Origin of the sequence: Acinetobacter cumulans (assembly GCF_003024525.3) — a bacterium.
GTDB classification, from domain to species: Bacteria; Pseudomonadota; Gammaproteobacteria; order Pseudomonadales; family Moraxellaceae; genus Acinetobacter; species Acinetobacter cumulans.
Genome location: NZ_CP035934.2, coordinates 1,785,817 through 1,843,487, shown reverse-complemented (window position 1 = coordinate 1,843,487; position 57,671 = coordinate 1,785,817). Strand labels below are relative to the sequence as shown.

The window sequence follows — 57,671 nt, the reverse complement described above, 5'->3', positions numbered from 1 at the left end:
ATGATGAAATGGGGGGAGTGAGAACATCAGTCCAATAGTAGTTTAAAAGCAGTATGTAAATTGTCAGTATTAAAACAAAAGTACATTTTGTCGTGAGTGTTACTGTTTACTTTCAGCCTATACAGAATCTTAAATGGCTCAAATGATTGCATATAATCATTTCAGATCATATTGTTGTGCTGTGTTTAAAATATGAACAGAATGGTATGTAATACTTTATGGAAATAAATACATAAATATTGTCTATTTAAATGTTATGAGGGTGAGCTTGTGAAAAAATACATTTTAAAAAGCCTTGGACTGACCATGGTACTTAGTGCTCTTGTTGCATGTCAGACTACGCCTATGCCTCAAAAGAATGCTGCCTTGGGTTTGTTGATCTGTGAGCCAAATGAACTTTGCCCAATTGTGCAAGTGAGTTGGAATGAGCAAGCTTTAGATCATGTTGGTATTAAAGTATCATTAGATAGCGTACAACAAAATTACGATATCCAAAAAATTACCTTTAGTAATGGTACAGAAGAGTTAAGTTACGGTCCTACTGCGAAGACGACAAATCGTATGTACTTTGGTATGCACCGTTCTCAAAATAATTTTAGTATTCCTACATCGCTTGTTCATACATTGAAAGGAGATAATATTTCAATGTCAGTTCATACAAATCAAGGGACTTTAGAGCGTTATATTTATAAATCAGGCCAAGAGTCTTTAATTTTTCAGCAACTCAAATCTATACGCGTCCAAAAATAAGTATAATCATTGGCTTACATATATGAATAGACTCCAAGTGAGTAAGCTTACTTGGGGTTTTATATTGAGATCTCGAATAGTTACAAACTGTACTTGATGTATAGTCTACACGCTTGAAATCATCCGTCAGCTATCATTTGTAGAAAAAACTCACCGCGATTCAGTAAAGCACTTTATTTTACATTGATAAGAAGCTCAGTCTGAATGAAGCTAAATCTGACTTCACTTGATTGTATAAGGTTAATGAAAGCCTTAAACTGCGTGCATGATTAAACACAGAAAAGAGCTTTAAAGATGGATGCTGATTTAATTGAAGAACAGCAGTTGGTCTGTGAAGAGTATGGTTCGGCATATCGCGCCGTAAAAGAAACAGATACAGTAGCAATTGCCTTGCAAACCTTAAATAAAGAACCTGTAGTTGGTCTGCGTAAACTACCAGATGATAATAATGTATCGTGGTTTATTTATGGTGGTGAGTTAGATGCTTCAGAAGATTTTTTTGAGCTCATTAGTGTAAAAGAATTGATGAAAGAGTTCCCTGAAGCACTTCCATATTTAGCGCTGGACACTGGTTATAGGTTTATGATCGATTCAGATGATTATGAAGATGTGTGGAAAGAAGGCGATGAAGCATAAAAGTCTTTATGCATTTCTGCTGACTTGTACTGTGCTGTCATTAAGTCAGATGGCACAGTCTGAGGTGCTAACACAGCAAAATTATGATGCACAGATACAACATTATCTTGATGTAATTAAAGCAACTAAGCCTATTTTGGATGATCCAAAATCAACAGCAGATGCATCGGCGAAAAGTGAGGCTTTTTGCCAACGTATAGATGCCTATCAACGTATAGTGAAGTTGTCTGAAGACAATAGCCAACTCGATATGGCTTCTATCATGCACATGGCAGCTAAAAACTTTTTGGATCGACAGCAACAGAGTTTAACTAAATCTGGTATGACGACTGGCGCAATGTGTAAAACTACACCAGCAAAACCAGAGAAATGATTCAAAAATTGTAAAGAGAAGGCTTAAGTTGAAGCCAACTTGATAAAATGGCATATAACGACACAAAAATAGACAAAAGTGATAACTAGTTTGTATTAATATATAGGCTTAAGCTTAGACATAAATAATACTTCCCTGGTTATTTATGCTCTGGCTGAATAACTTCATCGTCATGCTTGATGTTATTCAATTAGCCACTGAAGAGTGGCTTTTTTTTGCCTTATTTTTTTCCTAAGCTTCTTGCCTCAAGTATTCACTTCATACACGGCGCTTAGTAGCCAGCTTTGGATGATTTCTAACTAAGCTTTTGAGTTGTTTTTAATAGAATAAGCCTAAGCATCCTTCTTATATCTTATACAGCTTTATTGTTTTATATCGCTTCCAAAGAGAAAGAGTATTGATACGCTTTTAAGTATCTATGTATGGGAGGACGTGTTCTACTATCGCTAATCTGGTATTGATGTACGTGTGCTGTTTTATGGATGCACAATACAAATGACGTTGTACCCGTTCAGAGAGCTGTCGTATTTCATTATTTAGGTGACTTAAGCATTGTATATATCTAATAAAAATAAGATTGAGCGAGTATTTCAGCTCAATTTTGAATTTTATGTCAAAAAATAGACAATAGTGAAGTTAATATGAATAAAAATATATGTTTGTTCGAAATTTCTCGGGGATATATCTCGTGAATTTTAAATATTATTAAGGTTTTTTAATAAAAATATATGGTGAAATTCTATGACAATCGCCGTATTGGCGTGATTAGGATGCCTTAATGGATTTGAATACTTAACAAATAGAAGAAATTATCGAAACAATGGAGTAGAGGTGATGTTCGGTTCATTCTGGAGTGAAATTTTAGCTCAGTTTTCTCATAATTCTGCGTTGTATCGTTATTTAAAACAGAAAAGGACTACTAAGTTAGATTTAACGCAGCACAACTCAATTTATTTATATGATGTCTTTGCATTGCACAATTTAAAAATTAAAGCACTTAAGGATTATCATTTTTATAATAATGAACTTTATACGCATTTCATTTCTCATTTTAAGACCAGTGCCGAGGAGTTAGAACAGTTACGTGCTGTATTAATCCTATATTTGAAACGCAAATATATACTCAATATCAGGTTGATCTTTCAATGTTAAGTGGCTTCTCAAATTCTAAGTCGCCATTACAAGAGTTTCAAACAATTGAGGCATTTGTTGAAAAGCAGTGTCCATCTTATATCAGTGAAATCTCTGCACAGCGACTTGAAGCGATGTTGGCACATCGGGAAATTAGGATCATTCATTCGCCAAATACAAGCACTGATGAGTTTGTAGTTTTTGCTTGGTTAGAAAAACTATTTATTGCCAATACGGGAGGCTCTCACCATTTGGCGGCTGCGTACTATATTGCCAAGCGATTGAATTATCCAGTGTCCTTAATTGCAAATTTAAGGTGCTATGTATTGAATGAACATTACTTCAAAATATTCGATCAACATTATGTCGCCTTTGTATTGCCAAGGGCCGAATTGGATGATGCCTTTCAATATTTTGAGCAGAGTAATATACGCTTTATAAAATTAGTCGAAAGGCATAAAGAATTAGAAATCTTCTTTTTTGCTAGATCTACAGACAATCATAAAATTATTTCTATATTCGAAGAAAAGTATCGTTCACTCAATGAGATGATTTCTTGGTGTGTCGCTAAGCAAGCTCACAACGTCGTATTACAACAAATTCTATCTAAAAATAGTTGTTTATAATGAATTGTTTAAAGAATAGATGAAATAAGACTTGCATAAACAAAAAATATACATATTATAAAAACATATAATGTTTATTGGATCATCACTCCCATGCATGACTTTCTTTGGGCTTTTTTAGGTGGCGCCCTATTAGGCATTTCTGTCGTTGGTTATTTGTATATCAATGGCAAGATTGCAGGTATTAGTGGCATGATTGGTCAGATAATACATCCAGAAGGGCTTTTGCAGAAACCCGCATTTTGGTTTTTACTAGGGATTGTCGTGATCCCATTTATTTACGGTCTATTTATACAACCAGAAATTGTACTTAATGCGAGTATATGGCAATTGATTGTTGCTGGCTTGTTAGTCGGCTTTGGTACACGCCTTGGTTCAGGTTGTACTAGTGGGCATGGTATTTGTGGAATCAGTCGGCTCTCAAAGCGTTCATTAATTGCAACAGGCATATTTATGTTAACCGGTGCTATTACAGTATTTGTGGTACGTCATGTTGTAGGAGCAGGCGCATGAAAAATATTTTTGCTTTTCTGTTTGGTGGATTATTTTCAATTGGGTTAATGCTGTCAGGTATGTCTAATCCTGAGAAAGTATTAGGCTTTTTAGATGTTGCAGGCCAGTGGGACCCGAGTCTGGCATTTGTAATGATGGGTGCAATTTTAATTGCATTTATACCATTCCAATTGGCTGTGCGCCGTAATCGACCCAAAACAGTTTTTGGTGATGCAATTGATTTACCACAAGCAACACAAATTGATTCTAAATTAATTTTAGGCGCTGCAATCTTTGGAATTGGTTGGGGGTTAACTGGTGTTTGTCCAGCACCAGCATTTACTTTAATTGGCTTAGGTTATACACAGATTTTATATTTCATTGTTGCGATGTTTATAGGCGTATTTGCCCATAAAAAAATCACAGGACATTAATTACATGGCGATAACACCTTGGATTCAAAATTTTTTTGATGAGCGGACCAATACGTTTAGTTATGTTGTTACTGATCCTGAGACAAAAAAATGCGCCGTAATTGATAGTGTATTAGATTATGATGCGGCTTCTGCGACAACGTATACCCAAAGTGCTGATCAAATTTTAGCTTTTATTCGGCAAAATAGCCTAAGCGTTGAATGGATTCTTGAAACTCATGTCCATGCAGATCATTTGACTGCGTCCCAATACCTAAAAGAAAAGGTGGGGGGTAAAGTTGCTATGAGCCACAATATTAAAATTGTGCAAGATACGTTTTCACAGATATATCATTTAGATATGAAAAGTATTAATGCTCAGCAAGTATTTGATTATCTATTTCAAGATCATGAAGTATTTAAGATTGGCAACTTATCAGCATATAACATACCAACACCTGGACATACCCCAGCATGTTTAAGCTATGTGATCGGTGACGCCGTATTTGTGGGTGATACGCTCTTTATGCCAGATTATGGAACAGCACGTTGTGACTTTCCAAAGGGCAGTGCATCGACCTTATTTGACTCGGTGCAAAACTTGTATCAATTGCCTGAGCAGACACGGGTATTTTTGTGCCATGACTATTTACCAGAAAATCGTTCCGAATATCATTGCGAAAGTAGTATTCAACTACAGAAACAGAGCAATATTCATATCAATGAAAATACTCAAAAACAAATGTTTGTTGATATGCGTCAGCGCCGTGATGCGTCATTGAGTATGCCAAAACTGATTTTACCGGCCATACAAGTGAATATGTGTGCAGGCCATTTCCCTGAGCCTGAGCAAAATGGCATTCGCTATTTAAAGCTCCCTTTGAATTATTTTAAGTAACCCATTCAATTTTATAACAAGGCTGATTATTTCAGCCTTTTTTCATTCACTAAAGCTAGTTAAAATAGCCTAAGCAAAAAAAATTAAAATAATTTCACAATTGATTAAATTCTTAATAGACCACATCATAAAGTGTATTCAAAAGTTAGCCCAAAGATAGCGTTATGATTTTAAATTTCGAACATCATGAAAATCCCAAAAGTAATTCAACCCCTATTATTTTTATTCACGGATTATTTGGTAGCTTAAGTAATTTGGGAATGCTGGCTCGAAGCTATTTTGAAACACATGATGTCATTCAAGTCGATGTTCGCAATCATGGTAAATCAGGGCATGCGACTGATATGAACTATGCAGTAATGGCTCAGGATCTTGTAGAAACCTTAGATTCTTTGAAAATTGAAAAATTCAGTTTGGTCGGGCATTCTATGGGCGGAAAAATTGCTATGTATTTAGCCCAACAACATCCGAATCGAATTGAAAAATTAGCAATACTTGATATTGTACCATTTGCATATACGCAAAATCATCATGATCAAATTTTCAAAGCATTAATAGCTGTTGAACAGGTAACTTTATCTACGCGTAGTGAAGTCATTGCATTGATGAAACAATACATTCAAGAAGAAATGGTTATTCAATTCTTATTAAAATCATGGCATAAAGGACAGTGGCTATTTAATGTAAATGCTTTATATACACATTATGCAGATATTATCTCTTGGCCAACTTCTACAGTATTTACTGGACCTACATTATTTTTAAAAGGTGAAAAATCACCGTATATTGAAAAAGATGAACATTTTGAAGCGATTCGTACCCAATTTCCAAATGCAGACATTCAAAATATTGCAGAAGCAGGACATTGGTTGCATGCAGAGCAAACCACGGCCGTACTTAATACATTAAATAGTTTTTTAAAATAATAAAATGAGTTAAGTTGAAACCATAAAGGGTTTCAATATATATGATTAAAAAAAGGGCATCTGAGCTGAATAAAGCGGAATATCAATGTGAATCCATTTATGGATTCACATTGATATTTGAAGCTTGCAACTGACCTTCTGACGTGAGTTTTTCCGCCATTTCACGCGTTTTTACTAGACCAGGCATGCGGTACTCAGTATGTCCATAATCTTGTATCGATTTCCAACGGCCACCCCAAGTTAAACCGACAGATTCTGCTACTTGGCCGTAGAGTTGATATCCGCGCATGGCCCAAGGGTCACGTTCAGAAATAACCACTTTACCATCACGTTTAAATGCAATATCGGCAGCTAAGCCAAACTGATGATAGCTTTGAAATCCTTTGGCACGAGTTGTATTAATATTCGTCGCTAAGTTATTTTGCCGTTCAGGGCTACGATATCCCTCAAGTAAAACCATCTCGTAGCCATGCTGTTCACGCATCGTTTTCATGACCATCAATAAACGCTGCTTAAAACGCGGATTCATCTTATGCCATTTACGATCAGCTCCAGCTAAATCATTATGGCTATGTGCTTCAAATACGGCGTCATCAGGCATCGTTAAATTTGTTGGGACGGTATTGGTTGCAGAGATTACTGAGTTATTCATGCTTTCTAAGGCCAATGCTTCTGCAATGGCATCTTGTACTAGGTTTTCTTCTACTTCGGCGGGTGCATCTAACATTTCACCATTTAGCATTGCAAAAATCTGTGGATCAACTTTTTTTAGATAGTCAGCTTCCATTTTTGACGCAGTCACGGGTTGAGTAAATGCAAATAATAAAATACTGGAAAACAGTACAGCTCCAGCGATTAATATCCACCATTGTTGTAAATGCCAATGCGATTGAATTTGCTCAGGTGAGGCTGCCGAATTCAGCTCATGTGCAAATTGTTTGGCATTTGTCCAACGATCTTTGCTTTTTGGAATTAAAGATGCAAAAAAACTGTGAAGTATTTGTCTAAGCTCATACGACAGCAATAATGCCGAGACAAAGCTTAAAATTACAAAACATGTAAAAAGCAGAATAATCATGATTCAGCTTTGGGTTCTTTTGGTGTTTCCTTAACTGGCGTAACTGTTTTAGTTACAGTCACCTGTAATGAGCCACGTGGAGACTCTGGTTCAGGTTCTTCAATGACGGTTGGTTTAGTCGGTTTTACGGCTGCTTTAACAACGGGCGTCGGGATAGGTGTAGGCTTAACTTGAGTTTGTAAAGGTCGAGTTTGTGCGGGATTAGGTTTTGTTGTTTTAATGGTATTAACAACAATATTTTTAGGTTCTGTTTGGGTCAAGGCAAATGGATCTTGAGTATGACCAGTAGTAGGTTGTGTCCTTGTCAGCTGTTGCGGTTTTGCTGTTGGATGTTTAAATACATTTACAGGATCAACAGCCTGAACATTAGGGTCATCATTTGAAGTATGAACTGTTTGCTCATGTTGTGTTTGCGTATGATCAGCAATATTTTCATCCGCTGTCATGACACGTGCTGGTGCTACATTCGACTCACTGAGTACATGCTCTTGTAACTCTGTAGGCTGACTTGTAAGAAGATCTGTATTTTTACTGTCACTCGCTTGCATATTCATAAAAATGAAACCTGCAATTGAAATCACAGAAACACCTGCTAAAAAACCAATCACAGCGGTTATTAGGGGTGATATTGTTGTCTTTTTAGTCGATTGTAATATTCGAACATTATTTGATTTTTCGTTTGCCATTTTATTCTAGTCTTATGGTAAATGAATGGTGATATAAGCTTGTTCTGCTGGTGCGCTAATTACGTTTTGATATTTAGATAAAGCAGCATCATTTTGTTTACCCAACATATAGTGTAAGCCCACAAAAGAAATTACAGAAAACAAAAGTAAAAAAATCAAAATCCAAAAGAATGGAAGCTCACGATGAATAATATGTTTGATTTGATCAGGTAAAGCAGCAAAAGGAGAAAATGCGACTTTTTTTCCTTTTAAATAATCAATTTCATCACCAATACGTGAGACCAATAGATTTAGATGCTCTATAGATTCAATACGATATTTACCATGAAATCCTAACAACATGCAGTAGTGATAAACCTCCAGTGCAGCCAGTCGTTCTTTACCTTTACTTCTGATCTCTTCTAATTTCTCAAAAAAACGATAGCCTGCAAGTTGTGAGCCAAACAAAGTCAGCTGTAGTGGGTTTAACATCCAATTATTTTGTAAATCAAAAAAACGTGCATCCTGTTGTGTCACAATCGTTTCATCAATTAATGCGCAAAATGCGTATTTAGCATCCTGTATATCATCGGCATTAAATTGTAATTTACGTGCTTGATGATCAAATCGATTTAATAAATCTATAATTTTTTGTTTAAAGCCTTCCGGATCTGATGGTACATATTGATTTTTTAATAAAAAAACAATGTAAAAACCATCATGTAATAAATCAACCATATTTGCAGATGCAGTTTGTGCTTTGACTTCCGTTTGTGTCGGTACATATCCAGTGCCAATCGTGCCATCATCAAACAGAGAGGGTACATTATTCTTCATATTCATTTTTATATTGCCTTATCCATTCATTACTGCAATCAATTCAATTGAAATATCTTGGAAGCCTGTCGGGATATATACACAAATCGCTTCAGAATCCAGCATGCGTTGATACAATTCATTATTTGGTTCAACTTCAAAATAGCTGACACCAGAACGAACTGGAATTGCCGTTGGGACTTGCATTAAATGTTGCAGTGTCACAGCAGGTAATGCCGCCATGACACGTTGTTCTACATCTACTGTACTACCAACTTTAAAGCGTAGAGGGACATAAGAAATTAAATCATGTGTAGGCATAACACCACTTGAAACAGCCAAATACAGGCGAGTATCACGGGTAATTTTGTCAGACTCTAAACTACCAATCCAATAAGAAGGTCGAGTTTCTTTTAAGCTAATACTGATATAGCGATTTGAAATAATCGTATCTAATAAATCACGTAATATTAGATCAAGCTGACCAAAGCTTTCTTCAAGATGGGTGTGCTTATATTCTGGCAAATGTTCGACATCGTAAGCAGTTGAAAAGGTCAACATAGAACCCGTTAAGCGCAACAACTCAAAATATAAGCGCTCTGGATGAATCAATGGATAACGCAGTAAATGATTCAGCGTTGCATGAGCTGTATTTAATGCATTCACCAACCAAAAAGACACAATATCGCCAGAACGGAATTCAATGAGTTTTTGCTCATTTTCACGGTTATTGGCCTGAATTGTCTTAATTTTCGCTTTAATAATATTTAAAGTTCTTTTTAATCCAGCCAATAAAGAATCACAGGCTGAGATATGTAAAATTGGCGGAATAAATTTAGAATCTAAGATAAAACTGCCAGAACTTTGACGCTTTAAACGACCAATTTGGATATATAAATAGCCATCTAAACTTTGAGCTGGTTCATGTGCATGTTCAAACAATTTTAACTCTGCTCGACGCTTTAATAAGGTAATGTCCGCCAAAGATGCATCTGTAAATAAATCATAGGCTTCAGTCAAGTGAGAATGATATCGACTAGACTGCGTATGTTGTTCAAAACTTAAGTTTTTCTTATTGGCTTGCATAATTGGGAGTGCCAAATATACATGCATTTCATTTTTAAGATTTAACTCATCAAGAAGTACTGGCTCTGGCAGTAAATCTTGTGCCGGCGCTTGATAAATTTCACCATCTTGCCAAATCATCTCAACTTTATTTAGAGCCAAAACTTGTGTCGAAAGTTGTACTTCATCAAAATCTAATTGTTGAATGCCATAAGCAAATGGAACAGTAGATCGTACAGTATGATTTAGTCTTTGCTCGTGATAAGCATCTTGCATTTGGAAGTGTTGGGGTCTAAGGAATAGGCCTTCTCCCCATAATATTTTTTCAGCTTTTAACATTTAAGTTACCAATCATTATTTGCATCATTATTTTGTACGCCCAACATTTCTTGGACATTTTCTAACGGATTTTCATTTTTAATGACTTGGGTTAGCCATTCATGTAATGGCATTTGGCCCCATTTAATAGTTTTTTGTAGCATATAGCTAACAGGACTATGAGGCTCATTGACTTGGAAATAATCCGAAATTTCTTGTAATAAACGCATCGCTTGATCACGATTTGCCAAATGACTTTTTTGTTGTGGTTGAAAAGAGGTTGTACTATGTTCAACATGTATATTGGCAGCCTGTTCTACATGGGGTGTTGTAACATTCATCGGTGTATCAATAGGGGTTGATGGACTGCTTTTATTTTGTTCGGTAGATTGTAAAAAAGCCTCGGCTTTATAAATTTTCTTTAAGTTCAAATGAATACTTTCAATTTGGGAGTCAATTCCAGCAAAACTTGGAGCATCTAATCCCATTAGTTGATCCATCGTATCTTTTAACAATTGCCACTGCGTTAGTGTTTCTAAAAAAGCCTGATAGTTTTGATATTGAATGCTTTTGGATGTATTGAAAAGCGCGTGATCAAATTGCTCCATTAAATTAACGGGATTTTCTTGGTCTTCATCTTCTGTATTTAATTTACGTTTTTGATTTTGTTGATGCAAAAAAGATTCGTAGTCAGAAAGGGTGTAGTACGGCGAAACATTTACCACTGGAATACTTTTGCATAATGTCGGTAAAAGATTAATAAATCCTTGCAATAAACCTAAGCGTTGATCTAAATCTTCATCTTCAATTTCGGGAAATAGCTGAAACCAATAGCTATTTAAACTCTGTTGCATTAGAGCGAGGCTTTTATGTAGGCCATCAAAACCATATAAATGTGCCCATGCTTCCATTAACCACGTATAAAGGCGAATATCCTTGCTTTTTTCAGTAAGCAACTCAATGGTTTGTGATTGAACAAAGGACCAATCTGCTTGTTTTGGTTCAGCTACCCAATCACCTTGATCCAATAAAGGGTCATCTTGTGTTTTTGCCTTTTTTATTGCATGAAATTCATTAGAAAATGAATAATCCGTACCACAAGGCTGTTGCTCGCTAATGGGCTGTAATAGGGTTTCGAGTTCTACACTCATAATTTGCCTTTATTTTTTCTGATTCTATTTAAACTATCTATTTGGCAAGAAGTAATTATAAATATCACTCCTAGCCACATTGGGGTCAAAAGTGTTTATTTAATACTTTCAACTTCTGATTTTTTGCTTTTTTTAGGTTTTACTTTCTTTGTTGTCTTCACATCTGCTACGGGATCAAGTAAATAGATAATCTCATCATCTTTCACATGAATTTCGATATGCTTAGGAATATTATTTTCACTCATAGCAACCAAAATTTTCGTTGCTAATGCAGGTAAAATAGTTGCATTCAAAATGTTATCTACATTACGTGCACCACTATCTACTTCAGTACAGCGACTTAAAAGTAATTCAATTAACTCATCGGTATAAGTTACTTGTGTTGCATATTGTTTTTCTAAGCGTGCCGTAATTTTGCCTAATTTATGATGAATAATACGAACCAGTAAATCATCAGACAATGGATAATAAGGCACAATTCGCATACGACCTAAAAATGCAGGTTTAAATTGTTTGTATAAACTTGGCTTAAGTTGCTCAAGTAATGCTTCTGCTGTAGGCCATTCTTCTATAGGTGCATTTAAGCAAGCTTGCATGATGGCACTTGAGCCTGTATTTGATGTAAGCAATATCGTTGTGTTTTTAAAATCAATCACACGACCTTCACCATCTTCGAGTGTCCCTTTATCAAAGACTTGATAAAATAATTCTTGAACATCGTTGTGTGCTTTTTCAATTTCATCGAGTAATACAACTGCATAAGGATTACGGCGCACGGCTTCGGTTAATACACCGCCTTGTCCATAACCCACATAACCAGGAGGTGCACCTTTTAATGAAGATACCGTATGTGCTTCTTGGTATTCGGACATGTTAATGGTGATTAGGTGTGATTCTCCACCATAAAGTTCATTAGCTAAAGCCAATGCAGTTTCTGTTTTACCAACACCACTTGGACCCACGAGCATAAACACACCTTGTGGTTTATTTGGATCTTCAAGCTTAGCTTTCGATGTCTTAATGCCTTGAACGAGTTGATGAAGGGCATAGTCTTGACCCATGACACGTTGTTCAAGTTTTTCTTCTAAAGTTAATATTTGTTTAATTTCATCATTGACCATTTTGCCAACAGGAATGCCAGTCCAATCGGAAATAATTTCATTAATGATTTGAGCATTTACACGTTCAAAGACCAATGGTGTTTGGCCTTGGCTTGCTTTAAGTTGTTCACGTAAGCTTGCAAGTTTTTGAATTTCTGTTTCGTCAGTTAAATCATTTATTTCAAGTTGCTGAATTTCTCGAACCCATTGTAGTTCTTGCATCCATTGAGTTTTAACCTGCTCAATTTCAGATGCTAAGAGCGACAATTGAGCTTTTAAAGCATCTAAGCGTTCATGATGAATTGGGATGTTTTTATGTTCATTTTCTAAAATGCTTAATTCAAGATTTAAATTGTGCTGTTTCGCTAGTAACTGATCCAATTTAACAGGTTGAGCATTTTGTGTTAGGGCAACCCGTGCTGCTGCGGTATCTAAAACGCTAATGGCTTTATCTGGGAGTTGACGCCCAGTAATATAACGGTGTGAAGCATGAACAGCAGTGACAATGGCTTCATCATCAATTTGCAAATTAAAATGTTGTGCCATGACTGGAATCATAGCCCGCAACATATCAATCGCAACTTCTTCGGTAGGTTCTTCAACTTTTACTACTTGGAAACGACGACTCAAAGCCGCGTCTTTTTCGAAATATTGTTTGTATTCAGCCCAAGTTGTTGCAGCGATAGTTCGTAATTCACCACGTGCTAATGCAGGTTTAAGTAAATTGGCTGCATCATTTTGTCCAGCTTGGCCACCAGCGCCAATTAATGTATGAGCTTCATCAATAAACAGAATAATAGGGTGTACTGAAGCCTGAACTTCTTGAATCACAAGTTTTAAACGATTTTCAAATTCACCTTTGACACTTGCACCAGCTTGTAACAAGCCCATATCTAATACATGCAATTGCACATTTTTTAGAGCATCTGGAACTTGGTTGTTTGCAATTTTTAAAGCCAAACCTTCAACTACAGCAGTTTTACCAACACCAGGTTCCCCAGTTAAAATGGGGTTGTTTTGACGACGGCGCATTAAAATATCGAGCATTAAGCGAATTTCAAATTCACGGCCTATGACTGGATCGATACCACCGCTTTTAGCCTTTTCAGTGAGGTTAATGGTAAATTGGTCTAAAGCAGGTGTTTTTGCAACTGGTGTGCTCATGACAGTTGAGTCTTCGTGTTCAGTATTTAAATTTTGAACTTGAAATTCATTTTCAACACTTTCATGGCATACATCTAAAAATTTATGCTTCATGGTGTCGATAGGGAAGCGTTCAAATAAGTATGAAGCACGCGCTGCAATTTGATACAAATCAGGTGCAGTCAATAAGGCTACCAATAAGTGACCACTACGAATAATAGGATTTTGTTCTGCTGATGCTAATAACCAAGCTTGTTCTAATAACCGTACAATGGATTGTGCGAAAATTGGTGTACGGGCATTGCCCTTAGGGAGTTGTGTAATACTTTCTTTTAAATCTTGACTTAGGCCATCACGCTCAATTTTGTACTTTTCAGTTAAATAATAAAGATCATTTTTTATATTTGATTGTAGTAATTCTAGAAAAAAATGTTCAATTTCGATCTCATAATTTTGTTGCGATATGCAAGTATTTGCCGATTTCTCGAGACAAATACGCGCATGAGGTGACAATTTTGTGATTAAAATTTTTAAATTATTCATAATTTTCTCAATTTTTAGACACACTTCAGCATATTAAAATTGGGTTTTGCTGAGGTACCTGATTCTAGCTGTTTTTAGTATTTTGTTTTAAATCAATTGTTTATATTAAACAAATCAAAACTATGTTGGATATTTTACATAATTTTTTAAAAAAACAAAGATAATTCCATTGCATGTTAAGACTTAAATACAAAATTATTCAAGAGAAACTGACAAAAATTGTTAATTATTTTCTATTTTTGTATTGACTTCATAGCTAGTTCTTTTGTTAGAATTGTTGGCATATTTTTTAATCAAGAATAATTGAGAGTATGATTGCAAGAAATTTGTGATCAATCTCACATGAATAATATTATATAAATTAAAATTAATACCAAGATAGAGGCTATTTTGAATAAGTATAATCTCATTTTAACGTTTGTCCTTACGGCAAGCTTAATGCAATTCAGCTTTGCAAAAGATCAGACGCAAGAAATCAGTAAATCTTGTTTAAAAGATTATCCGGTTGCTGCGGGTGATACAGATGCTGAACTCATTAATTTTTACAACCAACTTTGTGATAAAGGCAATCGAAAAAATGATGTTTTAAAACAAGAACTATCATTAAAAATTGCACAGCGCTATCAAGGTCTAGGTTATAACTTAAAAGCATTAGAAGTGATCAATCAATTGCGTAGCCAAAATGTGAGCTCACGTGAATTAACCGATGTAACATTTTTGGCTGGTGTAAGTATTGCTCAAAATGCGCTAAATCAAATGCGTTCAACAGAATTACGCTCTTTAACTGAAACGAGTTATGCACCTGCAAAACAACTCGCGGAAACCATTCGCTTTGCTCAGCCGACAGTTGAAAAGCCATTAGAATCTGAAGATGAAAGTTTTAAGAGCAAATCAAATAAGTCATCGAAGTCTTCCTTAAAATCAACGACACAATCGAAAAGAAATAAAAGCACTGTATCCGCAGATAAACCTTCAAAACCTAAAACCGTTGCAAAAACTACTGCAACTGTAAAAAAAGAACAACCCGCTGTTAAATCAGCACCTGCTCATTCTGGCTCATCTCCATTTGCGTCATTAAATAAATAAAAAAATAGGAAATTAAATTATGTCAAAGCGTGAAAGCGTTCAAAAAAAATTACAACGTATACGTCCGCCGCGTGTACAGCTCACTTACGATGTTGAAGTAGGTGATGGTAAAGAAGTAAAAGAATTACCTTTTGTTGTTGGTGTATTAGGTGACTTTTCTGCAGCTTCAGAAGTGGAAAAGACCAAGCTGAAAGATAAAAAGTTTATTAATGTTGATTTAGACAATATTGATGAAGTAATGGAATCTTTAGCACCACGTGCAAGCTTTCAAGTCGAAAATACATTGACTGAAGAAGGTGGCAAAATTGGTGTAGATTTGACCTTTACCAGCATGGCAGATTTTACTCCTGAGCATATTGTACAAAATGTAGACCCGCTTCGTAAGCTTGTGGAAGCGCGTGAGCGTTTAACTGATTTGCGTAATAAAATTTCAAATAATGAACGACTTGAAGATCTATTAGATGATGTTTTAAAAAATACAGATCAAGTACGTAAATTAAGTGCGGAGGTTGAAAGTGAATAATTTTAATACCGCTACAGCATCTGTTGCAGAAGTTGAAAACTATTCTTTACTTGATTCAATTGTTGAGCAAAGTCGTATTGCACGTAATGATCAAGAACATGACCGTGCAAAAAGCCTGATTGGCGAATTAGCCAAAGAAGTGATGGCTGGTACAATTACTGTGTCTGAAAATATGTCACTTTCAATTGATAAGCGTATTGCAGAGATTGATGCATTAATTTCACAACAATTAAGCAAAATTATGCACCATGCAGAGTTTCAAAAAATTGAATCAACTTGGCGTGGTTTATACTATTTTTGTCAAGAAACACCTTCAAACTCTTTAATTAAAATTCGTATGTTGAATACAACAAAAAAAGAATTGGTTAAAGATTTCCAAGGTGCTACAGATTTCGATCAAAGTACTTTATTCAAAAAAATCTACGAAGAAGAGTATGGTTCATTTGGTGGTGCACCTTATGCAACTTTAATTGGTGACTTCGAATTTGATCGTACACCTTCTGATATGTATTTATTAGAACAAATCTCACATGTGGCAGCAGCAGCACACGCACCATTTATTTCAGCAACGTCTTCAGACATGTTTGGTCTAGAGTCATTTACAGATATAGATCGTCCTCGTGATGTGAGTAAAATTTTTGAAACTGCTGAATATGTTCAATGGCGTTCCTTCCGTGAAAGTGATGATGCGCGGTATGTTGCGTTAACCATGCCACGTGTATTAGGTCGTTTGCCTTATCATCCTAAAGAAGGCACCGCAACGGAAGGCTTTAATTACGTTGAAGAAGTGTCTGGTGAAAACCACAATGAATATTTATGGATGAATGCCGCGTATGCCTTTGGTACACGTTTAACCAATGCCTTTGATCAGCATGGTTGGTGTGCAGCAATTCGTGGTGTTGAAGGTGGCGGTTTGGTTGAAGGTTTACCTGTTCATACCTTTAAAACCAATGATGGTGAAGTTGTATTTAAATGCCCAACTGAAATTGCAATTACAGATCGTCGTGAAAAAGAGTTAAGCGACCTCGGTTTTATTCCATTGGTACACTGTAAAAATACGGACTATGCGGCATTTTTTGGCGCACAATCAACGCAAAAACCAAAAAAATATGACAGCGATACGGCGAATGCCAATTCAGCATTATCAAGTCAAATTCAGTACATTATGGCTGTATCACGCATTGCACATTATTTAAAAGCAATGATGCGTGACAAAGTCGGTAGTTTTGCATCTGCAGGTAATGTAGAAGCCTTTTTAAACAGTTGGCTCTCACAATATGTGTTATTAGATGATGGCGCTTCTCAAGAAGCCAAAGCACAATATCCATTGCGTGAAGCTTCTGTAAAAGTTGTAGAAAACCCAGCTGAACCGGGTCACTACAAATCTGTGGTCTTTTTAAGACCGCATTTCCAGTTGGATGAGTTGTCAGTTTCATTGCGACTTGTTACTGAACTTCCTCAGTCTTCAAATTAATTTTTGATGCAACACTATAATAACTTTAAATAAATAGGAAAATTAAAAATGAAAGATATATACGTACAGTTTCGTGGCAAATACAAAATTGATGGTGAGTCGCGTGATACTGAACATAAAAACTGGCTCGAAGTTAATTCATGGTCACACAATATCCGTCAACCTAAATCAGCAACATCTTCAAGTGTTGGTGGCCATACAGCTGAACGTGTAGAACATTCAGACATGATTTTCGTAAAAGACTTAGATGCAACGAGTCCAAAATTATGGGAAGCATGTTCTGCTGGTTATACTTTTGATGAAGTTCAAATCGATTTCTATCGTGCGAATGGAGACAAACGTATTAAATATCTTCAAATTAAATTGAAACATGTTTTAGTTTCAAGTGTTACACCAAGCGTAAATGATGAAGGTGTTCCGCACGAAGCATTTGGTTTGAAATATGCTGCTGTTGAATGGACATACAACCAACAAGATATTAACGGTACGCAAAAAGGTGCTGTTACTAAGAAGTGGTCATTGTCTAATAACACTGCATCATACGCTGCATAATATTTTTAAAAGTAGGGGTTGGCGTCAGCCAGCCTCTATCATTTTGTTATTTAATATATTTGTAAATACATAAGAATGAAATGAATCTAGATCAACTTTATCCTTTTGGATTTCGAACAACTTTGTTCGATCGCATGCTACCTAACGACCAACAAGCGCAAAGTGGCTTGTCATTAAGTGAACTACGTGAATCCGTTGCATCTGATTTAGAAGATTTACTGAATAGTCGAATGGCGAATTTTGGTGAGTTAATTGAGGATTTTCCTTTGGCTAAAAAGTCAATTTTGCAATTTGGCATTATCGATTTTGTTGGTCTGTCAACTGCAAACCCAACAGATTGTGACAAAATTTGCCAATCCATTGAAAAGTCAATTGCCGCACATGAGCCTCGTTTAAAGCAAATTAAGGTTGAAATGTTGATGGAAGGCAACAATATGGGGGCGCTGTGCTTAAGTATTCAAGCATTTTTAAATATTCATCCTTTATATGAGCCAGTTGTGTTTGATGCTTTATTAAAACCGACCACACAACAATATGTTATTTCCTCTAAAAGCTAAGTGAGTTATCCGTGATTGAAGAGCTACTCCCATATTATGAAAAACAATTACAGGAATTTGCACAGCAATCGCGTGATTTTTCAAACAAATATCCAAAAATTGCACAACGCTTATCTTTAAATCAAGAACAAATTGATGATCCACATATCGAACGTCTTATCCAAGCTTTTTCTTTGGTGGCTGCACGTATTGATAAAAAGTTGGACGATAGTTATGAGGTCTTTACACGTTCTATTTATGAGGTGATGTTTCCTCAATATCTTAAGCCTTTTCCAGCAAGTTCTGTGGTGTCATTTGAAGATATCAATAAAATAAAAACATTGACTGAATTACATTTCATTCCTAGATCGACTATTTTAAAAGCGAAAAGTGTTCGTGGTGTTCAATGTGAGTATGCAACCTCATACGATACGGCGATCATGCCTATTTCCTTGCAAAATATACATTTTAAGACGCATCCAACAGCGCAAATGCATCTAAATCATAATGCGACTTTAAGTTTTGTCTTTGATATTTTCAATAAAAGCCATCGTTTACTAGAACAACAACACCTGCCTATTTACTTAGATGCTATTTCGCATTTTCCATTGCAAGTGCTCGACCATATTTTTAGAAAAGGAACGCATTTTAGTATTAAAGCAGGTCAAGAAAGTTATGATATTGCTAATCCTTTTAGCTTAATGGGTTTTGATGAGGCTGATGGAATATTACCGTTAGATCAGCATACGCATCATGCTTATCGTTTACTCATGGAATATTTTTGCTTTCCTGAAAAATTTAATTTTTTAAAACTTAATTTGAATGCTATCTCACATTTAGCTTTGGAACATTCTAGCTTTGAGTTGCAAATTCATTTTAAATTAAATTTAAATGACCAAGCTTCTATACGAAATTATTCAGAGTTAAGCACCGCTAATTTTAAATTATTTGCAACGCCAATTATCAATTTATTTAAAAAGCAGGCAGAACCACAAAAAATTAATCATAAGCGCATGGATTATCCATTGGTCACAGATGCGCATCATCCTGATTATTTTCAGGCGTATTCAATTTTAAAAATGAATATGGTCCGTGAAAAAAGTGCACAAGATGAAGTTATGCATCCTATTTTACCGTTCTTTGCGATGAGTCATTATCAGCATGATCAGGTCAAGTTTTTTTATAGCTTAAAAACTTCAGGTTTAAATAATAAATCACAAGAAATGAGTTATAGCATTATTTCTAAGTCATTGGATCCTGCGAGTACAAAATCTGATTTTATTAGTACTGAACTTTTGTGTACGAATCGTGATTTACCTTATGAAAGTTATAACAAAGACCAAAATATATTAACGCTAAATGATAGTAGTTTGGCGCGACGTGCATTAATGCTGAAACGTCCAACACAACCTTTTTATTTTGAGCAAAATAAGCAAGAACAATGGCGAATTATTTCTCAGCTTTCATTAAATAATATGTCGTTAATGAAAGGGGATTCCGTTGCTCATATTAAAGAGCTTCTAGAGTTATATAACCTACCAAAGAGTAAAGAAAATCAATTAATTATAGATGCGATTAAAGAAATCGACTTTTCACTTGCGCAAAAATTAGTGAATAGCAAACCATTTCCATTATTTGTACGTGGTGTCAAAGTAAAAATAAGCTTGGATTTAGAGGTTTTTCGTGGGTTTAGTGCCTATATTTTTAGTCAGTTGTTAAGTCATGTCTTTAATTTAAGAGTTAATTTGAACAGTTTTGTTGATGTCGAAATATTTGACGTACACACCCAACAGGAGATATACCAATGCGTGCAGAACGTTGGTGGCAAAATGCTTCTGTAATCCAAGGATTGTTTGATCAACCTCAAAGTTATGATTTTGTTCAGGCCGTACGCTTGCTTAGGCACGCACCTGTAAAAACGCAACAGCATTGGTCTTATGACTTTAACTTTCGAAGTTCTCTCAATTTAACATTTCCATTAACTGAAATTGAAAGTTTGAAGCTTGAGGATGAACAAGTCTATTTAACCAATTTAATTATTGGCCTAACGGGCATGCAAGGGGCTCTACCTTATAGCTATACCAATAAAATAAAGCTAAGTGGCCGGCATCAACGTGATGAAACTTTAAGTTTTTTATCGCTATTCAATCATAAGTTAACCGCACAATATGTTGATGCGAGTATTAACTATCAGCTACCGATCCGTTATGAAATTGAAAATGAAAATAGTTATTTAAATATTATTCATGCATTAGCAGGTTATGTCAGTGAACAGCATGCACAGCAAGAATTAGATGATTATTTTGCTGAATTTTCGGGTTTGATGCAGGGGCAAAACAATAATGCACATGCCTTAAAAACCATGTTGAACTGTATTTTTAGTCAACATTTCGATATTACAGAATTTATTTCTGAGAAATTTAATTTAGCACCTGATCAGCAAACTTGTCTGGGGGGGACGCATGATTTTATGCTGGGAATAAATACATTTTGTGGCAGTACAGTTCGTCAAATTGATGAAAAAATTGAAATTGTGATCGGGCCTTTAACACGTGAAGATTATCTAAGTTTTTTACCTCATCAAGAGCAAAGTATAAAACTAAAAAAAATTATTCAAACTTGGTGTACACCGACATTAACTGTAGATGTACGACTTATTTTAAAAAAACAAGAGATTCAGCCTTTGTGTTTGAGTGCAAATAGCCATTGCGGTTTATCTCAAGGGGCTTTTCTAATGCCTACACAACAGCAAGACAATGCTGAAACGTGTTATGCATTAATTGGTGGACAATAACAATGATTAAATTATTTCTTAGCACCTTGATTGGCTTAGTTATTTTAGTAAGTGCCTGTGTGATTTATTTTTGGCGTGATACTGCTTATGACCCATCTGCAATAGATTTAGGTCTATATTTTTTAGCTTTACCGTTAATGATCACGACTGTTATTTTTGCACCTGTCTTCATCATTAAAGCAATGAAGGCTCAAAAAGAAAAAAAGCAACTGCAAGCTGAGCAAGAAGCTTTGCGTTATGAACAACAACAAATTGATGCCTTAGAACGTGAGCGTCCAAAAGAATTACCAAGTGAGAAATTTGAACTGCATATTTATTCTGCACATTCTTGGCATAGTTTTGGTGAAAATACTGAAATCATTGACAGTATTAAAGCGTTTAAAAGTCCTGAGCTGGACCAAAAACTTATGAATAGCTATGGTTTGCCTATTTTAAGTTATCGTATTCAGGACTTAGATGATTTGATTGATTCAACCTTAGATGAGGATGATCTGCCAGTCATGAGTATGAGAGAAAAACGGATCCATTCTTTAATACGTCAGCAATTTGAACAGCATGCTGAAACTTTAGCGATGGTTTCCAATCATTTAAAGCAATCAGCATTATTTTATGATAGTGAATTGGCTTACCAATACAAAATGCATCCAGGCTGGACGCAAGAAAATTTTGTAGATGATCATGAAGATGATAAAACACCTGTACAGGAAGTGCCACGCTTAAATCGTTTTACTGTACATATTTTATTGGCTGAAAACTTAATTCACCAATGGAATGAGCAAAGTAAATTTGAACTTCAGGAAGCATTGAGCATTCAATATGCGATTTTGCCTGAGCAAATTCAGATTGAGCATCATTTTTTTAGTAGCCAAACAGCCTATAGTGAATGGACAAAATTACTCAAAGATGCCGCGAATACAGCCAATGAAGTGAAATTTTTAATTAGTGTAGATTCAGAAATTGATCAGGAATGTTTAGATGAACGCTTTTGGTTAAATGAGCAGTATATTGCCTCTGAATTTGTATCAAGTTGGTGTGTAGCGAATACATCGACAGTATTACTTGATTTACAACCGCTTACTACATTATGGTTGAGCGTGAATGAAAATAATTTTTCGAATTATTTAAAAAATAATCAATTAAATGAATTAGAGCAGTTTCAGCAAGAGCATCCCTTTGTATTGGTATTAGATGATGCGAACGATGTTAAAACAACCAAAACCTTACAGTGCGTATTTGAAGACACTGCGATAGATTTTCATCATTTTTTATATACAAAACAAAATCTTGGACATACACAAAATTTATCAAAAGTATTTGGTTTTATGCTGGGTATGCACCTGCCAGAAGAGATGATCAATATGATTTACAGTACCGAGCAAGATTCAACGTATGCTTTTTTCAAAGCTTATGAATTTGATCAGTCTGAAACAGTCATTACTCAAAATTAAGAAAGTATAAAGAGAATAACGTGAGCACATTATTTTATACCTTGCTTGGCTATGTGTGGCAGTATGTCACTAACCCCAAAGCAATGATGGCACTGTCAATATTTGTTGCTTTAATTGCAATGAATAATTCCGTACCGCCTAAGATTTTTTGGATTTTAGTCGCGATTTACATCATTGGCTTAATTATTTGGGGCATTTATGAGCTAGTTCAATATCGAAAAAATCGCCAACAAGGTGAAGAACTAGCCGAAGCTATTGCTAAAGATACAGAGTCTGAATACGGAAAACAAAAAGATAAAGAAGAATTGCAGTTAATTCATCAGCAAATGAAAGACTCAATTCAATTGATCCGTAAGTCTAAGCTTGGTGATAAAAAGGGCAATGCTGCTTTATATGAATTACCGTGGTACATGGTGATTGGCAATCCTGCAGCAGGTAAAAGTTCTGCAATTTACAATTCTGGTTTACGCTTTCCGTTTGAAGAAACACATCAAAAGATGGTGTCTTCGGGCTTAAGTGGGACACGAAATTGTGATTGGTTTTTTTCAACTGAAGGTGTATTGCTTGATACGGCGGGGCGTTATTCTGTTTATGCAGAAGACCATAATGAATGGTTAGGTTTTTTAGGCTTACTGAAAAAAAATCGTTCTAAAGCACCTGTAAATGGCCTAATTTTGGTCGTTAGTGTGGCGGAATTAGTAAGTCAAAGCCCAGAAAAAACCATTAAATTAGCAAAAAACTTGCGTGCACGAGTGCAAGATATTACCGAGCGCCTAGAAATTTTTGCACCTGTATATGTTGTTTTTTCTAAAATGGATTTGATTGCAGGATTTACTGAATTTTTTGAATGTTATGACAAAGATGAATTTGATCAAGTCTGGGGTGCAACTTTACCTTATGATCCAAATACATCAGATCAGGCGACTGAGTTATTTGAAAAACACTACGGTTTGTTATATGACGGTTTAAAGGGTGTAAGTACAACACATCTTAGTCGCCGCCATTCACAAAATATTTCGCCAAGTGTTATGACCTTTCCATTGGAATTTAAAACCTTAAAACCTGTTTTAAAAACCTTTATTGGCACATTATTTCAAGACAATCCCTATCAGTTTAAACCGGTTTTTCGTGGCTTCTATTTTACCAGTGCTTTACAAGAAGGTACGATTGAAAGCCCAATGACTGAGCAATTGGCGGAAGATTTTCACTTAATTCGTAGTGATGATACCAATTTTGGGGTACCGACCAATTCTATTTCTCAAGATCATGGTTATTTCTTAAAAGGGCTATTTTCAAATGTTATCTTAAAAGATAAAAACCTTGTAAAACAGCATATTAATCCTGCAAGAAAGCGTCAGCGCTTTATGTCATTTTTAGGCGCTTTAATTGCAGTTGCAATTATTTTGAGTGTTTGGGTGTGGTCATATCGAAATAACCAACAGTTAATTGCTGAAGTTCAAGCCGATTTAAATAAAGTCGTGCAAATGGAAAATAATGCTTCAGGAAATTTAGCAACACAAATGGATGCTTTGCTCATTCTACAAGGTCATTTACAACAACTTGATCATTTTGATGAGGATCGACCTTTAAAATACAGCTTCGGTTTGTATCAAGGCAATGCAGTGCGTGAAAAATTGAAGGCAGAATATTTGAAGGGCATCCAACAAATTGTACTTCAACCTGCACAACAGAACATGGCGCAATACTTACAACGTGTAAAAAGTAATGAAGCAACTTTGCGCGAAAATCATGTCAATGTGAAGTTAAATCAAGCTGTTCAAAGTAAGCAACCATATTTAGAACCTTCAGATACAAGCCCACAAGATGCTTATAATGCTTTAAAAGCTTATTTAATGTTAAGTAATCCTCAGTACAGAGAATCAAGTCACTTAAGTGATCAAGTAACGCGTTTTTGGCGTTCATGGTTAGACTCAAACCGCGGCCAAATGGAACGTGGTGACATGATTCAAAAAGCGGAGCAGATTTTATCTTATGCGATGACCTTGGCCAATGATCCGCAGTTTCCACGTATGGATTCTGACACACAATTGGTAGATCAAACACGACAAATCTTAATGTCAGTAAGTACAGGCATACCTGCACGAGATCGCGTATACAACGAGATTAAAATGCGTGGATCGGTTCGCTTTCCTGCACTAACGGTGAAACAAATCATTGGTGAAGCCGGTCAGTCTACAATGTTGGGTTCTTATGCCTTACCAGGGATATTTACTTATCAAGCTTGGGACAATTATGTAAAAGATGCCATCGAACAAGCGGCCAATAGCCCAACCGATTCTAAAGACTGGGTATTGAATATGAACCAATCAGATGATTTGACCTTTAGTGGCAGTCCTGAGCAAATTCGTAAACAGCTTACCGAGTTATATAAGCAAGAGTACATTGCTGAATGGCGTAAATTCTTAAATGCTACGCATTATGCAAAAGGCAACAGTTTTGCACAGCAAGTTAAAATTATTGATGTGCTTGGCGAGCCTGAAAATTCACCAATTCGTATCGTGTTGAACCGCGTTGCGCAAGAAACCAGTTGGGATAATCCAGTCGTACAAGCAGAGTTAGCTGCACCTCAAAAAGGATTTATTGCATGGTTTAAACGCAAAGTACTCAGCCGTGATGAAGCTAAAATTGCACAAAGCAATGCATCTACTGCTACACAAGGTGTGATCTCAAAAGAATTCCAAATGTTCTATCAGTTGGTGCGTAAACGTGACGATTTACAAAATAAATCCTTACTCGATGAATATATGGCAAACCTAGGTCAAGTCCGCAGTAAGTTTAATGATTTACGTAGTGCTGGTGACATAGGCCCAGCCAGTATGGCTTTGGTTAAACAAACCATTAACGACCAAACGTCGGTATTCAACATTACACAAAAATATGTTGATGAAAAAATGGCAGTGGGCTTGAAAGAAGCTGATCAACAGCAATTACAAAAACTTTTGATGGCACCATTAACACAGTCATTTGAAACTTTGGTGATTCCAGCACAAGATGAGTTAAATAAACTGTGGACGATTCAAGCTTATCAACCATTTGGCACCAATTTATCAAATAAATATCCATTTAAAGCTGGTGCAACTGTACAAGCAACAAGCAATGAAATTGGTCAAATTTTTGGTGAAAATGGCAGTATTGCACGCTTTGTAAAAGAGTATCTTGATCCACTGGTTATTCGCCGTGGTTATACCTTAACGTCTAAGACATGGAAAGATTTAGGTATTAGCTTAAATCCACAATTTGTGGCGAGCTTTCAAGCTTATGTTGCGCCAAGTAATGGTGTGGCAACGGGTGAACTAAACCAGAATTCATCAGCACCTGCAGCAACAAACCAATCTAATTTCCAATTCTACCCACAAGAAAATACGCAATTATTGTCTTATACCGTGGAAATTGATGGACAGCGCATGGTGTTTGAAAACGGGGTACAACAGTGGGTGAACTTCATTTGGCCAAATAAGGGCGCGATTCCAGGCGCACGTATTACAGCCATAGATTTAGAAGGCAAAACACATACGATTGTTGATGAACCTGGTGAATATGGTATTAACCGTTTAATTGAAGGGGCAACACGAACACAGTCGGGGAATACCTTTGAAATGTTGTGGCGTAGTAAAGAAGATCCAAAACTGTTTGTAAAAATGAATTTCCGCCTCATTAGTGGTAGCGGAACAGCTGGCATAGGTTCAAATCAGGGCTATAACGGAATGATTTTGGCCGATAAAGTTGTTACGAGTAAAGCAGTGCGTGTTGTGGCAGCACAAACAATAAATACAACACAAGCACCAGTAGCGGCATCTGCACCATCACCAGTACCGCAAGGTCAAACTGGGAGCGCGCCATGATGTATCTAAAATATGTAAACATGGATGTTTGAAGGGGAAAATAGCATGTACGAAGTCAAAACGACCCCTTTGTATTATGGAAAATGCCCAGCCCGAGGTGACTTTTTAAAGACACGCGGGCAGTATTCTCTCATACAATTGATCGATCAATGGATGACTGAAGCGCTTGAACATGCCATGCAAAATCAAGCGTTTCAGGAAAAATATGCGAACCTACCATCGTTGGACTTTTTTATTGCTAGTCCACAAGATAAAAGGTTTTTAGTTGCTAACTTAATTAGTAGTGAAGACAGTTCTGGTCGTCAATTTCCTATGGTGCTATGTCATCTGTTAGAAATTGATGATCCACAGGACAATATTCAATATGCACCATACCGTTATAAACAAACGCTCATTGATTTATATCAACGTAATCGAATTATGCGTTCTATTCGAGATCCAGATATTTTATTGGATAAATTGAGTAAATTAAGTGATGACATTCAAATTTTTGGTACAGATGAAACGGCTTCATTCTATGAACATCATACGGTACATTCGTTCGCCAAATTATTGCATTTAAGTACAGAGCAATTGGCTCAAAGCATGATTGCTCTGGGTTTACTATTACAACCTGTAATAAAACAAGGGACCTCGAAACTAAATAAAGTTCTGATTTTACCTATTAATAATATTAGTTATTGCTATGAAATTGCAGCTTTTTGGGTCAATTTGATCAGCAGGTTTGTGGCAAAGCAAAATGCCGAGCTACTCATTGGCATTTTACATAGCGATGCGCCTGTACTGTTATTTGGTTTCCAAGGTGCTGATATTCGTGCATTAAGTGATATATTCACACAAAATATGCAAAGTGATCATTGGGTGTCGTTAACAGCTACTGAATGGATCGAGCCATATTTAGAGCAAAATGCTGGTTTAGCAACCTTGGAGCAAGGTTTGTGTGAGCGTCAAATGAGTTTGGCTCAAGCATTTAAGTTATTTAGACAAACTTTCATTGAAGTCTAGTGATCACAAAAAAGACCAAATTATGGGCATACTCTCATGAAGATAAATTCTAAAGTAATGGAAAACAATAAATTAATTAGGCAATGGTTGATGCTTATATCTACTTTAAGCCTCAGTTTTATAGCATTTGCACAAGAACCGATTATTGTGGAAGGCGCTGTACCAAATGAGATGGCCAAGCAGGAAATCTTAAATAAACTGTATACCACCTATGGGCGTGAAAATGTCGTCGATAAGATTCAAGTTAAGATGGTCACCGCGCCAAACGGGTGGAGTAGTAATGTCAGTGCCACCATTAATGATGATCTAAAAAAAGTGAAACAAGGTAGTTTAACTGTACGTGGTACACAGGTGAATTTAACAGGGAAAGTCACGAACCCCAATGATATACAGCCAGCAGCACAACGCTTACAAAGTTTAGTACCCAATTATAAAGTAAATGCTCAGTTGAGCGTAAATGCAGCTGAACAACAAATTATTGATGCAACACTCAAAAATCGAATTATTGAGTTTGAATCGGGCAGTGCTGTTTTAGCACCGTCAGGTACTCAAATTTTAGATGAAATGGCTGTAGCCTTAAATAAAGTGGGTGGAAAAAAGGTCAAAATTATTGGCCATACTGATAGTTCTGGAGATCCTGCTAAAAATTTAAGCTTAAGCCAAGAAAGAGCTGTTGCGGTTAAAAACTACCTTGTTGGTAAAAACATTAATGCAGACAGTATGTCAACAGAAGGTTTGGGTTCGAATAAACCTGTTGCAGATAATACAACGCCTGAAGGCCGTAAGAAAAATCGTCGTATAGAATTTGAAGTACTATAAATTTCATACTTTATTCGAATTAAAAAACCGTTCTAAAAACGGTTTTTTAAACAATTATGTAATGACATTTAAATTGCATTGTCATTATTTTGTAGATTTAAAGGTGACAAACATGAGGTTAATCTTGAATTCTGCGCCACGGTCGCGCAGATTCAATTTGGTATGCCAGCTCTATAAGTGTTTTTTCATCACCTAAATTGGCAGAAAATTGCATACCGATAGGCAAGTGGTATTCTTGAGTATAACTCATAGGCAATGAAATGGCTGGTGCACCTGCGATGTTTTGAATCGGGGTAAATGTTACATAATTTTGAATACGCTGAAATAGTTCATCAAACTCTAATTGCGGGGAAATATAGCCGAGTTTTGGCGTTGTATGTGCGAGTACAGGTGAAAGTAAGACATCATAATGTTGGAAAATTTGTTGGTATTGGCTTTGTATTTGTTTTAATCGATAGATAAATAAAGGTGTTTTATAAAAATTACTTTTATAGAGTTGGGCTAAACCACAGGTTAAATGATCTAATTTTTGGCGTTCAAAATCACTTCCAAATAGTCTATTACCAAAAGTAAGTAACATAAAAGAAAGTAAGCCCCAGTAATGACTAAAGTCATCTACAAAGTTTTGAGTAAAGGGCAGTTGATAATATTCAACATGATGGCCAAGAGATTCCAATAACTGAGCCGTTTCTTCTAAGCTTACCGTAGTTTCTAAATCAACATTGCCAGTAATTGATTGCTGTATAACACCAATGCGAAGCTTTCTATTTGTACTGTGCTCAATCTTTCCAATTTTAGGAAGTTTTGGATTCACATAACGTTGTTCCATGCCTGCAAAGAAATGTGCAGTATCCCGAACACTGCGTGTAACAACGCCTTCAGAAATAATATTAATTGGTAACATGCTGGCAGCATCACTATTATAAGTGCGACCACGTGTTGGTTTTAAGCCAATTAAACCACTGCAAGCTGCTGGAATTCTGATGGATCCACCACCATCATTTGCATGTGCAATAGGCACAACACCAGAGGCAACTAATGCTGCTGAGCCACCAGATGATGCACCACATGAATAATCTGTATGCCATGGGTTTTTTGTTGCGGAACCATCTTGGTATTCTGTGGTTGCATTTAAGCCAAATTCAGGCAAATTACTTTTACCTAAAACAATAAAACCTTGATCTAAAATCTGTTGACTAATTTTAGGGTGTTTTTTTACAGCTGTACTATGGATTGCTTGAGAACCATGATGTGTAGGTAATCCTATGAAGTCTGTATTGTCTTTAAAGAAAAAAGGAACACCTGAAAAAATGCCTGTTGATGATTGATTTGAATTAATATTCTCTAATGCATTGTCAAAACGCTCTGATGCAATTGCATTAAGTTCTGGATTTACTTTTTTTGCGCGTAAAATAGATGCTTGAATAACTTCTTTTGAAGAAATTTCTTTATTTTTAATCAGTTGAGCAATTTTTACAGCATCAAAATCTTCTAAAACATCATTAGTGAAGCTGTGTACACGTTTAATTTGTGTATTTTGCATTATAAGTCCTTATTTTTTAATATTTTAAATCCATTTTTATACTTTGACATAATGTATTGTCAAGTTGATTATATGCTGTGAAGGAAAAATAGGCAATGTAGTCAAATATGGTCAGCTTGATTAACTGACTCTATTTATAGGGAAAATTGCTACATGTAAGAGTAAAATTTTAAGACTATGGATCTTTACTTTATATAAGGGCATCAAATTATAAAGCTGTTAAAAACAACTATGCATTTTTAAAAGTAGAGGTTCAACATACTTAAAGAATCTAATGATAATTTTATGGAATTAGAATTTTACTTGCATAAATAGATAAATATTGAAAACTTCAATGTTGAAGCTCTATACATAATTTGTGAACCGTATTGGTACATTAGAGATTTTATCTACGGCTAAGTTAAAAGTTCTATTATTTGTGAGGAATATAGTGAAAGTTGATATTAGCTTGATAGTGATATGATTGCTATTCACCAATTAAAATGTCTATGCGATAAACCATTTAAAATGTCCTGTTTTTAACTGCAAGAGTCAAGAACAGGATTTAAATATCTTTGTTCAATAACAGCTTTCTGAGCTTTACGACTCGGCATACTTTTCTTGAGACGGGAACGTTTATTCTGTTTCTCCAACTCCTCATGTTGCTGCTGGATATGGGCCAGAACCGAGCCTAATCTTTTATTCTCAACCACTGCATTTTGCTGCAGTCCAGCCAGTTTATTGAAGACGCTATAGTTGATCTTCCGTCCTTCATGCATGATTGCCACAGTACCATCCGGGTACTCCAGAAATGAAATGTATAGCCCAACAAGCTTATGATTCAGCTCTGTCGGTTCAAGCATATAAATACACTTGTCATAGGTCAGGGTCAGATTCTTGGTGACCTTACGCGGTTCCTGCCAGGTAAAAATATCATCCAGTTCAAGATCAGATTCGCTTAATGGCCGATGCAGGTTCTTTGAGTTTCGCGCACATTTGGCGAACTTCTGATTGAACTGCTCAATAAAGCAGGGTAACCATATATTGGCCTCTGCAATCGAACCGATGCCTTCCAGGCGCATCTCCTTGATCAGACGATCCTGAAGTGTCCTGTTGGCACGTTCCACACGACCTTTGGCCTGTGGTGAGTTGGCAAAGATAATATCAATGTTTAACTCATTCAGAATCCGGCCAAATTGCGTGATCTGGCTGTCCTGACTGGATTTCTGGTTCACTCTGAATACCGAATGTTTGTCGCTGTAAAAGGCCAGCGGCTTACCGTATTGCTCAATGTAGGCTCGGGTGGAAAGCATATAGTCAAAGGTGGTTTCAGCCTCACAAAAGCGCAGATGCAACAGCTTTCCAGTGGCATCATCGATATAAACCAACAAGCAGCATTTGGCTGCTCGTCCTTCAAACCAGTCGTGATATGAGCCATCAATTTGGATCAGTTCACCGAAGCAATCCCGGTTATAACGTGGCTGATATGGACGCTTCAGGCGCTTGGATCGCGGAATCCACAGGTCATTGGCCGTCATCCAGCGCCGAAGCGTTTCTACCGGGATATTCAGGTCAAACATGCTGCTGAGCTTCTCATGCGCCAAGGTGGGTCCAAAGCCCAGCAAATGTTCAGCAATAATGGAAAGGCACTTTGATTTTAACAAGTCATCATGGCGACGATGGCCAGGTTGACCACGACTGGCATGTGCCATACCTGAGACACCATCTTGATTGAGCTTCTGCAATAACCGGGTAATTTGACGGGTGGAAAGATTTAGGATTTCAGCAGCACGGACCTGGGTAATACGATGATCTCGAACGTCTTGCAGAACTGCAAGCCGTTGAATTTCTTTGTCAGACATAGTGATCAGCATCTATATTTATATCCAGTCCATGGTGATAAAAACCATCATAAACTAGACATTTTTATTGGTGAGAATATAGACACTTTAAATGGGTTCTAACAATATTATTTCGTATAATGTATATTATGTTAAATGATTTATACCTGACAATAACTTCATAACACAGTCATGGTTCAATCTTATAGTTCTACTGCAGCGATAAATACTTCCAGCGGTGCATTTCCTGCACCTGACGCCATACCTGTGCTGGCATTAATACAGGTACAGCCATGTTCTATAGAGCGCAATACTATTCGCCATGTCTAAACTTAGATTGTGGTGCGCATGCATGCCCGTTTCAGTCTTTGGCTTGATTACATCTTTCATGGATTTTTGCAGTTTTAGATTTGTAGGTTAGATCTCAGTTTTTATTCATAGTTCATGAACTTCAATTTTTAAAGCATATTGTATTTTAAATAAGTTTTTGAAAAAAAATATATTATTAAATTAATTGTGAAGTGTATTTCAAGTGAACATAAGTTAAATCTACACTTAAGGATAACTTGATCTCATTCTTACTGAAACGAAATTCAATAACTTATGAGATTTCTATTTTATGCCAATTTTTATTAAATTACATAAAATATATTAGCTATATAGCTAATAATTGATAAATAATATAATATGTTAGCTATATGGCTACTTTTGTGGTGAAATTTCTATGGCAAGTAGAGCAGAAATTGGGAAAAAAGTTCGTATCGAACGAAAAGCCCTCGGTCATACACAGCAAGAATTATCAGAATTGACTCGAATCAACAAAACCACAATCTCAGAGATTGAGAATGGTCGATTTACAGGTTCGTATGACATATTTGAGCGTGTACTTGATGCAGTAGGTTTACAGTTTGAAGTATTTCCAAAGCAACATTCACTCCCTCACTGGGATGAAATTGAAAATATGTTTGTGGATGATAGCGAATGAGTACGCCAACAAAACTTCCTGCCAAAATCACGAATATTAAGGTATGTGCTAATCAAGCTGAATTAGGCGTATTGACATATGGTTCAGTGCACCACTATCAGCCAACACAGGAAAAACAGCATGTATCACTCACGATGACTCGTAAAGGCATGGATGGTTTTTCTTCTGGTGCACTTCACCCAATATTTGCTCAGAACTTGCCTGAGGGTTTTAATCGACGATTCATTGCTGAAAAACTTGCCAGATATGCCAAAGTTAATGACATGTATTTATTGGCACTGCAAGGTAGTCAAGGAATTGGAATGCTCTCTTATAAAAGTGAGCTAGATTTACCCGAAACAGATTCTTTGAGTTTGAGTGAAATCCTATCTTACCAAAGTCATGAACCCCTTTTTCCACAGCTATTGGAAAAATATTATCTCAGAAATTCTCTGGCTGGTATGCAACCCAAGGTGAGCATACCAAATGCAAAAACTGTTCAAACAGATAGAACAGTTCAACAAAAGGATCTAATCGTAAAGTCGTTTGATTCAGAATTTCCATTACTAACCGTTAATGAATTTGTCTGTATGCAGGCTGCACGACAGTGTGGACTTAAGCCACCACACACTTACTTGTCTGAAAATTTAGAAACATATGTTGTAGAACGGTTTGATAAATCCAGTGATGGTACAAAACTAGGCTATGAAGATTTTACGACGCTCATGAAAAAGTCAAATGACCCAGATGCAAAATACTCAGGGAGCTATGAAACACTTTTGAAAGCGACATATCTTTATACTGGTAGTGTAGCTGAAGTTGAAAAAATGTATAAGTACATTGTATTTAATTGCTTAGTAGGAAATGGTGATGCGCATCTGAAAAACTTTGCTCTACAGTATTCCCCGGATATGAAAAACATTTTTGTTTCACCGCCATTTGATATTACGCATACACTTATATACGAATCAATTGATAATAAAATGGCGCTTAAACTCGCTGGAAGCAAAGCATTTCCTGAACTATCTCATCTCTTAAAATTAGCTGAAAGCGAGCATTTTAGAATTAGAAATCCAAGAGAAATCATAGAATCTTTTAGCGAAAATATATTAGATTATCTCCAAGTATCTAATGAGGTACAGCTATTTGATGGATTGCGGACATCTATAGAACAATCAATCTCAAATATTATGAAATCAAGCTCTGATTCAAAAAATTATCGACATGACAGAAAGAAGAAATTTGAATAGTTATATTAAATATGTAATTCATACACATCTATACAAGCAATGGGTCGTTGTTCTCATACGTCCATAAATACCTTCCTATCCATGGCACTTTCTGAGAAAAGTGAATTTTGAAATTGTGGTAATTTTTTTGAGTTTTATATTCTAAGCGTTAGGTCGTCATTGCCAATTCTTCTTAAAAAGTCAGCTCAACGTTATTAATTTAATATTGTTGAGCTCAGGTCATACATCTTCTTTGAAATAAAGATAAAAAAGAAAATTTAAATTTTATATGCTCGCATTAAAACATCAACTGCCCTTTCCGTTGCCGCTTCGATCCATTCTGCAGTGATGATATTTTCTAAATCAAAAGTAAAGATCTGACTAAATTCAGCATCCACTAATGCACGAAAATGTGCCTCAACGACACGTGGTTCAGCCTTCATCAAAATACCATCATTCATCGCTTTTTGAAAAACAGCGCACATCATACGTTCACCAAGCTTTGGGCCTTTTTCATAACACAACTGCCCAAGATTTTTATTCGATGCATTTGCTACCAGCATACGGCGTGTAGCAATAATATTTTTTGAATATGATACTGTAATCATTTGTTTTGCAATTATTTTTAATGCTACTGACAGTTCGTGCTTTTCAAATAAATCAAATAGTGGCGCGCCATGCTGCTGTTCCATTTCATACATCATAACATCTAAAAATAATTCTTCTTTAGATGGGAAATAATTATAAAGTGTGGCTTTGGATACGCCAGATTCATCACGGATCATATCCATGCTAGTCGAGCTATAACCTTGTTTTTTAAAGGCAGATAAAGCAGCTTTTAAAATTTTTTGCTTGGTTATTTCACTCTTTGCTCTAGCCATTCAGCCACCCCTTAAGTAATTTCAAAGCGTAGTCTAAGTTTGACAGTGTTAAACTGTCAAACTAAACTAAACCGTCTAGTTTAGTTATTGGTGCTATTTTGAATATTTCAAGTCAGACCAAGTTTGGCTGTCTGATGATTTTATTTCCTTTGCTGCATGGATGTATTGCTTCAGGAAGCTATCAAGCGCCTGCTGCAAAAGTATCAGCTCAGTGGAATTCATCACCTGATCCAACCTCAAACAGTGTTGAGTTAACTCAATTTTGGCAATCATTTCATGAGATTGCTTTAACACAATTGATTCGTACCACCCTTAAAAATAACCAAAGTTTAGTCAAGGCTTTAGCCAATATTGACGCAGCTCGTGCAAATTTAACCACACAGCGTGCCAACTTATACCCTGCATTTTCTGGCAACGGCACTGTCAGCCGTGTGAAAGATGCCAGCGGTCAATCAAATCAAAAATCGATTGGCTTAGATGCCAGTTGGGAAATTGATTTATGGGGAAAGTATAGAAATCAAAGTGATGCAGCAGCTGCACGTTTACAAGCGCGTACTGCAGATATGCACAGCATGCAGATTTCTCTGGCAGCTGAGATGGCGGATTACTATACGCAGTATTTAGCTTGCCGTTCGATACAGCGGGTCTACACAACAGAATTAAATTCCATTCAAAAAACTGAAAAAGCCACTGCCCTTTTAGTTAAAGCGGGTTTTACAGCCCCTATGGATCACGCCCTTATTGTGGCAAATTTAGAAAACACACGCTCGAACAGCATAAATCAAAATAAACAGTGTGAAATCTTAATTAAATCAATGACGGCCTTAGCCAGTATTGATGAATCAGAATTACGTCAAATTCTTGCCCCATCATCACTTAAATTTCCACTACAGCATGGAAGCTTTGGTATTAGCGAAGTTCCTGCCGATGTCATGCGCAACCGTCCAGATATAGCTGCTTTAGAGCGTGAAGTATTTGCAACATACGCAGAAATCAAAAGTGCCGAAGCAGACCGTTATCCAAATTTGAGTTTATCTGGTGTCATTAATGCTGCGTCATCTGGCGGAGCCAGCCTAAATACATGGTCAATTGGCGCAAATCTATTACAGCCGATTTTTGATGCAGGTAAACGTAAAGCTACTGTTGAAAGCAACATTGCTAAATACAATGCTGCTGTTGCTGATTATCAGTCAGGTGTTATTAATGCTGCCGCTGAAATTGAAAAACAGCTGGTCACGATTCAAGCCCTGAAAAATCAAGAAAAAAGCGCACAAAGCAGTTATGTGCAATACCAAAAATATTTTAATGCACTCGAAATCAGTCAAAAAGCCGGCTCAGCCAATTTATTAGATTTAGAAGCTGCACGCCGTTCGGTCCTTAATGCGCAAATCAGTGTGGTGAACATTCAGCAACAACATACACAAAGCTGGATCAGCTTGTATAAAGCCTTAGGTGGCACATTCACGCCAAAAAAGTCAGTACATATCGCTCAAAATGGTGAAATTCAATGAAAATCTCTAAAAAAATGGCCATTTTGATCGGTGCCGTGATCATCATTTGCTTGGTCATTGCCTTAATGTTCAATAAAAAAGAAGACAAAAAATCAGAACAGAAAGCTGAAAATGCCCATCAGCAAGCATCAATGACAGTCAATATTGTCAATTTAAGTGAACAAATTTGGCCTCAAGAGTTTTTTGTGACCGGTTTAATTGCAACATACGAAGAAATTATTATCAGTCCCGAAATTAGTGGTTACCGCCTATCAGATCTGTATTACAACGTTGGTACTTCAGTTAAACAAGGCCAGCTTTTAGCTAAACTTTCTGATCAAAATTTGAAGAAGGAATTAGCAAAACAAAAAGCAGCTGTGACACAAGCAGAAGTGAATTTAGAAAAAGCGGTTTCAGATGTACGCCGCGCAGCGATTGTGGGTCAAAGTGGTGCCTTATCTGCACAGCAAATTGAAGAATATAAAATTAATCAATATGTTGCAAAAGCAAACTTAGATGCTGCTAAAGCTGAGTTAGACATAATTCAGCTTAAAATCAGTCAAACTTCTATTAAAGCACCTGCAAGCGGAATTATTTACAGCAAGCAAGGTGTGGTCGGCAATGTAGTGAGTGCTGGCACTGAACTATATCACATGATTAAAAATGGCGTGATTGAATGGCGTGCAGAGGTAGATGCATCACAGTCGCATTTAATCAAAGCAGGAGATCCTGCAGAAGTGACACTGCCAGATCAAACCAAGTTAACTGGTACAGTTCGAACAGTCAGTCCTTCCGTATCCACTGATACGGCGCGCAGCATTGTATATGTGACTTTAAAAGGCAGTAAAACGGCCAATGTTGGTACTTTTGTCGACGGAAAAATTACTGTTGGTCAAAATAAAGCATACGTGCTGCCTCAAACTGCAATTGTGATGCGTGACGGCCGTTCATATATCTATGTTGTCAATGATAAAAACATTGCCAATAGTCAAGTGGTTGAAACCGCACGCCGTAAGGATGGTTTTGTAGAAATTGTAAGCCCCTTGGCACTCAATTTAAAAATTGTTGAAACTGGCGGTGCATTCCTGACCAATGGTATGACGGTCAAAATTGCACAGAAAACGACCGCACAAAATACGCAGCATGGAGTAAATGAATGAACATTTCCTCCCTGTCTATTAAAAATCCAATTCCAGCGATCGTCCTATTTATAATGCTGACGATTATGGGACTGTACGGGTTTATGAAGCTGGGTATTCAAGACATGGTGGACATGGACTTGCCCACGATCACAGTCAGTGCCAGTCTAGAAGGCGCTGCACCTGAACAGCTTGAAACAGAAGTTGCACGTAAGATTGAAGATGAACTCACTTCACTGACCAAGCTTGATCACATCACCACGACTATTACCGACGGTTCTGTAAGTATTTCTGTTAGTTTTGAACTGGAAAAAGATGTAGAAGTCGCTTTGTCTGAAGTCCGCAATGCGGTTGACGGAGCCAAAGCCGATTTGCCTGCAAGCATGAATTCGCCAACGGTGTCTAAAGTCACTGCGGCAGGCTCTAGCTTACTGACCTATAGCATTACTTCAGACAATTTAGATGAGCAAGACCTGTCTTGGTTTGTTGATAATGACGTCAGCAATGCCATTATGGCAGCCAATGGCGTTAATAGTGTTTCACGTGTTGGCGGTGTAGACCGTGAAGTACAAATTGACTTAAATCCGACGCTCATGGCGGGTTTAGGTGTAATGCCTTCAGATGTCTCTAAACAGCTTAAAGCTGTGCAGCAAGAAGCTTCTGGTGGTCAAGGACGCGTTGGCGGTGAACGTCAATCTATCCGTACCCTAGCAACAGTAAAAACAGCAGATGATATACGTGAAATTTCTATACCGCTGCAAGATGGCCGTTATGTCCGTTTAGATCAAATTGCACAAATTAATGATACAAATGAAGATCGTACAACTCGTGCTTATTTGAATGGCCAACCGATTATTGGTTTTCAAGTTGAACGCTCAAAAGGCTATTCAGATGTAGAAGTCGTCAAGCATGTCCGTGAAGCAGTAGCAGCATTTCAACAAAAAAATCCAGCCGTTAAAATTGAAGAAATCAGCAACAAAGTTGATTCCATTCAAGACAACTATGATGGCTCGATGACCATGCTGTATGAAGGTGCCTTGCTTGCAATCATCGTGGTCTTTATCTTCCTTAAAAACTGGCGCACTACGTTTATTTCTGCTGTGGCTCTGCCCTTATCGATTATTCCAGCCTTTGGGGTGATGTATTATCTCGGTTATTCGCTGAATGTCATTACCCTATTGGCGCTATCTTTAGTTGTCGGGATTTTGGTCGATGATGCGATTGTAGAAGTCGAAAACATTGAGCGTCATTTGGAGCAAGGCAAAACACCGTACCAAGCAGCTATGGAAGCTACCGATGAAATTGGACTTGCGGTGGTTGCAACAACACTGACACTTGTCGCGATTTTCCTGCCAACCGCATTTATGGGCGGTATTCTAGGCCTCGTGTTTAAGCAATTCGGTATTACTGCTTCGGTTGCGATTTTATTTTCTTTATTGGTTGCCCGACTGCTTACGCCAATGATGGCAGCATATATGCTGAAACCAAAAAATAAGAAGGATGAAACCAAAAAACAGCCAGATGGCTGGGTCATGCGACACTATAAAGCCATCGTAAAATTTACTTTAAATCATAGGAAAACCACGATACTCGGGGCATCTGCCTTCTTTTTTGTGACGCTATTTATTGGTATGCAAAACAGTGTCACCTTTATGCCTGCACAGGATAAATCACAGACCACGGTCACCGTTGAGCTACCTCCAGGCTCTACATTAGATCAAACATCGAAGGCAGCTGAAGAAGCCAGTAAAATCATCCAGCAAAATCCAAATGTAAAACAAGTTTTCAGTTCTGTCGGCACCGCTTCAAGCGGTTCTGGCATGGACAGCTCTTCTACTGCTGATGTGGCCTCAGCAACATTAACAGTGGAACTGACGCCGTATGATGAGCGCGATACCCGTCAAAGTGCAGTTGAGCAAGATATTCGTGAAAAATTAAAACCTTTGGCTGGCGTTAAAATCAGTGTTGGCGGCGGTAACACCGGTGAAAAACTTGATATTACCTTAGCCAGCGATAATGCAGATTTACTGACTGAAACAGCCAACAACCTTGAAGTGCAAATGCGTGGTTTAAAAGGCATTGGTAATGTCAGTTCTAGTGCTGCCATTGAACAGCCTGAAGTCCAAATCACGCCAGATTTTACCAAGGCAGCACAGCTAGGTGTTACATCTGAAGCACTGTCTGATGCTATTCGTTATGCAACATACGGTGGCTACTCAACAACCTTGCCAAAATTGAACTTAGACCAGCGCCAAATTGCAATTCGCGTGCGTTTAGATCCATCTGTACGTAATGATTTATCGTCAATTGCCGCAGTACGTGTGCAAGGAAGCAATGGTTCTGTCAGTTTAGGCAGTATCGCTGATATTCAAATTCAAGGTGGTCCTACTCAAATCAGCCGTATGGACCGTATGCGTAATGTCACATTGTCTATTGAACTAAATGGTTTAAGTATTGGTGAAGTACAAAACCAAGTGATGCAGCTTGAAGCAATGAAAAACTTACCTCAAGGCGTGAAACAGATTCAGCAAGGTGAGCTGCAAAACATGTCGGAAATGTTTAGCAGCTTTGGTTTAGCAATGTTTATTGGCATTGTCTGCGTTTATGCTGTGCTGGTGCTTCTATTCCATGACTTTTTACAGCCGGGAACGATCTTGTCTGCTTTGCCGTTGGCTTTGGGCGGTGCATTTGTTGCACTGTATATCTGCAGCATGCCGTATTCAATGCCAGTGGTCATCGGCATCTTGATGCTGATGGGGATTGTGACGAAAAACTCTATTCTCTTGGTAGATTACACGATTATTGCCCGTAATGAACATGGTCTCAGTCGTTATGCTGCCGTAATGGATGCATGCACTAAACGTGCCCGCCCAATCATTATGACCACAATTGCAATGGCTGCCGGCATGATGCCGAATGCTTTGGGGCTTGGCGCTGAACCAAGCTTTAGACAGCCAACAGCGGTTGTTGTGATTGGCGGTTTAATTACCTCGACCGTGTTAAGCCTTGTGGTGATTCCAGTGATCTTTACTTATGTCGATGATTTACATCATTGGATTAAATCCAAGTTTAAATCTAAAGCACAAGTTTAACGATTCACTAAAAAAGGAGCTCTAGAGCTCCTTTTTTATGCATTTAAATACATCTAAATCTTAAAGTTTGGGCCATTAATATTTATAAAAATCTAACTCATCAATAAACTGCAATTTCCTATGTTCAAAAGGTTTAATTTGAAACCCTCTCATTTTTCAACTCGCTCAGGTTATAATAATGGTCTCCCAAAATATGATTGATCTAATATGAGCACCTCCAATGACCCTTTACACGGCAAAAAACTTGCTGACATCTTGGATGAATTATTGGATTACTACGGTGGTTTTGAAGGCTTAAGCCGCAAAATTGAAATTAGATGTTTTTGCATAGATCCAAGCGTTAAATCATCACTACGATTCTTACGTACTACACCTTGGGCACGTGAAAAAGTAGAAAGCTTATATTTGTATGTCTTACGCCAAAAAGCCAAACAGAAAGCATAACGATTAATACCTAAGCTCAAATAATCTTGTATAGCAGTTTGTGTTTTAAGATAAAATGAAACTGCTGAATCCTTCTAGCTATTCCTTGTACGCAGTATTTTCGCCTCAGATTTAATTCGATCCCTATTATGAGCAATACTTTTTCCCAGCATCCTCAAATTGGTGTAGTTACTACATTTTCTGAATTGATTCATCGTCATTTCGAAGGTCAAATGAATGCGCTCTGTTGGCAACGCAGCTTACAAGGCGAATTTAAAGAAATAGTCGAAAATCTCGAATTGATTGAAAATATAACCGAAATTTCTGTAGATGATCTGATGGAATTAAAGCTCTCAGTGCAAGGTCATTTAGCCAGAGAAATCATTTTAAATGACATGCAACAATTAACAGCATTTGGTGCATCACCCTCGCTGAATTTGCTCAAATGTTATGAACGAGATGATGAGTTCGATTTCATCTCAACCGATGTTTATTCTTTTCATGTCGACCGATCACCGATCCCTACCGATACCTTTTTATGTACATATTATGGTGCTTCCAGTGATATTGTGCCAAATGATCAAGTCACACAAAAAATCTTAATTCCTGAAATACGAGAGCAACTCAAAGCTTTATACGATGGTCCTGCCTCAGAATTTGATGATTTTTTAGCAGAATATTTTTTTGATTTACATTATCAGCTCAAAGAAAATGCTGTTCCTGTAAATCTAGGCAATGGTCATTTATGGCGTTTGGCAGTTGATCATCCTACACAGCCAGTTTTGCCTTGTGTGCACCGCGCACCTGTTGAAAATTCAGGTGAGTATCGGCTTATGCTGATTTGCTGATTTTAAATATTGATGGATCCTGAGTCCATACGATCCATTCTGTCTAATGAATGAACCGTATGGGTTAATGCAATATCGTTTTAATCTTGATTGATTAGTCTAGGTTATTTAGATCGAGTTGTATTAAGCCAGCGGTAAAGTACGGGCAATAACACCAAGGTCAGTAAGGTGGAAGAAAGAATACCGCCAATCACCACGGTTGCTAAAGGCCTTTGTACTTCTGCACCTGTACCTGTTGCCAAAGCCATTGGTACAAAACCTAAAGAGGCAACACAGGCGGTCATGAGTACTGGGCGTAATCGAAGTACAGCACCCTGCCATATGGCTTCATGCAATGGATATTTGTCCCTCAGCTCTTTAATAAAGGTCAACATGACTAGGCCATTCAGCACAGCAACACCTGAGAGCGCAATAAAGCCAATACCCGCCGACATCGAAAGTGGAATATCCCTAAACCAAAGAAACAGTACACCGCCCGTTAAGGCAAAGGGTACGCCAGTAAAGACCAGCAGGCTTTCTTTCACATTATGAAATACTGCCATTAATAAAATAAAGATGGTTAGTAGTGCTAAAGGAATAACAATTTGCATTCTTGCTTTGGCAGATGCAAGGTTTTCAAATTGACCGCCATATTCAATCCAATAACCGCTTGGTAATGCATATTGTTTCAGCTGAGTCTGCATATCCGCCACAAAAGAACCTAAATCACGGCCTTCAACATTGGCAGTCACTACAATACGGCGTTTACCATTCTCACGGCTGACTTGATTGATCCCATCTACATTAGACACTGTGGCAACATTTGAGAGTACAATACTGCCACCATTTGGCAACTTTAACGGTAGTTGTGAAATCGTGCTTACATTACGATCTTGATCATTTAAACGAATAACAAAATCAAAACGGCGATCGCCTTCTAAAATCTCTCCTACACTTTGTCCACCGACACTGGCTGCCACAGTATCCTGTATAGATTTAACGTTTAAACCATATTGCGCAGCCAAAGCCTTATCTATTTCAATATTTAATAAAGGTAAACCTGAAGTTTGTTCAACTTTTACGGCGCTACTCCCCGCAACTTGCTGCATAATTTTGGCGATCTTAGTGGCCTCTGTATTGAGCACTTGCATATCATCGCCAAATATTTTGACGCCCACATCACTACGCACACCTGAGATCAGCTCATTAAAGCGCAGTTCAATAGGTTGGGAAAACTCACTGTTATTACCTGGAATTGTAGCCACATAAGCCACCATACGGCCACGCAGTTCATCCACACTTTCTTTAGGGTTTGGCCATTCATTTCGTGGTTTAAGCATAATATAACCATCGGAAATGTTCGGAGGCATTACATCGGTTGCCACTTCTGCTGTACCTGTACGAGCAAATACAGCGTGAATCTCTGGAAATTTTTTCAACAGCAGTTTCTCAGCGTTTTCCTGCATTCTTAATGACTCTTCTAGGCCTGTGCTTGGTGAGCGCATCAGTTGAACTGCAAAATCACCTTCACTCAGCTGTGGTGCAAACTCACTGCCAATTTTAGTGCTTAAAAGCCCAGTAATGAGCAGTAAACACAGTGCAAAAGTCATCACCACAGCCTTATAATGAAAAGCTGTATTTAATATTCGAAAATACTGTTTTTTCAGCCAAGTCATCCAACGGCTTTCTGTTTCTTTAATTTCACCTTTTACCCAAAGCGCTACAGCAGCAGGTACAAATGTAATAGACAGAATGATCGCCGCCACAAGTGCCAATACCACAGTTAATGCCATCGGATGGAACATTTTTGCTTCTACACCGCTTAAAGCAAAAATTGGCAAATACACCACTAAAATAATTAATTGTCCAAATATCAGCGGACGGCGTGCCTGACGTGCAGCCAAAAAGACTTCTTTAAAGCGTTCATTTTGTGTTAATGGACGTTTCAAAATTTGCTGTGCATGGGCTAAACGTCGTATACAGTTTTCAACAATCACCACTGCACCATCAACAATAATACCGAAATCTAATGCGCCTAAGCTCATTAGGTTCGCGCTGATATTCTTTTGTGCCATGCCGGTTAAGGTAAACAGCATTGATAGTGGAATAACGCAGGCAGTAATTAAGGCGGCACGGATATTACCTAAAAAGATAAATAAAATGATGATGACTAGAATTGCGCCTTCAACCAAGTTCTTTTGAACGGTTTTAATAGCTTTCTCCACCAATGTGGTACGGTCATACACTGTTTCAATTTTTACCCCTTTGGGTAAGCTGGCTTGAATGTCTTTAATTTTGGCATCTACAGCTTTCGAGACAGTTCGGCTATTTTGTCCCATGGCCATCATGGCAATACCTAAAACAGTTTCTTCCCCATTATAGGTTGCACCACCTGTTCGCAAATCATGCCCTATCGATACTTGTGCAATATCACCCACACGAATTGGACTGCCGTTTGGACTGTCAATCATGGTGTTTTCAATATCTGAAATGGTGTTTAAGGTTCCCGGCACTCGAACTGTTAACTGCTGACCATTTTCTTCAATAAAACCTGCACCACGGTTTTCATTATTTTCCGTGAGCGCTTGCTGTAATTGTTCTAATGACAGATTCAGCTGTTGCATGCGGTTTAAATCAGGTGAAACCACGTAGGTTTTATTAAAACCACCAATACTGTTGACCTCGGCAACACCTTGTACACGCTGTAATTGCGGACGCACAATCCAATCTTGAATTTCACGCAAATCCATCGCGCTATATGCCGTGCCATCTGCTTTTTTTGCATTGGGTTCAGCTTTCAGCACCCATTGATAAATTTCGCCCAAACCTGTTGAAACGGGCGACATCGTTGGAGAAACTTGGGCAGGCAATGTCGACTGAACTTCTTGTACACGCTGATTAATTTGCTGACGCGCCCAATAAATATCCGTACCGTCTTTAAAGACAATCGTGACTTGTGACAGGCCATAACGGGAAATAGAACGGGTCAATTCCAAATCTGGAATACCAGCCATCGCATTTTCAATCGGATAGGTAATCCGCTGTTCCACTTCAAGCGCTGTAAAGCCACTGGCCTGTGTATTAATTTGCACTTGGGTATTGGTAATATCAGGGACTGCATCAATCGGCAGTTTTTGATAACTATAAATCCCGACGGCAATCCATGTACAAACAAACAGCATCACCCAAATTGCATTTTGAATTGAAAACTGAATAATGCGTTCGAATAGACCTTCTGGCTTTGGTAAATTTGTGTTCGGGTTCTCTGAATTAGTGTTCATGGCCAGCCTCGTCTTTTTCCAGTTCAGATTTCAGTAAAAAACTGCCTTGGGAAATATACTTTTGCCCTGCTTCAAGACCCGAAATCACTTCTAGCCATTGTCCATCACTGGATGCTTGTCCAAGTTTTAGAGCTTGCGCTTTTAAATGCACTTGGCCTTTTTGTTCAGATTCAACAATAAAAATACTGTCTTGACCCTCAATACTTTGCACGGCGGACTTTTGCACCCGTAATACATTCTTGTTACCTGAATCTGCCAATAGCACATTGACCATCACATTTGGGCGAAGCTCAGCAGATTGTTGTTTTAATTTGGCGCGTACTACCAAGCGTCCAGTTTGTACATCTGCCTGTGATGTCAGGCTTTGTACCTCCGCGCTATAGAGCTGATCTGAACCATTGATTTTGAAAGAGACATTTTGACCCGTTTGTAATTGTGCGGAATATTGATGAGCTAAGTTAAATTCCAGCCACAAATCTTTAAGCTGTTCGATGGTGAACAATTGGTCTGCCAATTGCACATTTTCCCCCACCACAATATCTTTTTGACTAATCACACCAGCAATTGGTGCACGAATAATAAATCGCCCATTTTGACCACTATTCGCGCCCAAAGCTTGCAAGCGCGATTGTGCTAACTGTACGCTAATTTGAGCTTGACGATAGGCATTTTCAGCACGCTGAAAGTCCTGTTTGGCAGAAATCCCTTGAGACCATAGCTTTTGCTCACGCTGATAATCTTGGCGAGACAAATCTAAATTGGCTTCTGCCATACGCAAATTAGCTTGCTGATCAATTAATTCAGGCACTGACAGCACAGCTAGAGTTTGCCCTTTTTGTACGGTTTGACCGAGTGCCACACTGACTTGCTCGACATGTCCGCTAAAATTTGGGGAAATATGTGCCTGCTGATCTGTATTGACGGCCAATTTACCCGGCAATTGAATAATATTTTCGACCAGACCATTTTCCGCAGTCGCAATTTTAATTCCTTGTTCTATCATTTGCTGAGCACTAAGCTGAAGTTCACCTTCTTCTGCGTGTTCTGCTTCAGCATCACTATCATTAGCCTCGTTATGCTCTCCCTCACTCTCAGTTTTATCTGCATCGGATTTGTTTGTACTTAACCAAATAGCAGTACACAGCATCAGCGTTAAGCCAATCAAAACTGCAATCATCAAAAGCTGTGAAATTTTTCCATCTTGTTTAATTTTCATGTGATTAACTGCCTTATTGTGCTGATGCGCTGTTGATGAGGGTTTGGGATGCTTCAATGGCTTTTTTATTTAGTTGGCTATAAGCATCTGAACGGCTGATTCCTTCATAACTAGTGCCAATACTTAGGGCTTCAGCACTGAGTGCGCTCTGCCAAGCCTGCGCCAAAATTTGTATTTGGCTAAGTCGAAGGTCTTGGAGTTGTTTTGTGGTTTGCTGTACGTCTGTAATAGCAAATTTACCTGCCTGAAAACCTTGCAAAGTTCGGTTTTGAACCTTTTCAGCCAAACCAATCTGATCGCCTGTGGCATCAAACTGCATACGCAGACCTTTAAGCTGGTGAATGCTATTGGCAATGTCCAAAACTTGCTGTTTTAACTCGCGCTGTTGCTGATGATTTAATAAAATTTGCTGTTTTTGCGCCATTGGAATGGCATATTGCTGGCGGTTAAAAATATTGAGCGGAATATCCACACCAAGTACCAAGGCCGTATCATTGGCGTCAGTTGGAGATTTGGTACGTGACATGCCCATATTTAGGGTTGGGTTTGGGCGTGCCTGTACTTTTAAATGTTCAATTTGCTGATTTGCCTGCTGAATATTCAAGGCATACAATTTTTGTAACCAACCTTCCGATAAATTACGCTCAACTAAACTTTGGCTCTGTTCAGGCCAAGGCGTAACGCTGTTATTCAACGCGATTTGCGACGTAGTTTCACCCCATAAATTAGAAAGCTGACGCGCCGTAGTTTGCTGTTTTAAAACTGCCTGTTGGTATAGACGCTGTATTTCCAATGCTTCAATTTGAGCACGCTCCACATCCACCAAAGCGATACTGCCTGCTTGATAACGTTTTTGTGCACTGTCCAAATTAGATTTGCTGAGTTTGAGCTGTGTAGCGTAAATCGATTGCTCATTTTGAGCGATGGCTAGCTGTGACCATGCAAACTTCACAATCAGCTGACTTTGCGCATTCCAAATTTGCTGTTGCAACTGAATTTGCTGTGCAGAGGTACTCGCGAGTGCTTGATTGATTTTACGCTGACCGAATACATCCAATGGCTGGCTAATTCCGATACTGAGCTCTTGATCTTGATTTTTACCAAAACCATTTTGTTCAATCGATAGACTTGGGTTCTGCCAGAGCTTGCTTTGGCGCAGATTAAAATCAGAGATTTGCTGTTGTTGTTGCCAAATATCTGTTTGTGCTTGATAGTTTTGTACTTTGGCAAATGCAGATTCGAAACTACTGACATTTTGCGCAAAAATACTTTGTAAGGCCGTCGAAATACCGACAGCTAAGCCTAGACGTATAAACGCCGTAAAATATAAAGACATGATTTTTCCCACTCATTTATTAAAAAAAAGTGGCAGGAATGTTTTAGGCTACCCCGCCATTAGCGGGGCATAAACAGGAGGAGGTGTTTGCAGTAATAAATCAGGGGCTTGATAAAGATTCTTCCAAACAAATTTTGGCGAATATTCAAAGCTCTGATGTGCAATAAAAAGAATCGATTGTTGGTTTTGTACAATCAAATGCGTCATAGACGGTAAATGGTCTTGATGATCTTCACCGAGTTGCAGATCGTTAGCGATATTTTTGACTGGTTTGCTACTGGATTCATCAGATGCTTGATGCAACGAATGCTGTGGATCGGTTTCATTGCTAACGCATAAGATATTTTGATGATGACCAAAATGATAGCTTTGAACAACTTGAGTTTGCTCTTCATGCATACAGAAAGCGGCTGCCACGTTCCAAAGGCTTTGGAACATGAACAATCCAACTAAGACTGTTATCCATGTCGCAGAACGCATAATGCATCAATCAAGAAAATTTTAACGATTATAAAGCTTAGGCAAAGTCATAGGTTAAGTATTTCGTATTATTTATATTGCATTCCGCTTTATAGTTTACTTAGACCTCCTTCAAATTAGGCAATTCAATATTGGCAATGTGATGAGCTTCTGCTGGATCTAGACCCAATGCACGCAAAATCAGTTCAGCAGATTCAGAACCAATTTCCCTCCATGTTTTAAAGCCTTCTAGCACCAAAAACATAGATGAAAGCACCGTGCCAGCAATCATGCTCATGACTGCAAAAATTTGTTTGCCTTCTATGTTATAGCATGCTGAATCTAAACCTTTTTGAACATCTGACAATGGCGATGATTCACCTGTCCAAAGTCCCATTAATGACTTAGAACTAAAGGCAAATTTACATAAAAAACGCCCCCAATCAGGTTCTTCATGGGCACGGCGCATATACATGCGAATACCAAAAGAAATCCGCTTGGCAGCATCTTCCTCTGCACCTAAGGTTTTAATAACACGGGCATTCATTTCATTTGAAAGTTGTGATGCAATATCTTCAAATAAGCTGTCTGGACGCAGCCCATTATTATAAATTGTGCCACGTGCCACACCCGAAACTTCTGCTAACTCACTGACTGTAATTGCACTTGATCCTTTTTCTGCAAATAAACGTAATGCAGCACGATGGATTCTTTTTTGTGACGCAGAAATTGCCATATAGCAAACCTTTTGAACAAAAAGCTTAAATTTGAACAAATATTAGCATAGTTATTTAAAAATATATGGCATTCATACACTGAAGCTATGATTTATAAATCCATCATTTCCATGCGTGATTTCATTTATACATAGCTCTTTACCCAATGCTCACTATGTTCCCAAAGTTGTTCTGCCAATTGCATATCTTGTGCAACTGCTGAGGATTGAACCACTTTAGATTGTTCATAATACAAGCCTGATTCACCTGCGAGTTGTGCTTTGGTTGCACAGTACAAAGACGTTGCTGCGCCTTGTTCAGCAGTCAATAAAAAGCGATTCATCATTTTATGCAAAGGTTTAGGCAAACTGCGCCATATATCTGTCGCAACAATCCCTGGATGTACGGCGTAAACAGTTACACCTGTACTGTATAAACGTCTAGAAAGCTCTTTGACAAACAAAACATTGGCAAGCTTAGCCGTACAATACTCTTGCATTGCACCGAGACTACTTGCCGGCTGTAATAGTTTTTCAAAATTAATATTTTTAGCATGTCGATGGGCTTTACTCGCCACCACAACCACTCGTGCAGGCGCAGATTGAATGAGTTTTTCAGTCAGTAATTTAACCAACAAAAAATGTCCGATGTGACATACACCGAAAGTATATTCAAAACCCGATTGGGTTAAGCCCTTCTGCCCTGCGACACCTGCATTTGCAATCAATAGATGCAAGTCTAAATTTCGACTGAGAAAATTTTCAGCACAGGCTTTCACGGAGTTTAAATCACTCAGTTCTAATGCAATAAATTCAGCTTTGGCAGTTTGATAGGACAATTGATCAATTTCATCTAATACAGGTTTTGCCTTCGCAAAATTACGGCAAGTGATAAAGACATGATAGCCCTGTAGTGCCAATTGTTTAGCTGTTTCGCGGCCGATGCCTGAATTGGCACCTGTAATCAATGCAACCTTGCCATTAAGTTTGACCTGACTCATTTTATTCTTCCTTAAATCTGCGATTTATGCGCTTTTATTTTTTAATAAATCCAATGCCACATCCACAATCATATCTTCTTGACCACCCACCATACGGCGTTTACCCAGTTCAACCAATATATCGACCGTATTAAGTTGATAGCGCTGCGCTGCTATTTCAGCATGTCGTAAAAAACTTGAATATACACCCGCATAGCCGAGTGCCAAAGTCTCACGATCGACACGAACAGGCCGATCTTGTAGCGGACGAACCAAATCATCGGCTGCATTCATTAAAGTAAAGAGGTCTGTTCCGTGATACCAACCCATGCGTTCTGCTGCGGCAATAAACACTTCAAGCGGTGCATTCCCCGCACCTGCCCCCATGCCTGCCAAACTGGCATCAATACGGTCACAGCCTTCCTCTACTGCAACTATGGAGTTAGCTACGCCTAAACTTAAATTATGATGGGCATGAATACCCGTTTGCGTTTCAGGTTTAAGCACATCTTTGAGTGCTCTAAAGCGTTCACGGATGTCTTGCATGTTCATCGCACCACCAGAATCCACCACATAAATACATTCAGCCCCATAATTTCCATCAATTTGGCTTGTTGTGCCAAAGCCTGAGGCGTAGTTAAGTGGCTCATCATTAGAAAACCCACGGTATCCATGCCTAAATGCCTTGCATATTCAATATGTTGCTTGGAAATATCAGCTTCTTTGCAATGTGTCGCGACACGTACAATTTTAGCCCCTTCTTGATGGGCGGCTTTTAAATCATGAATGGTGCCTATACCAGGTAGAAGTAAGGTTGCAATTTGTGCATGGGTTAAAACATCATGCGCAGCTTCAATCCACTCTAAATCGGTATGGGCAGCAAAACCATAATTAAAGCTCGAACCTTGTAAACCGTCGCCATGTGCTATTTCGATACTGTCGACTTTGGCATGATCTAAGGCCTTGGCAATGGCTTGCACTTGTGCAATAGAATATTGATGACGAATGGCATGACTGCCATCACGTAAGGTCACATCGGAAATATATAGCTTTTTCATGCCACTGCTCCTTGTTGCAAATGTTGTGCAATTTTTTCAGCGGTGGCCAAGGCTGCCGAGGTCATAATATCTAAATTGCCCGCGTATGCAGGTAAATAATGTGCAGCGCCTTCAACTTCTAAGAAGACTGTGGTTTTGATGCCTGAACGTAAACCTAGCCCTGCAATATTTAAAGGTCGATCTATAGGAATAATTTCAAATTGAATTTCTTGTTTTAAGCGATAACCAGGAACGTATGCGTTGACAGTCGCTACCATATCTTCAACGGCACGTTGAATTAAATCTTGATGTCTATATTCAGATAAAATATAGACTGTATCTCGCATTAACAAAGGTGGTTCAGCAGGATTCAATACAATAATTGCTTTGCCTTTTTCAGCGCCACCAATCACTTCAATGGCTTTAGATGTTGTCTCTGTAAATTCATCAATATTGGCGCGTGTACCTGGCCCTGCCGATTTACTCGAAATCGAGGCGATAATTTCCGCATAGTGCACTTTAGCAATTTTTGAAACTGCGGCAACAATTGGTATCGTGGCTTGACCGCCACAAGTGACCATATTGACATTGGTTTGTTCTAAATGCTGATCGAGATTCACTACGGGCACACATACGGCCCGATGGCTGCAGGTGTTAAATCTACCATACGAATATTGGGTTTATGCTGCCGTAAGAATGCATCATTTTGAATATGTGCCTGAGCAGAAGTCGCATCAAAAATCAGGTCAATATCTGCAAATTCAGGTAGTTGAACCAAACCCTCAATACCTTCATGTGTAGTTGCAACACCCAATCGCTGCGCACGTGCCAAACCATCGGATGCGGGATCAATCCCGACAACAGCACTGATTTCGACATGCTGGGCTTGGCGCAGAATTTTGATCATTAAATCACTGCCAATATTGCCACTGCCGATGATGGCGCTTTTAATTTTTTTCATCTTCTTGCTCTTATCGATATGTATTTTGATAGATGTTTTTTCAGCGTTTTAGATCAATTCACAACGAACCGTGCCTAATGCACCGATCTGTGCTTCAAGCACATCGCCTTTTTGTATGCTAACCATTGGCCCTAAAGCACCCGAGAGAATCACTTCACCTGCTTTCAGGCTTTGTCCTTGTTCAGCCATGGTACAGGCCAACCACCAAGCAGCACGTAATGGATTGCCTAAACAAGCTGAACCTTGCCCAGTAGAAACTACTTCACCATTTTTAAGCAGCTGCATGGGTAATTCGACAAAATTGACATCCGTCAGTGCAATGGGTTGCTGAGACAAGACATACAACCCACAGGAAGCATTATCAGCAATGGTATCTGCCAAGCTGATATTCCAATTCTCAATCACACTGTCGACAATTTCGATGGCGGCTAAAGCATGCCCCATACAACTCAAAAATTCAGTCCATGATGGGCGATGTACTGGCAAGTCTTTGGCTACAATAAAGGCCACTTCTGCTTCTGCCTTGGGTTGAAGCAGCCGAGCACTTGGAATTTGGTCTTGATCCAGATATTTCATATCATCGAAAAGCATGCCGAAATCAGGTTGATCTACACCGAGTTGGGTCTGTACGGCTTTTGAAGTCAGACCAATTTTTTTGCCTACGATGCGTTTGCCATTGGCGATATTCGTTTCCGTATTCAGCCAAGCCACAGCGTATGCTTCTTGCATATTTCGAATGTTAAAGTTTTCCGAAATACGGGCAATCGCTTGTCCTGTTTCACGTGCCTGTCGAATGGCTTGGGCAGCTTCATAAAATTTATTGTCCGTCATGCCAATAACTCCTGCTTTGGCATTTGGGCTGCTTTTTGCGTCGGTATATCCAGCTGTAATTTCAACTGATGAACCGCCATATTCAATTGTTCAGGTGATACCAGTACAAAAACAAAATGATCAGGTCGAAGCAGTACAATACTTTGATCCTTATGTGATGCTGATTTTTTCATCCACTGTGCAAAAGCTTGCTCAATATCTTCGACTTCCTGTAAGTCCTTATTAAAATTACGCACAGTTAAGCCTTGTGGACGAGTGGCGTAGCTATAGATCAGTAATGATTTGGTATTCAAATCTGCAAGAATTTTTTTTGCATCGGCAGACAAGCTTGCCGTTGGATCACAATTGAGCCCAATCAAGGCATAACGATTATCTAAAATATCATCCAGCAAGACGCGTTTGCCGTGGGTATCTCGCACCGTAGGCTGTGGCGCTAAACTCCCTTCAGGTGAATAACGCTTCGGACGCGCCAAACCTAAATATTGACCTTTGGCATAGACTGGCGTTGGTTTAAACGCGCCATTGTCCATCCATTGCCTTAATGCAGGCACTGCCTGTACAGTTTTCATCACCGTATCACGCAGTTTAGATTTAATCGGATGGGTCATCGAGACGATATCTTTTAATAATACCGAGGAATCAATCATGGCTTTGGCATGTAAACGGCGTTCATTTTCATAACTATCGAGTAAACGATCACAGGCACGACCATTTAACACTTCACTGAGTTTCCAGCCCAAATTATGTGCATCTCGGATGCCTGAACTTGCGCCTTGCCCCATAAATTGTGGTGTCATGTGTGCAGCATCACCCGCAAGGAATACACGCCCTGCACGCCATTGATTCGCCACCAAAGCATTGAAGGTATAAACCAATTTCCGTTTCACTTCAAAATCATCAGGATTGACGTATTTGCTGAGCAGTTCACGTACGGTTTCAGGTCGTTCCATATATTCAGCAGTTTGACCTTTTTTCAGCATAAATTCAAAGCGATGAAAACCGTCCGGCTGTACACAGCTCACCACAGGTAAATCGGGATCGACAACAAAATTAAAATAAGGCAAATGTCTGAGGCCTTTATTGCGGTCTTTTTGCTGTAAATCGACCACCAGCCACGGTTCAGGGAAGTTCTTTCCTGTCATTTCAATGGCAAGTTTGGCGCGTACCGTACTGCGTCCACCATCAGCACCAATCAAATAGCGTGCTGTCAGTTCTTGCAGATCTAAATCACCTTCCGCTTCGGCTTTTCCGCCATGACTGTCACTGAAACGATATTGCTGTGTGGCTTGGTGAGTCACACGCACATGATCTGCAGTTTGGCTAAAATTAATCAGTTCACGACCACGGCAAATTTGCACATTTGGATATTTTTCTAAACCTTTGGTCAGCGAGGTTTCCAAATATGGCTGATAAAAGAAGTTAATGATTGGCCAGCCATTCGGGCGCTGTAGCGGTTTATATTGCGACATCACCGTACCATCACGGCGGGTTAACTGCACAGGTGTATCGACAAGCATGTCTTTATGTACTTCATTCGCCATGCCAATCGACTGGAAAATACGCATGCATTCATCATCGGTATATACCGCACGGGCATTGCCATAGAATACTGGCTCACGTTCTAGTACCAGCACCTGATGACCACGTTGTCCTAAAATATGTGCCAAAACCAAACCCGTTGGGCCAAGTCCTGAAATCACCACATCAATCATTTTATCTGCTGTTTTTTTTGTCGGTTTCATTGTATTTACCTTTTTTCAGGCGGAGTTTTCCTAGGAAAAGCTTTTTTCAAACTTTTCCGATTTTTTTTAAGCTTTGTTTTAGGACTTAAATCGGAGAATATTCGTCACGTTTTAAGGATTTTAAGCCACGTTGCACATTGCCAAATTCATGCAAAATGCCATGTAACGGCGTGGCTTTACGTGGTTTATGCCCCCACACACTAATGGAGGTGTATTTGGTCGGTTTCCATGTCTGTTCATCAATCTTGATGGGGTTCCACCCCAGTTCAATTTCAAAGTCGGATGGACTTGCCACATAAAATGAAATTTCACGGTCATTGGTATGTAATCCGACATCCCAAACCACATTAAAGCCATAGTCCTTACAGCGTTGGTAAGATGCATTCACATCTTCTAATTCCAAGACCTGAAAATTGACATGCTGAACACGGATGCGGATTGGATCGAGCTGTACATTGCCTCGTGTACGTGCCACCGCCACAGAATGATGACGTTCATTTAAACGCAGGAAGCTGACATCTAAAATCACCCCATTGATTTTTTGTTCAACGCTGTCGGTTAAACGTGCATCAAAAAATTCCTGCCAAAACCGAATCATTTTTTCAGGCTTACGTGTGGTCAGTGCAACATGCCCCATTCCGCTGGCATCGGTATAAAAACCGCTGACTTTGGTGTCTAAAGGCGCATCACTACGAATTTCATCTACAAAAATTTCAAGTTGAATGTCTTTAGGGCCACGGATAAACCAAAAGGCTTTGACGCCACGAAATGCCGCATCCTCAGCACTGCCTTGCTGATAGCGAATGCCTCGGGTATCAAAACGCTGTAATACTTCATTCAGTACGGCGTCATCTGCAAGCTGTACCCCTAAATGCGTCACATCTTCCTGTACGCCTTTGATAATCATCAAGCGTTTTTGATAATCATCAATACGAAAACTCAGACTTTGTTCAGTACGTTCAGACAACGCCAATCCTAAACATTTTTGAGCAAAATCAATCCACTCATCAAACTTATTCGATTCTGCAATCAAATAGCCGATTTTGACCTGACCAAAGATATTCATATCAAGCTCCTGAGAATGTACTTGGGGTCTGTATTTGCAAATAACTACAGGTCACCGCATTAAACTGTTCGGCACGTTCCCACTGCACCCAATGTCCTGTTTGTGCAAAATAGTACAGGTCACAATGTTTCATGGTTTGACGTAAAGTTTCGCCACCGCTTGGACGATTCACTTTGTCATCTGAGCCCCACAGCACCAAGGTCGGCGTATTACAGCGTTTTAAACGCGGGTCACGGGTGAAATCCATACGGATTGCGCCTTTTAAACCATTAGGACGCTGTAAAGGCGGTGATGCAATCACTTCAGGGTCAATACTGGCTTGATAGCGCAGTTCAATTAAGTCTTCCGATACTTGTGAACCGTCATAAACCAAATATTCACGAATAAAGGTTCTTAACTTTTCACGCGATGGCCCTTCACCACCATAATAATTTAATAAGTGCTGTAGACCTTTGGTGGGCAATCCACGTGTGGTATTGATGCCTCCCGGTCCCATAAGAACCAAAGCAGTCACACGTTCAGGCGCTTCTAATGCCATGCGTAAAGCACATGCGCCACCAAGTGAATTACCGACAATATGAATCTGCGGAATTTTCATTTGATCGAGCAAACCCAGCATCACTTCGGCCAAATCACCAAAAGGATCTGAACGTTTTACGCCTTTTGTAGACTGACCATAACCTTGCATATCCGGCACAATGACACGGAAATGCTGGGCTAAATATTCAATATTTTTTGAATAATTAGATAAGCCTGTAGCACCTGCACCGCCACCATGCAGCATCAAAATGGGGAAGCCTTCACCTGCTTCACTGACAAACACTTTACGTGTGCCAAATTCCACAAAATAACTTTTAAGCCCTTTTATTGTTTGTAAATCCATCTTGTTGTGCCCTTGAATCGTTTAATTTACAAACATATTGAACAATGGTGTTCAATTTTGCAATAAGTGTTATTTAAAATATTTTGTAAATTTTAATTGATCGTTTGATTTATATTTTATACATTGGTGTTCAATAAAGATGCAAAAAGTATAAAAAATGGCTCTCAATATCGTTCGTTATATGCATAAAAATGTAAGCTTTTGGGGCGTGCAAGTAGACAGCGCTTACTTTGCCTTAAAGCCTGAATTACAACAAATCTCTAGCACAGGTGATTTAATCAAATTGGGTTTAGATCATATTCGTACTCACATCGACATGGCTGCACCAATTGACCCATCGGCTGTGCAATGGCTTAGTCCAATCACCTCCAATCAAAAAATTATTTGCCAAGGTGCAAACTACCGTCAGCACATGATTGATTCAGGCATGGACCCCGATGCCAAAAAATTTAATATGTTTTTCACCAAATCCAGTGCCTCAATTCATGTGCCTACAGGTGAAATTATTAAGTCCAAACATGTACAGCTTTTGGACTATGAAATCGAACTGTGCTTGGTGCTGAAACAAGACATCAACACGGAAATTAACGTGAATGCATATAACTTGCATGACTATGTGGCAGGTATCTGTATTGGCAATGACATTTCTGCACGCGATGTGCAAATTCCAGAAACCCAATTTTACAAAGGTAAAAGCTATCGCACATTCTGCCCGCTTGGTCCTGTGCTGTGCTTATTAGCACCAGATGAAATGCATTACTTAGACCAGCTTGAACTGAGTTTAAAAGTCAATCAGCAGACTCGTCAGCAAGACTCCACCCGCAATATGGTGTACAAACCTGCCGAAACTTTGTCAGAAATGTCGCAGTTTGTGAACTTTAATGCCGGCGATGTACTGATGACCGGGACACCTTCAGGCTGTGCGCTGTCAATCCCTTCACCGCTTTTAGTCAAAGTTTCTGCTCTTCTGCCTGAACAAAAGAAATGGCAAATTTTTATTCAAAAACAAAAAAGTAATGGCCGATACCTGTGCATTGGCGATGAAGTTGAATCATCGATTCAAAGCGCAGATGGCAAGATTGATTTGGGACGACAAAAGCATCGTATTGCTTAAAGAAAAGCCTTAACCCTTGAACATAGTTCATTGGAAAGTCGATGTTGAAATTTTAAGGATATTTATTGTTTTAACTGCATCACATCAAGGAAAACATAATGGATTATTTTTTCACAATTGAGTCTGAACTGCGTGATATCAATATCACGCAGGCCAAGCAAAAATTTAAAAGCCCTGCTTTTCACGAAGATATTTGTCAGCGCATTCCCTGTACTGAATTAGATATTCAGCTTTCAGAAATTTCAGGGCAAAACTATCGCTTAGAACGTGCTTACAATTTGGATTTAGACATCCCTGACATCATTCGCAAGCTGTTAAAAGGCGCATTTCGTTTACAGCGCAATGACCTTTGGGATTTGGAAAAACTCAGTTCTGAGTCTTCACTCAAAGCCAATCTTCCAGGGATTGTCACTTTTAA

General features: G+C 38.3%; 47 protein-coding genes and 3 pseudogenes (1 of these 50 running past the window's edge). 28 read left to right on the top strand and 22 right to left on the bottom strand.

The features are described from left to right. The first annotated feature begins 270 nt into the window (after window positions 1-270). The 8 genes from C9E88_RS08740 to C9E88_RS08705 all read left to right on the top strand — a co-directional run bounded on the left by C9E88_RS08740 (window position 271) and on the right by C9E88_RS08705 (window position 6,245). Window positions 271-750, top strand: a complete 480-nt coding sequence (locus C9E88_RS08740) for a hypothetical protein (RefSeq protein ID WP_106986338.1) — start codon at window positions 271-273, stop codon at window positions 748-750. A 294-nt stretch (window positions 751-1,044) separates the two neighbouring features. Further along, entirely contained in the window at window positions 1,045-1,386 is a 342-nt protein-coding gene (locus tag C9E88_RS08735) for an immunity protein Imm33 domain-containing protein (RefSeq protein WP_106986337.1), read from the top strand. Beyond that, window positions 1,376-1,759, top strand: coding sequence for a hypothetical protein (locus C9E88_RS08730; protein WP_106986336.1), 384 nt, complete (start codon window positions 1,376-1,378; stop codon window positions 1,757-1,759). Before C9E88_RS08735 ends, C9E88_RS08730 begins: the two co-directional genes overlap by 11 nt. Before the next feature lie 1,145 nt (window positions 1,760-2,904). Beyond that, on the top strand, window positions 2,905-3,516 hold the full coding sequence (locus tag C9E88_RS08725; RefSeq protein ID WP_106986334.1) for a DUF6685 family protein: 612 nt from the start codon (window positions 2,905-2,907) through the stop codon (window positions 3,514-3,516). 93 nt (window positions 3,517-3,609) lie between these two features. Next, the gene (locus C9E88_RS08720) at window positions 3,610-4,029 is read left to right on the top strand and encodes a YeeE/YedE family protein (RefSeq protein ID WP_106986333.1); all 420 of its coding nucleotides are present in this window, start codon (window positions 3,610-3,612) and stop codon (window positions 4,027-4,029) included. Beyond that, window positions 4,026-4,442 (top strand): DUF6691 family protein, encoded by a 417-nt coding sequence (locus tag C9E88_RS08715; protein WP_106986332.1) that lies wholly within the window; start codon window positions 4,026-4,028, stop codon window positions 4,440-4,442. Before C9E88_RS08720 ends, C9E88_RS08715 begins: the two co-directional genes overlap by 4 nt. 4 nt (window positions 4,443-4,446) lie before the next feature. Next, complete coding sequence (locus C9E88_RS08710) at window positions 4,447-5,319, top strand: MBL fold metallo-hydrolase (protein WP_106986331.1); 873 nt, start codon at window positions 4,447-4,449, stop codon at window positions 5,317-5,319. A gap of 164 nt (window positions 5,320-5,483) precedes the next feature. Continuing rightward, window positions 5,484-6,245 carry an alpha/beta fold hydrolase gene (locus C9E88_RS08705; RefSeq protein ID WP_106986330.1) on the top strand — a complete coding sequence of 254 codons (762 nt, stop codon included), beginning with the start codon at window positions 5,484-5,486 and terminating at the stop codon, window positions 6,243-6,245. A 97-nt stretch (window positions 6,246-6,342) separates the two neighbouring features. Here the strand turns inward: C9E88_RS08705 and C9E88_RS08700 are convergent, their stop codons facing one another. The 6 genes from C9E88_RS08700 to tssH all read right to left on the bottom strand — a co-directional run bounded on the left by C9E88_RS08700 (window position 6,343) and on the right by tssH (window position 14,127). Next, on the bottom strand, window positions 6,343-7,323 hold the full coding sequence (locus tag C9E88_RS08700; RefSeq protein WP_106986329.1) for a M15 family metallopeptidase: 981 nt from the start codon (window positions 7,321-7,323) through the stop codon (window positions 6,343-6,345). Continuing rightward, a complete protein-coding gene (locus tag C9E88_RS08695; protein ID WP_130125668.1) occupies window positions 7,320-7,877 on the bottom strand; it encodes a hypothetical protein in 558 nt (185 codons plus the stop codon). Before C9E88_RS08695 ends, C9E88_RS08700 begins: the two co-directional genes overlap by 4 nt. A 144-nt stretch (window positions 7,878-8,021) precedes the next feature. Further along, complete coding sequence (icmH, locus tag C9E88_RS08690) at window positions 8,022-8,831, bottom strand: type IVB secretion system protein IcmH/DotU (RefSeq protein ID WP_106986327.1); 810 nt, start codon at window positions 8,829-8,831, stop codon at window positions 8,022-8,024. Window positions 8,832-8,843: 12 nt separating this feature from the next. Continuing rightward, window positions 8,844-10,208 carry a type VI secretion system baseplate subunit TssK gene (tssK, locus tag C9E88_RS08685; protein WP_106986326.1) on the bottom strand — a complete coding sequence of 455 codons (1,365 nt, stop codon included), beginning with the start codon at window positions 10,206-10,208 and terminating at the stop codon, window positions 8,844-8,846. Between the two features lie 5 nt (window positions 10,209-10,213). Continuing rightward, complete coding sequence (gene tssA, locus C9E88_RS08680; RefSeq protein WP_106986325.1) at window positions 10,214-11,338, bottom strand: type VI secretion system protein TssA; 1,125 nt, start codon at window positions 11,336-11,338, stop codon at window positions 10,214-10,216. A 95-nt stretch (window positions 11,339-11,433) separates the two neighbouring features. Continuing rightward, window positions 11,434-14,127 carry a type VI secretion system ATPase TssH gene (tssH, locus tag C9E88_RS08675; RefSeq protein WP_106986349.1) on the bottom strand — a complete coding sequence of 898 codons (2,694 nt, stop codon included), beginning with the start codon at window positions 14,125-14,127 and terminating at the stop codon, window positions 11,434-11,436. A 387-nt stretch (window positions 14,128-14,514) separates the two neighbouring features. On the opposite strand from tssH, the gene C9E88_RS08670 reads away from it, so the two are divergent. The 11 genes from C9E88_RS08670 to C9E88_RS08620 all read left to right on the top strand — a co-directional run bounded on the left by C9E88_RS08670 (window position 14,515) and on the right by C9E88_RS08620 (window position 28,224). Then, a complete protein-coding gene (locus C9E88_RS08670; RefSeq protein ID WP_227865771.1) occupies window positions 14,515-15,210 on the top strand; it encodes a hypothetical protein in 696 nt (231 codons plus the stop codon). 19 nt (window positions 15,211-15,229) lie between these two features. Continuing rightward, window positions 15,230-15,733, top strand: a complete 504-nt coding sequence (tssB, locus tag C9E88_RS08665; RefSeq protein ID WP_106986323.1) for a type VI secretion system contractile sheath small subunit — start codon at window positions 15,230-15,232, stop codon at window positions 15,731-15,733. Next, window positions 15,726-17,207: a type VI secretion system contractile sheath large subunit gene (gene tssC / locus C9E88_RS08660; protein ID WP_106986322.1), complete on the top strand. Its 1,482-nt coding sequence runs from the start codon at window positions 15,726-15,728 to the stop codon at window positions 17,205-17,207. The genes tssB and tssC overlap by 8 nt, the downstream gene beginning before the upstream one ends. Before the next feature lie 48 nt (window positions 17,208-17,255). Further along, window positions 17,256-17,759 (top strand): Hcp family type VI secretion system effector, encoded by a 504-nt coding sequence (locus tag C9E88_RS08655; RefSeq protein ID WP_106986321.1) that lies wholly within the window; start codon window positions 17,256-17,258, stop codon window positions 17,757-17,759. A gap of 80 nt (window positions 17,760-17,839) precedes the next feature. Then, window positions 17,840-18,316, top strand: coding sequence for a type VI secretion system baseplate subunit TssE (gene tssE, locus C9E88_RS08650; RefSeq protein WP_106986320.1), 477 nt, complete (start codon window positions 17,840-17,842; stop codon window positions 18,314-18,316). Between the two features lie 11 nt (window positions 18,317-18,327). After that, window positions 18,328-20,136, top strand: a complete 1,809-nt coding sequence (gene tssF, locus C9E88_RS08645) for a type VI secretion system baseplate subunit TssF (RefSeq protein ID WP_106986319.1) — start codon at window positions 18,328-18,330, stop codon at window positions 20,134-20,136. After that, the gene (tssG, locus tag C9E88_RS08640) at window positions 20,100-21,089 is read left to right on the top strand and encodes a type VI secretion system baseplate subunit TssG (protein WP_106986318.1); all 990 of its coding nucleotides are present in this window, start codon (window positions 20,100-20,102) and stop codon (window positions 21,087-21,089) included. The genes tssF and tssG overlap by 37 nt, the downstream gene beginning before the upstream one ends. A 2-nt stretch (window positions 21,090-21,091) precedes the next feature. After that, on the top strand, window positions 21,092-22,537 hold the full coding sequence (locus C9E88_RS08635; protein ID WP_106986317.1) for a hypothetical protein: 1,446 nt from the start codon (window positions 21,092-21,094) through the stop codon (window positions 22,535-22,537). A gap of 20 nt (window positions 22,538-22,557) precedes the next feature. Further along, window positions 22,558-26,400 (top strand): type VI secretion system membrane subunit TssM, encoded by a 3,843-nt coding sequence (tssM, locus tag C9E88_RS08630; RefSeq protein WP_106986316.1) that lies wholly within the window; start codon window positions 22,558-22,560, stop codon window positions 26,398-26,400. Between the two features lie 45 nt (window positions 26,401-26,445). Further along, on the top strand, window positions 26,446-27,405 hold the full coding sequence (gene tagF, locus C9E88_RS08625; RefSeq protein ID WP_106986348.1) for a type VI secretion system-associated protein TagF: 960 nt from the start codon (window positions 26,446-26,448) through the stop codon (window positions 27,403-27,405). A gap of 36 nt (window positions 27,406-27,441) precedes the next feature. Then, complete coding sequence (locus C9E88_RS08620) at window positions 27,442-28,224, top strand: OmpA family protein (RefSeq protein WP_106986315.1); 783 nt, start codon at window positions 27,442-27,444, stop codon at window positions 28,222-28,224. Between the two features lie 118 nt (window positions 28,225-28,342). Here the strand turns inward: C9E88_RS08620 and C9E88_RS08615 are convergent, their stop codons facing one another. The 3 genes and pseudogenes from C9E88_RS08615 to C9E88_RS17820 all read right to left on the bottom strand — a co-directional run. After that, the gene (locus tag C9E88_RS08615; protein ID WP_106986314.1) at window positions 28,343-29,767 is read right to left on the bottom strand and encodes an amidase; all 1,425 of its coding nucleotides are present in this window, start codon (window positions 29,765-29,767) and stop codon (window positions 28,343-28,345) included. 518 nt (window positions 29,768-30,285) lie between these two features. Then, on the bottom strand, window positions 30,286-31,620 hold the full coding sequence (locus tag C9E88_RS08610) for an ISNCY family transposase (RefSeq protein WP_137287915.1): 1,335 nt from the start codon (window positions 31,618-31,620) through the stop codon (window positions 30,286-30,288). A gap of 176 nt (window positions 31,621-31,796) precedes the next feature. Next, a pseudogene (locus tag C9E88_RS17820) lies at window positions 31,797-31,983 on the bottom strand (4-hydroxy-2-oxovalerate aldolase); the annotation flags it as partial. A 328-nt stretch (window positions 31,984-32,311) separates the two neighbouring features. On the opposite strand from C9E88_RS17820, the gene C9E88_RS08600 reads away from it, so the two are divergent. Both C9E88_RS08600 and C9E88_RS08595 read left to right on the top strand, forming a co-directional pair. Further along, window positions 32,312-32,572, top strand: coding sequence for a helix-turn-helix domain-containing protein (locus C9E88_RS08600; protein WP_106984310.1), 261 nt, complete (start codon window positions 32,312-32,314; stop codon window positions 32,570-32,572). Further along, window positions 32,569-33,801 (top strand): type II toxin-antitoxin system HipA family toxin, encoded by a 1,233-nt coding sequence (locus C9E88_RS08595; protein WP_106984311.1) that lies wholly within the window; start codon window positions 32,569-32,571, stop codon window positions 33,799-33,801. The genes C9E88_RS08600 and C9E88_RS08595 overlap by 4 nt, the downstream gene beginning before the upstream one ends. A 257-nt stretch (window positions 33,802-34,058) precedes the next feature. On the opposite strand, the gene C9E88_RS08590 is transcribed toward C9E88_RS08595, so the two are convergent. Then, window positions 34,059-34,661 (bottom strand): TetR/AcrR family transcriptional regulator, encoded by a 603-nt coding sequence (locus C9E88_RS08590; protein WP_106984312.1) that lies wholly within the window; start codon window positions 34,659-34,661, stop codon window positions 34,059-34,061. 98 nt (window positions 34,662-34,759) lie between these two features. Here C9E88_RS08590 and C9E88_RS08585 point away from each other — a divergent pair, with 98 nt between their 5' ends. The 5 genes from C9E88_RS08585 (at window position 34,760) to C9E88_RS08565 (ending at window position 41,653) form a co-directional block, all read left to right on the top strand. After that, window positions 34,760-36,172 carry an efflux transporter outer membrane subunit gene (locus tag C9E88_RS08585; protein WP_137287927.1) on the top strand — a complete coding sequence of 471 codons (1,413 nt, stop codon included), beginning with the start codon at window positions 34,760-34,762 and terminating at the stop codon, window positions 36,170-36,172. Beyond that, a complete protein-coding gene (locus tag C9E88_RS08580; protein WP_106984314.1) occupies window positions 36,169-37,311 on the top strand; it encodes an efflux RND transporter periplasmic adaptor subunit in 1,143 nt (380 codons plus the stop codon). Before C9E88_RS08585 ends, C9E88_RS08580 begins: the two co-directional genes overlap by 4 nt. Continuing rightward, window positions 37,308-40,382 carry an efflux RND transporter permease subunit gene (locus C9E88_RS08575; protein WP_106984315.1) on the top strand — a complete coding sequence of 1,025 codons (3,075 nt, stop codon included), beginning with the start codon at window positions 37,308-37,310 and terminating at the stop codon, window positions 40,380-40,382. The genes C9E88_RS08580 and C9E88_RS08575 overlap by 4 nt, the downstream gene beginning before the upstream one ends. Before the next feature lie 207 nt (window positions 40,383-40,589). Continuing rightward, window positions 40,590-40,826, top strand: a complete 237-nt coding sequence (locus C9E88_RS08570; RefSeq protein WP_078193741.1) for a VF530 family protein — start codon at window positions 40,590-40,592, stop codon at window positions 40,824-40,826. Window positions 40,827-40,954: 128 nt separating this feature from the next. Next, entirely contained in the window at window positions 40,955-41,653 is a 699-nt protein-coding gene (locus tag C9E88_RS08565) for a DUF1826 domain-containing protein (protein ID WP_106984316.1), read from the top strand. Window positions 41,654-41,757: 104 nt separating this feature from the next. Here the strand turns inward: C9E88_RS08565 and C9E88_RS08560 are convergent, their stop codons facing one another. From C9E88_RS08560 to C9E88_RS08505, 12 genes and pseudogenes are all read right to left on the bottom strand, one after another. After that, window positions 41,758-44,913, bottom strand: a complete 3,156-nt coding sequence (locus C9E88_RS08560; protein ID WP_106984317.1) for an efflux RND transporter permease subunit — start codon at window positions 44,911-44,913, stop codon at window positions 41,758-41,760. Beyond that, window positions 44,903-46,129, bottom strand: a complete 1,227-nt coding sequence (locus C9E88_RS08555; protein ID WP_106984318.1) for an efflux RND transporter periplasmic adaptor subunit — start codon at window positions 46,127-46,129, stop codon at window positions 44,903-44,905. Before C9E88_RS08555 ends, C9E88_RS08560 begins: the two co-directional genes overlap by 11 nt. A gap of 13 nt (window positions 46,130-46,142) precedes the next feature. Further along, window positions 46,143-47,465: a TolC family protein gene (locus C9E88_RS08550; RefSeq protein ID WP_106984319.1), complete on the bottom strand. Its 1,323-nt coding sequence runs from the start codon at window positions 47,463-47,465 to the stop codon at window positions 46,143-46,145. 48 nt (window positions 47,466-47,513) lie between these two features. Continuing rightward, the gene (locus tag C9E88_RS08545; RefSeq protein WP_106984320.1) at window positions 47,514-47,903 is read right to left on the bottom strand and encodes a cation efflux protein, CzcI-like; all 390 of its coding nucleotides are present in this window, start codon (window positions 47,901-47,903) and stop codon (window positions 47,514-47,516) included. A 142-nt stretch (window positions 47,904-48,045) separates the two neighbouring features. Further along, window positions 48,046-48,660: a TetR/AcrR family transcriptional regulator gene (locus tag C9E88_RS08540; protein WP_106984321.1), complete on the bottom strand. Its 615-nt coding sequence runs from the start codon at window positions 48,658-48,660 to the stop codon at window positions 48,046-48,048. A 125-nt stretch (window positions 48,661-48,785) separates the two neighbouring features. Next, the gene (locus C9E88_RS08535; protein ID WP_106984322.1) at window positions 48,786-49,640 is read right to left on the bottom strand and encodes an SDR family oxidoreductase; all 855 of its coding nucleotides are present in this window, start codon (window positions 49,638-49,640) and stop codon (window positions 48,786-48,788) included. A gap of 24 nt (window positions 49,641-49,664) precedes the next feature. Then, window positions 49,665-50,677: pseudogene (gene dmpG, locus C9E88_RS08530) on the bottom strand (4-hydroxy-2-oxovalerate aldolase). After that, window positions 50,674-51,617: pseudogene (locus C9E88_RS08525) on the bottom strand (acetaldehyde dehydrogenase (acetylating)). The pseudogenes dmpG and C9E88_RS08525 overlap by 4 nt, the downstream one beginning before the upstream one ends. 48 nt (window positions 51,618-51,665) lie before the next feature. Beyond that, entirely contained in the window at window positions 51,666-52,448 is a 783-nt protein-coding gene (locus tag C9E88_RS08520; protein ID WP_106984323.1) for a 2-keto-4-pentenoate hydratase, read from the bottom strand. Next, window positions 52,445-54,190, bottom strand: a complete 1,746-nt coding sequence (mhpA, locus tag C9E88_RS08515; RefSeq protein ID WP_106984324.1) for a bifunctional 3-(3-hydroxy-phenyl)propionate/3-hydroxycinnamic acid hydroxylase MhpA — start codon at window positions 54,188-54,190, stop codon at window positions 52,445-52,447. Before mhpA ends, C9E88_RS08520 begins: the two co-directional genes overlap by 4 nt. Window positions 54,191-54,275: 85 nt before the next feature. Beyond that, window positions 54,276-55,256 carry a VOC family protein gene (locus C9E88_RS08510; RefSeq protein ID WP_106984325.1) on the bottom strand — a complete coding sequence of 327 codons (981 nt, stop codon included), beginning with the start codon at window positions 55,254-55,256 and terminating at the stop codon, window positions 54,276-54,278. 1 nt (window position 55,257) lies between these two features. After that, window positions 55,258-56,139 carry an alpha/beta hydrolase gene (locus tag C9E88_RS08505; RefSeq protein WP_106984326.1) on the bottom strand — a complete coding sequence of 294 codons (882 nt, stop codon included), beginning with the start codon at window positions 56,137-56,139 and terminating at the stop codon, window positions 55,258-55,260. A 157-nt stretch (window positions 56,140-56,296) separates the two neighbouring features. On the opposite strand from C9E88_RS08505, the gene C9E88_RS08500 reads away from it, so the two are divergent. Further along, on the top strand, window positions 56,297-57,253 hold the full coding sequence (locus tag C9E88_RS08500; RefSeq protein ID WP_106984327.1) for a fumarylacetoacetate hydrolase family protein: 957 nt from the start codon (window positions 56,297-56,299) through the stop codon (window positions 57,251-57,253). A 98-nt stretch (window positions 57,254-57,351) separates the two neighbouring features. Continuing rightward, window positions 57,352-57,671 carry the 5' portion of an SRPBCC family protein gene (locus tag C9E88_RS08495; protein WP_106984328.1) on the top strand. 166 nt of this gene lie beyond the right edge of the window, so only the first 320 of its 486 coding nucleotides appear in the window; its start codon is at window positions 57,352-57,354; its stop codon lies beyond the right edge, outside the window.

Bases quoted from the DNA above. Each gene is read 5' to 3' on its own strand.
- C9E88_RS08735 (WP_106986337.1), top strand. From the start codon at position 1,045: ATGGATGCTGATTTAATTGAAGAACAGCAGTTGGTCTGTGAAGAGTAT.
- C9E88_RS08730 (WP_106986336.1), top strand. From the start codon at position 1,376: ATGAAGCATAAAAGTCTTTATGCATTTCTGCTGACTTGTACTGTGCTG.
- C9E88_RS08725 (WP_106986334.1), top strand. From the start codon at position 2,905: ATGTTAAGTGGCTTCTCAAATTCTAAGTCGCCATTACAAGAGTTTCAA.
- C9E88_RS08720 (WP_106986333.1), top strand. From the start codon at position 3,610: ATGCATGACTTTCTTTGGGCTTTTTTAGGTGGCGCCCTATTAGGCATT.
- C9E88_RS08715 (WP_106986332.1), top strand. From the start codon at position 4,026: ATGAAAAATATTTTTGCTTTTCTGTTTGGTGGATTATTTTCAATTGGG.
- C9E88_RS08710 (WP_106986331.1), top strand. From the start codon at position 4,447: ATGGCGATAACACCTTGGATTCAAAATTTTTTTGATGAGCGGACCAAT.
- C9E88_RS08705 (WP_106986330.1), top strand. From the start codon at position 5,484: ATGATTTTAAATTTCGAACATCATGAAAATCCCAAAAGTAATTCAACC.
- C9E88_RS08700 (WP_106986329.1), bottom strand. From the start codon at position 7,323: ATGATTATTCTGCTTTTTACATGTTTTGTAATTTTAAGCTTTGTCTCG.
- C9E88_RS08695 (WP_130125668.1), bottom strand. From the start codon at position 7,877: ATGAATATGCAAGCGAGTGACAGTAAAAATACAGATCTTCTTACAAGT.
- icmH (WP_106986327.1), bottom strand. From the start codon at position 8,831: ATGAATATGAAGAATAATGTACCCTCTCTGTTTGATGATGGCACGATT.
- tssK (WP_106986326.1), bottom strand. From the start codon at position 10,208: ATGTTAAAAGCTGAAAAAATATTATGGGGAGAAGGCCTATTCCTTAGA.
- tssA (WP_106986325.1), bottom strand. From the start codon at position 11,338: ATGAGTGTAGAACTCGAAACCCTATTACAGCCCATTAGCGAGCAACAG.
- tssB (WP_106986323.1), top strand. From the start codon at position 15,230: ATGTCAAAGCGTGAAAGCGTTCAAAAAAAATTACAACGTATACGTCCG.
- C9E88_RS08655 (WP_106986321.1), top strand. From the start codon at position 17,256: ATGAAAGATATATACGTACAGTTTCGTGGCAAATACAAAATTGATGGT.
- tssE (WP_106986320.1), top strand. From the start codon at position 17,840: ATGAATCTAGATCAACTTTATCCTTTTGGATTTCGAACAACTTTGTTC.
- tssG (WP_106986318.1), top strand. From the start codon at position 20,100: ATGCGTGCAGAACGTTGGTGGCAAAATGCTTCTGTAATCCAAGGATTG.
- C9E88_RS08635 (WP_106986317.1), top strand. From the start codon at position 21,092: ATGATTAAATTATTTCTTAGCACCTTGATTGGCTTAGTTATTTTAGTA.
- tagF (WP_106986348.1), top strand. From the start codon at position 26,446: ATGTACGAAGTCAAAACGACCCCTTTGTATTATGGAAAATGCCCAGCC.
- C9E88_RS08620 (WP_106986315.1), top strand. From the start codon at position 27,442: ATGAAGATAAATTCTAAAGTAATGGAAAACAATAAATTAATTAGGCAA.
- C9E88_RS08615 (WP_106986314.1), bottom strand. From the start codon at position 29,767: ATGCAAAATACACAAATTAAACGTGTACACAGCTTCACTAATGATGTT.
- C9E88_RS08610 (WP_137287915.1), bottom strand. From the start codon at position 31,620: ATGCTGATCACTATGTCTGACAAAGAAATTCAACGGCTTGCAGTTCTG.
- C9E88_RS08600 (WP_106984310.1), top strand. From the start codon at position 32,312: ATGGCAAGTAGAGCAGAAATTGGGAAAAAAGTTCGTATCGAACGAAAA.
- C9E88_RS08595 (WP_106984311.1), top strand. From the start codon at position 32,569: ATGAGTACGCCAACAAAACTTCCTGCCAAAATCACGAATATTAAGGTA.
- C9E88_RS08590 (WP_106984312.1), bottom strand. From the start codon at position 34,661: ATGGCTAGAGCAAAGAGTGAAATAACCAAGCAAAAAATTTTAAAAGCT.
- C9E88_RS08580 (WP_106984314.1), top strand. From the start codon at position 36,169: ATGAAAATCTCTAAAAAAATGGCCATTTTGATCGGTGCCGTGATCATC.
- C9E88_RS08575 (WP_106984315.1), top strand. From the start codon at position 37,308: ATGAACATTTCCTCCCTGTCTATTAAAAATCCAATTCCAGCGATCGTC.
- C9E88_RS08570 (WP_078193741.1), top strand. From the start codon at position 40,590: ATGAGCACCTCCAATGACCCTTTACACGGCAAAAAACTTGCTGACATC.
- C9E88_RS08565 (WP_106984316.1), top strand. From the start codon at position 40,955: ATGAGCAATACTTTTTCCCAGCATCCTCAAATTGGTGTAGTTACTACA.
- C9E88_RS08560 (WP_106984317.1), bottom strand. From the start codon at position 44,913: ATGAACACTAATTCAGAGAACCCGAACACAAATTTACCAAAGCCAGAA.
- C9E88_RS08555 (WP_106984318.1), bottom strand. From the start codon at position 46,129: ATGAAAATTAAACAAGATGGAAAAATTTCACAGCTTTTGATGATTGCA.
- C9E88_RS08550 (WP_106984319.1), bottom strand. From the start codon at position 47,465: ATGTCTTTATATTTTACGGCGTTTATACGTCTAGGCTTAGCTGTCGGT.
- C9E88_RS08545 (WP_106984320.1), bottom strand. From the start codon at position 47,903: ATGTTCCAAAGCCTTTGGAACGTGGCAGCCGCTTTCTGTATGCATGAA.
- C9E88_RS08540 (WP_106984321.1), bottom strand. From the start codon at position 48,660: ATGGCAATTTCTGCGTCACAAAAAAGAATCCATCGTGCTGCATTACGT.
- C9E88_RS08535 (WP_106984322.1), bottom strand. From the start codon at position 49,640: ATGAGTCAGGTCAAACTTAATGGCAAGGTTGCATTGATTACAGGTGCC.
- C9E88_RS08520 (WP_106984323.1), bottom strand. From the start codon at position 52,448: ATGACGGACAATAAATTTTATGAAGCTGCCCAAGCCATTCGACAGGCA.
- mhpA (WP_106984324.1), bottom strand. From the start codon at position 54,190: ATGAAACCGACAAAAAAAACAGCAGATAAAATGATTGATGTGGTGATT.
- C9E88_RS08510 (WP_106984325.1), bottom strand. From the start codon at position 55,256: ATGAATATCTTTGGTCAGGTCAAAATCGGCTATTTGATTGCAGAATCG.
- C9E88_RS08505 (WP_106984326.1), bottom strand. From the start codon at position 56,139: ATGGATTTACAAACAATAAAAGGGCTTAAAAGTTATTTTGTGGAATTT.
- C9E88_RS08500 (WP_106984327.1), top strand. From the start codon at position 56,297: ATGGCTCTCAATATCGTTCGTTATATGCATAAAAATGTAAGCTTTTGG.